This is a genomic window from Pseudomonas morbosilactucae, from assembly GCF_023241715.1.
Taxonomy (GTDB): Bacteria; Pseudomonadota; Gammaproteobacteria; order Pseudomonadales; family Pseudomonadaceae; genus Aquipseudomonas; species Aquipseudomonas morbosilactucae.
In genome coordinates this window covers 1-57,671 of record NZ_JALQCW010000088.1, presented here as the reverse complement: position 1 = coordinate 57,671, position 57,671 = coordinate 1, and the positions used below count along the sequence as shown (strand labels likewise).

Here is a 57,671-nt window from a genome sequence, read left to right as displayed (position 1 = left end):
GGGCTGTGCCCCGCCGAGCTGGCGGTCAGCCGCATCGAGGAGCATGTGGCCCGGCATAGCCAGGCGCCGATCTACAGCTACGACCTGCTGGCACGCCTGGCCGACGACCTGGCCATCGACGGCAAGCGCATTGCCCTGGTGGTGGGCCAGGATGTGGCCGCGCGCCTGCCCGACTTCCATCGCGGCGCCGAACTGCTGGCGCGTTTTTCCATACTTTGCGTCGAGGAACAACTGGATGTGCGCAGCACCGCCCTGCGTCAATGCCTGGTCTCGGGCACTGCCCTGCCCCGGCACTGGATAGCCCCGGGCATGGATCCGCTAAACTACCGCCTCTACGCCGCCCACGGACACTGATATGCCAGACCGCAGCACCCACCACAGCGCCTACCTGCACACCATCGACCTCTGCGTGTTGCGTTACTGCCGGCAGACCCAGGCCCTGCACATCCTCCTCAACCAGCGCGACAGCGAGCCCTTTGCCGGGCACTGGGCGCTGCCGGGGATCGTGGTCAACGGCGATGTCGAGGACCGCAGCCTGGACGATGCCGTGGAACGCCTGCGCGCCTCCAGCAAGGTCGACCTTCCCTTGGCCTGGATCGAGCAAGTGGGCACCGTCGGCGATGCGTTTCGCGACCCGCGCTGCTGGTCGTCCTCGACTTTTTACCTGGCGATTGCCAGTGACGCCGCTGAGCCGGCCGCCCACCAGCGCTTTCAGCCCCTTGGGGAAGTGGCGTCGGCAGCCTTCAAACTGCCCTTCGATCACAACCAACTGGTGGCGCAGGTGCAGGAACGACTGCTCTCCAAATCGCTGTACAGCAGCCTGCCACTGATGTTCCTCGGCACTGAGTTCAGCGCCCCGGAAGCGGTGGATATTTTCTCCCTGGTGCTGCAGCGCCCGGTGCTCAAGACCAGCATTCGCCAACGCCTGCTGAAAATGACCGACGCCGGCCACCTGCGGGAAACCGGGCGCAAGAAAAGCGGCGACGGCGGCCGCCCGCAAGCCACCCTGGAACACCTCAAGCCCGCCAACCTGTACCTTTTCGATCGCTGTTTTCTGGAGTAGTACCGAGCATGAAGCCTGTCACCGAGACCCAATGCCTGCTGGAAACCCCCTACTTCAAGGTGGTTCGCGAGAACGGTTATTTCATCATCAGGGAGGCCCAGGCCATCAACGGCGTCGTTGCCGTGCCGACCCTGGCCGATGGCCGACTGATGCTGGTGGAACTCAAGCGCCGGGCCATCGGCGGCCAGTCCATCGAGTTTCCCCGAGGCGCCATCGATGCCGGTGAAAGCGCCAGCGACGCCGCCGCCCGCGAACTGCTGGAAGAAACCGGCTGGCGCGCTTGCGAAGTCAAGCAACTGGGCCTGCTGCACAGCAACACCTCGCTGATCGCCAGCGCGGTGGCGGTGTGCCAAGTGCTGATCGACGAACAGAGCGCCGCCGAGACCGACGGCGAAGTGGACCATGTGCTGTGGGTCAGCCGTCAGGAGCTGATGGGCCTGATCGCCGGCGGCAAGATCAGCGACGGCCATACCCTTTCGGCGGCCATGTTGCTGCTGGCCAGCGAAGCCACCAAGGCCTAACGACCCCACTTCTCCAGGGCGAAATCAACGAAGCTGCGCAGTTTGGGCAGGCGATAACGGTCCTGGGCATACAGCAGGTTCATCGGGCGCCGAGGCAGTTGGTAGCCTTGCAACAAGGCCACCAGCCGCCCTTGCTCCAGGTCCTCCTGGACCAGGGCGTCGGGCAACATCACCACCCCCATGCCGCTGCGCGCCGCCTGATACAAACCGGCGGAACTGTTGATCATCAACGAACCGGAGACCGGCACCCGGATCTCTCCCTCAGGGCCGCTCAGGCGCCATTGTTTTTCCACTGAACTCCAGTCGTCTCCCGCCGGATAGGCGAAGGCCAGGCAGTCGTGCTGCTGCAGGTCTTCGGGCCGTCGCGGCGTACCACGGCGCTGCAGATAGGCCGGCGCGGCGCAAATCGTCAGGGTGTAGTCCTCCAGCGGCCGCGCGATCAGTGCCGAGGGTTCGGGGTTACCGAGGCGAATGGCGACATCGAAGCCGCTGTCGATCAAGTCATGACGCTGATTGGTCAGCACCACATCGAGCTTGACCTGGGGGCAACGCAAGGCGAATTCGCTCAGGGCCGGAGCCAGGCGCTCGGAGCCAAACGTCAGCGGCGCCGTGATGCGCAGGGTGCCGGCCGGCTGGTCCTGCACCTGCTCGGCCAGGCGCTCGGAATCAGCCACCAGCCCCAGCACCGCCAGACAGCGCTGGTAATACTCGGCACCGAACTCGGTCAACCGCTGGCGCCGGGTGGTGCGACTCAACAAGCTGACCCCGAGGCGCTGCTCCAAGGCCCGCAGATGGTTGCCGACCATGGTGGTGGACAAGCCGCACTCCAGGGCGGCAGCGGTCATGCTGCCCGCCTCCACCACCTTCACATACACCGACATCGCCTGGAACAGATCCATTATCAAGCCTGACTTCAAGATGATTAAACAATGGCTGCGTTTATCCAGCCCAGGTGGCTAACGATACTGGAAAACATCCACCACCCCTGGAGTTTTCCGCGATGTCCGCCGCCTGCCTGATGAACACTTACCAACCCCTGGCCCTGAACTTCAGCAAAGGCCTGGGCACGCGCCTCTGGGACACCGCCGGCCGCGAATACCTGGACGCCGTCGCCGGTGTGGCCGTGACCGGTGTCGGCCATTCCCACCCACGACTGGTGGAGGCCATCAGCGAACAGGCCGGGCTGTTGCTGCACACCTCCAACCTCTACAGCATCGACTGGCAACAGCGCCTGGCCGCCAAGCTGACCCAACTGGCCGGCATGGAGCGGGCGTTCTTCAACAACTCCGGGGCTGAAGCCAACGAAACCGCGCTGAAGCTGGCACGCCTGCATGCCTGGAGCAAAGGCATCGAACAGCCCCTGGTGGTGGTGATGAGCAACGGCTTTCACGGGCGCACCCTGGGCACGCTCTCGGCCAGCGACGGGCCGGCGGTGCGCCTGGGGTTCGGCAGCCATCAGGAAGCGTTTATCAAGGTGCCGTTCGGTGACATCGTCGCCCTGGAACAGCTGGCCAGCGCCCACGGCCAACGCATTTGCGCGGTGCTGATGGAACCGATCCAGGGCGAGAGCGGGATCCAGATCCCGCCCCCGGGCTACCTGAAAGCCGTGCGTGCCCTGTGCCATCGGCGCGACTGGCTGCTGATGCTGGATGAAATCCAGAGTGGCATGGGCCGCACCGGGCGCTGGTTCGCCTGCCAGCACGAAGGGGTCATCCCCGACGTCATGACCCTGGCCAAAGGCTTGGGCAATGGCATCCCCATCGGCGCCTGCCTGGCCCGGGGCAAAGCCGCACAATTGTTTACCCCGGGTAGCCATGGCAGCACCTTCGGCGGCAACCCCCTGGCCTGCCGAGTGGCCTGCACGGTGCTGCAGATCATCGAGGAACAGGGCTTGCTGGCCAACGCCAAGCACCAAGGCGAGCAACTGTTGCAACGCCTGCGCAACGAATTGCGGGGGCATCGGCACATTCGCGAGATTCGTGGCCTGGGGCTGATGATCGGCATCGAACTCAAGACACCCCTGCCCGACCTGGCTGGGCTGGCAGCCCGGGAGCAGGGTTTGCTGATCAATGTCACCCGGGGCCAGACCATCCGCCTGCTGCCCCCCCTGGTGATCGATGCCGAAGAGGTGGAGATGATCGTCCAGGCCTTGTGCCGGACCCTGAATACCCATTGAACGGCACTGCCTAGCCGGCGCCCGCACTGAGCGAGTGCGCGCGCCGGCCGTGGCTCAGCGTTTTTGCAGCACCGCCTCTCCGGCCTCGTGGCGCAGCCGCAGGTTGTCCAGCAAGGCCACGGCGGCAATCACCGCGACCCAGAGAAAGGTCAGCTGGAAATCCGCCGTCATCGCCTGCCCTTCATGCCCATGGACGTTCATCGCCAGGCGCAGCAGCAAGGCGCCAATCGCCACCCCCAGGCCCATGCTCAACTGGAAGAACATGCTGAACAGCGTCGAGGCATCGCTCATTTGCTCCTTGGGTACATCGGCAAAACCCAGGGTGTTGAACGCGGTGAACTGCATCGACCGCGACAAACCGCCGACAAACAGAATGAACAGGATCAGCGCCCAACTCATGCGCGGCTCCAGCAGCGCACAGGCAGCAATCGCCAGTACCCCGAGCACGCCGTTGACCATCAACACCTGGCGAAACCCCCAGCGCTGCATCACCGCGCTGGTGAAGGGTTTCATCGCCAGGTTGCCGGCAAACACCCCCAACACCAGCAGCCCGGCATCAAAGGCCGACAGGCCGAAGCCCAGTTGAAACATCAGCGGCAGCAGAAACGGCAAGGTGCTGATGGATATCCGAAACAGCGAACCGCCCACCAGGCTGACGCTGAAGGTGCGCACCTTGATCACCGCCAGGCCCATCAGCGGTTCGGCGCGACGCCCCATGTGCCAACTGGCCAGCAATGCCAAGGCCAGGCCGGCGACGGTCAGCAGCGAACCCGGCCAGAGATGGGCCTGGGCCTGGCCGAGCATTTCCATGCCATACAGGATCGCCGAGCAGGCACCGCCCACCAGCACGAAGCCGAAGAAATCAAAGCGGCGCGGGCTCGACTCCTCCTGCTTGGGCAGCAGCACCAAAGCGGCGATCAAGGCGAGCAGGCCCAGGGGCAGGTTGAGGTAGAAAATCCACGGCCAGGTAGCGTGGGTGACGATAAAACCGCCCAGGGGCGGGCCGAGGATCGGCGCCACCAGGCCCGGCCAGGTGATAAAGGAAATGGCCCGCACCAGGTCCTTCTTCTCGGTGGCACGCAACACCGCCAGGCGCCCCACCGGCACCATCATTGCCCCGCTGATGCCCTGCAGCACCCGGGCGGCGACGAAGGTTTCCAGGCTGGTACTCAAGCCGCAGAGCAAGGACGACAGGGTAAACAGGACGATGGCCGAGCCGAACACCCGGCGGGTGCCAAAACGATCCGCCAGCCAACCACTGATGGGAATGAACAACGCCACCGCCAGCATGTAGGCGCTCATGCCGATGTTCAGGTCCACCGCCGCCACGCCGAAGGTTTTCGCCATGTCCGGGAGGGCCGTGGCGATCACCGTGGCGTCGAGGTTTTCCATAAAGAAGGTCACGGCCACCAACAGGGCGATCAGGGTCGAGCGGGAGGGCTGCATGGACGGGCTTCCTGGCCAGGGACGAAAAGACGCCTAAGTTACCTGAGGGGCCGGGCGTTGCGCATCCCTAATGGCGCGGCGTTGGCACAAGGGCTGCCGGAGGCAGGAAGACGGGACGCGGAGCATTCTGGAAGGCATTCCCACGCCGAGCGTGGGAACGAGAGTGAGCGGCGAGCCCAGGCTCGGCGTGAAGTCGCCGCCCGGGAAAGCGAGGTTAGTCGTCCAGGGCTTTGGGGGCCGCCGTGGGTTTCGCGGGTTTGCCCGCCTTGCCGGCGGCGGCAGGCTTGGCTTCGGGCTCTGGGGCCGGCGCCGGGGCGGCGGCTTCTTTTTCGGCCATGGGCATCTGGTCGATGGTGCTGAAGATTTCCTTGAGCTCGATGGCCCCGGAATGCTCCAGTTTCTTCTCGCCATCCTTGCCCACCAGGATCACTTTGGTCTGGCCCCGGCGCCCAGTTTGAGGCTGCGAATCAGGGCCATGGTGGATTGCGGGTCCAGGTCCTTGCCATCACGCTGGCCCATGGTGTTGACCACGGTGTAGAGCACCATGTTGCGTTCGGTAAAGGCTTGGCGGTTGGCCGGCTCGTCCAGGGACTTTTTCAGGGCGACCAGGGTTGGGTCAACGGTGCTGGGGGCAATGACGATCAGCGGGCGAGCCTTGCCTTGATCCTGGGACAGTGGGCCGTCGTTGTCGGCAGCCAGCACGGGGCCGGCGACAGCGAGCAGCGTAGCGAAGGTCAATGACCGAATGAACATGCGTCTCTCCTTTGGTTTTCCACGCTCTAATGATTGCGCATTGCAGAAAAAGGTCCAGGCCGCGACTCAAAATCTGACATTTTTTCCCCTGATACTTCGAGCGCCCCAGCCCTCCCCCACGCAAGCGCGCCGAACTTATAGACAGCCCACTACAACGGCACTCATTGCTTTAATGGATACAGATATTCGATCGAGCAATTAATCGCGAACAGCGCACAAAAATGATGCAGATCAATAAACAACAATAGCCTGTGCGATAGCCGCACATAGTTGTTTCTGCCTAACAGTCGATATTTGCCGCGCCAAACATATGGCGTCAGATAACCGCCTCACCAATCCACACCGCCAACCCCCAAAAACTGCGCCATACGCCAGCAAACAGGGGCCTTCGACCCATACATCGAAATAGACTTACTTATTAACCGGCGCACACCAAAACACTTTCACAAGTTGTTCAATTAATGAATGCCATACACCACGGATAATCTCGGGCATTACTTGTTCTATTCGTGCCGACGGCTCTATAGTGCGCACGCCCGATATTCCTGAAAGTCGCCAAACTGTTGTTGGCACTGAGTTATTTCGTACTTCCGAACACTGCCTACCCGCCTGGATTTTTTGCAATGAGCGTTTCCGCCCCATGATTCCCCTTCTGGTCTGCGACGATTCGAGCATGGCGAGAAAACAGGTGCTGCGTACCCTGCCCGAGGAATGGCGGGTCTCGGTCACTCAGGCGAGCAATGGCCAAGAGGGCCTGCAAGCGATCCGCCAAGGGCTGGGGCATGTGGTGCTGCTGGACCTGACCATGCCGATGATGGACGGTTACCAGGTGTTGAGTGCCGTGCGCGAGGAAGGCCTGGACGCGCAAATCATCGTGATTTCCGGGGACGTCCAGGAAGAAGCCGTGCGCCGCACCCGCGAGCTGGGGGCGCGGGCCTTCCTGCGCAAGCCCTTCGACCCCCAGGAACTGCGCAACCTGCTGCACGAATTGCGCCTGCTGGAACCGCCGACACCGGGCCTGCTGCCCACCGCCTCGCCCGCGCCGGTGGTGAGCCTGCGCGACGCCTTTCGCGAAACCATCAACGTCTCCATGGGCTACGCCGCGGCATTGATCGCCAAGGTGCTGGACGTATTCGTCAACCTGCCCATCCCCCACGTCAACATCCTTGAGGCCGGCGAGCTGCAAATGCTCCTCAGCGACGCCAACCGCACCCAGCAACTGACCGCCATCTGCCAGGGCTACATAGGCAGCGGCATTGCCGGCGAAGCGCTGTTGATGTTCCACGACTCGGAAGTCGCCGACATCGCCCGGCTGATGGAACAAGACAGCGCCAAGTACCAGGAAATGGAAGTGCTGATCGACCTGGCCAGCGTGCTGATCGGCGCCTGCCTGAGCAGCATCGCCGAGCAATTGGACGTGGTGTTTTCCGTGGGCCACCCCCAGGTACTGGGGGAACACACCAGCATCGACGAACTGATCCGGCTGAACCAGCAGCGCTGGGAAACCACCCAGGCCGTGGAGATCAGCTACAGCCTGGAAGAACAGAACATCCACTTCGACCTGTTGCTGCTGTTCACCGAAAGCTCCATGGAACTGCTGGCGCAAAAACTCTCCTACCTGATGAACTGAGCCATGACCAAGCGAATGGATTTTGCGGAGTTGCACTGGTTACTGGCGATCGTCCAGAGCATTGATGTGGGCATCGTGGTGCTGGACCTGGAATGCCAGGTGCTGGTGTGGAACAGCTTTATGGAGAACCGTTCCGGGGTGCAGTCCAAACAGGCCATCGACACCTCGTTCTTCGAACTGTTTCCCGAAGTCGAGCGCGAGTGGTTCCGGCGCAAGGTGGGCCGGGTGGTGGCCCTGGGCACACCAGCCTTCACCATCTGGAAACTGCGCCCGCACCTGGTGCGTTTCAAGAATTACCAGCCGATCACCGGCCAAGCCGAGTACATGTACCAGAACACCACCCTGCTGCCGCTGCGCTCGAGCAACAGCGAGATTCATCATGTGTGCCTGGTGATCTACGACGTGACCGACGTGGCCATCAACAACCTGGCGCTGCAGAACGCCAACGGCCGTCTGCAGCAACTGTCACGCACCGACCATCTGACCCAGTTGAACAACCGGGGCTACTGGGAACAGAGCGTGCAACTGGAATTCAGCCGCCAGCGGCGCTACGGCGGCGCCACGGCCCTGCTGATGATCGACATCGATCACTTCAAGCACATCAACGACAGCCACGGCCACCAGGCTGGCGACCAGGTGATCAAGTGCCTGGCGCAATTGATCCGCGGCCACGTGCGCGACTCCGATGTGGCCGGACGCTACGGCGGCGAGGAGTTCGGCATTCTGTTGCCGGGCACCGATGAGGTCGGAGCCTTGACCCTGGCCGAACGCCTGCGCCAGGCCGCACAAGACCAGGTGGTGGTCTACAACGAGCAGGCCATTCGCTTTACCGTGAGCATCGGCATCGCCTGCCTGGATCACCCGGCGCCGGACTACCACAGCCTGATCGAGCGGGCCGACCAGGCCCTCTACGCCTCGAAGAAAGCCGGCCGCAATTGCGTGTCGGTGCACGGTCGCCCGGCCTAGCCGACCCGCCGACTCATCCCCACCCGGAGAAAAATCCGCCCCTTGGGGGATTTATCGCCTGCTCACGCGGTCAAGATCGTCGGCGTTTCACGCCCCATCCCCCTTCTGCCGGAACAAGGAGTCCAGCCCATGCCCACCTCACCCGCCACCGCACCCCAGGCGCAATGGCAAGCCGCCGTACTGAAATACGCCAGCGCCATCAACCAATACGTGCAAGACGGACAGCAACACGGCTGGGACGGGCTCAAAGAGCCCGAAACACCGGAGATCGAGCACCTGCTGCCGGCCTGGCGCGCCGCCCTCGAAGCGCGCAATCGCCAGCCCGCCGATGCCGCCCAGCACCAGGCGTTTCGCCAGGAATGGCCGCCGGCGCACCAGCCCCTGGCCTCGTTGCTCGATAAAGAAGGCCAGATGATTCCGGCCCTGGCACTGCTGGACGACGGCAGCCTGCTGGCCCGCATCGGCAGCGCCTACGAAGGCGGCCAGGTGGTGCGCATCGACGGCGAACGGGTCGAGCCGGTGACCCAGGGCGACTTTTTTGGCCGCTGCCCGCAGCGCCGCTTCTTTGCCTGGTCCTCGGCCAGCGGCATCCGCGTGACCGATGGCTGGAACGGACCGCAAGTCAGCGAATTCCCCTGGCCCACTGGCCGCGAAGGCCTGCCCGAGGGCGTGCCGGTAGACGAGGAAGACGGTGATCCGCTGCCCAGCGCGCTGATCCCCTTTCCCGATGGGCAGCGGGTGCTGCTGGTCAGTGGCGACGGGATTTTCGTGCTGCACGCCGAGGGCGCCACCCGCCTGCTGCGCCGCCCGCAAGACATCGCTCAGGACCTGGCCGACGGCGTTGACCCGGATGACCTGGCCATCGGCTTGTGCATGGCCCACGGTGCCATCTCCCCGGATGGCCAATGGATCGCCGTCGGCGACCAGTGCAGCCATCACCTAGTGTTCAACGCCGAGCTGGCCTTGGCGGCGCAGATCGGCCCTGTCGGTGAATACCCGCACTTCGCCCTGTTCAACCAGCAAGGCGACCAACTGATACTCAATGCGTGCCACTTCTATAACGGCTCGACCCTGGGCGTGGCGGTGGCGGACCTGCCGGGGCTGAGCACCGACTTCTACAGCGACGACCCACGCACCCCGGTGCTGCAGGACGGCGCCCGGGTGTATGCCGGCACTTCCCGCGGGGACGAGTTCATCGTGGGCGATGCCTATGGCTACCTGCGCGCCTTCAGCAGCACCGGCGAGGAGCGCTGGCAGCACTACGTGGGCTCGTCCTTCAGCGCCATGGACATCAGCGCCGATGGCCGCACCCTGGCGGCCAGCACCTATGCCGGCATCATCAGCCTGATTCGCCTGGAGGACGGGCGCCCCGACTGGCAGATCGGCACCGGCGAGCACCGCGAAGAACGCCGCTGGCTGTTCTGGAAAAGCTTCGCCAAACCCCTGGCCTGGTAACCCTGGCCCCTGGCGCGCGCAGTCACCTGGTCGGGCTGCGCGCCCAGGGCAATCCCCCCTGACGCCCTGAAGGCGTCCGCTGGCCCAGCCGAGGGGCCACTACCACGCACCAAAAAGGGCATCACCTTATGCAAGCAATGCATGAGCGACCAATATCCACGGTTTTCGCCCTCGCCAGCCACTAACGCCCCTCCCCGGGTAACGCCTTGTCTACGGCAGAATGGCCCGGAAACAGGCAGGCAAAGCCTCAAAAAACTTTGCAACCTACAGACCGATCAAAAAAGCCAATGCCAGTCCGGCATAATCCTATGCAAATTCGTCATCATCCCCGGGATAAGAGCGTGATAGCCTTTGCACCCTCTGAGGCTTCGCATTACAAACCTGCCCGTTCATCTCGAACACCCGAGCAGAATAATGAAGCCCTGTGCACGCTTGCTTCGATCTTCTCTGCCTCTGTTTAGCGTTTCGCAACGGGCCTTTCCCCTCGGGCCCCCAAGGAAACCGACTGCAAATATTGACTCGTCCTTCCAGGTCGACCCTCTTTCGATCCAAATTCGGAGCTGTTATGTCCAGGCTGTCCCATCAAGATTTGCGCCGTGCCTTCCGTGAACTGATTGCTTCCAACAGCTGCTATCACACCGCTTCGGTATTCGACCCGATGTCCGCGCGCATTGCCGCCGACCTGGGTTTTGAAGTCGGCATCCTCGGCGGCTCCGTGGCCTCGCTGCAGGTCCTGGCGGCCCCCGACTTCGCCCTCATCACCCTCAGCGAGTTCGCCGAGCAAGCCACGCGCATCGGCCGTGTCGCCCAACTGCCGGTACTGGCTGACGCCGACCACGGCTACGGCAACGCCCTCAACGTGATGCGCACCGTGGTCGAACTGGAGCGCGCCGGTGTGGCCGCCCTGACCATCGAAGACACCCTGCTGCCGGCCCAGTTCGGACGCAAATCCACGGACCTGATCACCGTCGCCGAAGGCGTTGGCAAGATCCGCGCCGCGATTGAAGCCCGGGTCGATCCGGAGCTGGCGATCATCGCCCGCACCAACGCAGGGATCCTGCCGGTCCAGGAAATCATCAGCCGCACCCAGAGCTACCAGAAGGCCGGGGCGGACGCGATCTGCATCGTTGGCGTGCGCGACTTCGAGCACCTGGAACAGATCTCCGAACACCTGAGCGTACCGCTGATGCTGGTCACTTACGGCAACCCGCTGCTGCGTGACGACGCTCGCCTGGCCGAGCTGGGAGTGCGGATTGTGGTGGACGGCCATGCGGCCTACTTCGCGGCGATCAAGGCCACCTACGACTGCCTGCGTGAACAGCGGCAGATCTTCACCCAGGCCTCTGACCTGAGTGCCACCGAGCTGGCCCACACCTACACCCACCCCGATGACTACATCGTCTGGGCCAAAGAGTTCATGAGCGTCAAAGAGTGAAACCGGGGCCTCGCCAAGGCGAGGCATAACCCCCCTTACACACGGGGGGCGAAGGCGCCTTCGACGCAATCCAGAATCTGCCCGATGGTCCAGGGCTTGCGAATGAACGCCACCGGATGACGCACACCTGAGCTTTCAGGGGTCTCGAAACCGGACATGATCACGATGGGTATGTTCGGCCAGCGATCACCCACCCGATTAGCCAGACTCGCACCATTCAATACCCCCGGCATGGTGATGTCGGTGAGCAACAACCCCACCTCCCCCGCATGCTCTTGTAAAAATACCGCTGCCGCATCGGCACCGCTTTCTGCGCGAGTGGCAAAGCCTTCGTCCTGCAGAATCTCACAGAGAAATTCCAGGACCGTGGGTTCATCCTCGACCACGAGAATCAAGCGCGCGGCGCCCTCAGGGTTCAGTGACGATACTGCAGACATGAGGGTGACACTCCCTGTTGTGTTGACCTTTGCACGGACGGTAGCCCGCTACCTACGAGGTATGAGCAGCCCCTTGACGATAAATTCATTCTTCCTGCGGGCGGAAGTTATTTTTGCTTAAATTGTGCCCGCCCGAGCCGCTGCCACAGGTCGCAGCCCATGCGCCGGAACTTATCGGCCCGGCGCCTGCCAGAACCCGGCAGATCGGTTCGCTAGGAGCCGTTAATCGTCAGTAGTCGCCAAAAAGGATGCTCAACGACATGCCACATCACCCAGACCATTCATGGTTCGAAGCTGCCTGGGCACAACGGGAAGAACAGCTGTACCCGACGCTGTTCGGCGCCCTCGGCCCCGGCATCTACCCCCTGGACGGGGCGCTGTTCAGCGAGCGCCTCGGGCAGACCGACATCGACCCGCGCTGGCTGACCATCGGCGTCTTCGAGTCGCCGCCCAACGCCCAGCGCGACAGCTGGCTGTACGTCACTTCCGGCCTGTCCAACGCCTGGCACGATGCCCAACCCGAGCCGACAGGCGCGTCCGGCATGGGCCAGGAACTGCTTCTGGAAAGCCGTGAGCAAGCGCCCTGGGCCCTGTCCCTGCTGCGCAAGCTGGCGGGCTACCAGATCCTCCTCGATGCCGGGCGCTTCCCGGAACAGGTGCCGCTGAATGCCTGGGATCGCATGCCCATGGGCGTGGCCATCGACGGCGCCGACAGCCTCCTGCAGACCTTGCTGTTTGTCCCGGCCCCGACCTTCAGCGACAGCTACGCACTGCTGTCCGGGCACTTCGAGTTCTTGCAGGTTATCGGCCTGAGCCAGGGCGAACACGCCTGGGCCAAGGAGCATGAATACGAGCCGCTGCTGCAACGCCTGCTAGACGCCCGGGCAGCGCCGGTGATCGATCCCGCGCGCGACAGTGCTGTGAAACTGGGTGCCGCCTGTGCGACGCCCATGGACTATTATTTTTTTGCCCAGGTCCGGGCAATGATGGGTTAGATTCAGCCTGCAAAGGCTTTTATGCGGGCGTTTGCTTTATTCACTGACCGCCATAGAAAATACCCAGCCCCAGCGGTCAGATTCATTGCCGACCTTTTTTTGCCACTGGCCCACGGGCGCGGTGGTTCTGCTTTCAGGGAACTCAGAATGCCCCCACGACACGTCATCAACGCCTCGGTCAGCCCGAAAGGCAGCCTGGAAACACTCTCGCAACGAGAAGTCCAACAACTCAGCGAAGCCGGTTCCGGCAGCATCTACACCCTCTTCCGCCAGTGCGCCCTGGCCATCCTCAACACCGGCGCCCACGTTGACAACGCCAAGACCATCCTCGACGCCTACCACGACTTCGAAGTGAAGATTCACCAGCAGGACCGCGGCGTGCGCCTGGAACTGTTGAACGCTCCCGCCGATGCCTTCGTCGACGGCGAGATGATCGCCAGCACCCGCGAAATGCTCTTCAGTGCCCTGCGCGACATCGTCTACACCGAGAACGAACTGGACAGCCAGCGCATCGACCTGGACAGCTCCCAAGGCATCACCGACTACGTTTTCCACTTGCTGCGCAACGCCCGCACCCTGCGCCCCGGTGTGGAGCCGAAGATGGTGGTGTGCTGGGGCGGCCACTCGATCAACACCGAAGAATACAAGTACACCAAGAAGGTCGGTCACGAACTGGGCCTGCGCAAACTGGACATCTGCACCGGCTGCGGCCCAGGCGTGATGAAGGGCCCCATGAAGGGCGCAACCATCGCCCACGCCAAGCAACGCATGAGCGGCGGCCGCTACCTGGGCCTGACCGAGCCGGGCATCATTGCCGCCGAAGCGCCGAACCCGATCGTCAATGAACTGGTGATCCTGCCGGACATCGAGAAGCGCCTGGAAGCCTTCGTCCGCGTCGGCCACGGCATCATCATCTTCCCCGGCGGCGCCGGCACCGCCGAAGAGTTCCTGTACCTGCTGGGCATCCTGATGCACCCGGACAACCGCGACCTCCCATTCCCGGTGATCCTCACCGGCCCCAAGAGCGCGGCGCCGTACCTGGAGCAGCTCAACGCCTTCGTCGCCTCGACCCTGGGCGAAGCGGCGCAGAAGCACTACCAGATCATCATCGACAACCCGGCGGAAGTGGCCCGGCAGATGACCGAGGGCCTGAAGACCGTCAAACAGTTTCGCCGCGAGCGCAACGACGCCTTCCACTTCAACTGGCTGCTGAAAATCGACGAAGGCTTCCAGCGCCCGTTCGACCCGACCCACGACAACATGGCCGGCCTGCAACTCAACCATCAGTTGCCGCCCCATGAACTGGCCGCCAACCTGCGCCGCGCGTTCTCCGGCATCGTCGCCGGCAACGTCAAGGACCAGGGCATCCGCCTGATCGAACAGAAAGGCCCGTACAGCATCCACGGTGACCCGGCGATCATGCAGCCCCTGGACCAACTGCTCAAAGCCTTCGTCGAGCAGCACCGCATGAAGCTGCCGGGCGCGCCGCCTACGTGCCGTGCTACCGCGTGGTCAGCTGACGCTTCCTGACGCCCTCGGCAGTCCAATGACGCCGCGTTCCCTTGCCGGGAGCGCGGCGTTTTTCATTCCCGGGTTACCCGCTCCGGAACCCGTCACCCAGCAGCACTTCACCTTTGGCTATAGGCATAAGAATTTCCTAGAGGGCAGGACACGCAAAGCTCCCTACCATGCGCCAGACCCCGCTGAGCGGGGGCCCTCAAGGAAAACACGCGGCGCCCTGCATGACCGTGCGGGGCTGCTGGCGCGTATAGGCGGAGAGCAGCATGCAACGTATAAAAAATCCGGGGACCATGTATCCCTCCCCTCTGAAGCCCCACCCATTGACCCTCGCGCTGGCAATGGCCTGCGCCCTCCCGGCCCAGGCCGAAGATTTCAGATGGGGAGAGATCAGTGGCCGCTTCGACTCGTCGCTGTCCATTGGCGCCAGTTGGGGAATGCGCGATGCCGACAACCGCTTCATCGGCGTGGCCAACGGCGGCAGCGCCTCGACCCGCACCGGCGACGATGGCCGGCTGAACTTTCGCAAGGGCGAAACCTTCTCCAAGACCTTCAAGGGCCTCCACGATCTGGAGCTGAGCTACGGTGATACCGGGCTCTTCGTCCGCGGCAAATACTGGTACGACTTCGAACTCAAGGACGGCCGCCAGCACCTCTACGACATTGACGATCACGGCCGTGACCGCGCCGCCCGGGCCTCGGGTGCGGAACTGCTGGACGCCTTCCTCTACCACCACTACAGCATCGCCGATCTGCCGGGCAGCGTCCGGGTCGGCAAGCAAGTGGTGAGCTGGGGCGAAAGCACCTTCATCGGCAACTCCATCAACGCTATCAACCCCGCCGACGTGGCCGCCCTGCGCCGCCCCGGCTCGGAGCTCAAGGAAGGCCTGATCCCGGTCAACATGCTCTACCTGAACCAGGGCCTGAGCGACAACCTGTCCATCGAAGCCTTCTACCAACTGACTTGGCAAAAGACCGTGCTGGACAACTGCGGCACCTACTTCGGCGGTGATGTGGCCGCCAAGGGCTGCGACTTCGGCATGACCGTCAACGGCAGCGACTTCGACCGCGACGCCCCAAGCTATGGCTACGTGCCCCGACTCAACGACCAGGATGCGCGCAACAGTGGTCAGTTTGGTGTGGCCCTGCGCTGGACGGTGCCGGAGCTCAACGAAACCGAATTCGGCTTCTATGCCCTCAACTACCACAGCCGCACCCCGGAAAGCGCCTGGCAGGTGGGCCGGGGCGCGTTCCTCGACCCGGTGGGCGGCCTGGCTGGCCAGGGCGGCATCAGCACCGCACGCTACTACCTGGAATACCCGGAAGATATCCGCCTCTACGGCCTGAGCTTTGCCACCAACATCGGCAGTACCGCAGTGTCCGGCGAGATCAGCTACCGACCGAACATGCCCCTGTCCCTCAACAGCACCGACGTCTCCACCGCGGCCACACTGGGCTCGGCCGCCACTAACCCGGCCATCAACGCCGGCCTGCCGATCTTCGACAGCGGCTGGGCCAGCTCGGCCTACGGTTCGCGGATCCAGGGCTACAAACGCATGCCCTACACCCAGGCCCAGCTCACCGCGATCCAGGCCTTCGACCAGGTCCTGGGCGGCGACCGCCTGACCCTGGTGGGGGAAGCCGGTTTCGCCCATATCGGCGGCCTGGACAGCAGCGACGGCTCGGGCCTGCGCTTTGGCCGCAACAGCGTCTACGGCAACGGCGAGCTGGCCCAGGCCGGCAACGCCGCGCTGCTGGGGGTGTCCGGCAACGACATCTGCCGCGCCCTGAACTCGGCCAACCCCGGCCAGTGCACCGACAAGGGCTTCTACACCCAGAACGCCTGGGGCTACCGGCTGCGGGCAGTGCTGGAGTTCAACGACGCCATCGCCGGTGCCAACCTCAAGCCCAACCTGTCGTTCTCCCACGATGTCGAGGGCTACGGCCCGACCTTCAACGAAGGCAACAAGGCCCTGAGCATCGGCCTGGATGCCGACTTCATGTCCAAGTACACCGCCAGCCTCAGCTACACCGACTTTTTTGGCGGCGATTACAACACCAACACCGACCGCGACTTCCTTGCCCTGAGCCTGGGCGTGAGTTTCTAGAGTCCGCTGCCCTATCGAGGTTAACCATGAGACATCCCCACCTGCTGCAGATTGGCTGCTTCACCCTGAGCCTGCTGGCCGGCCCCGTGCTGGCGGCAGTCTCCAGCGAACAGGCGGCACGCCTGGGCAAGGACCTGACCCCGGTGGGTGCCGAGCGCGCCGGCAACGCCGATGGCAGCATTCCGGCCTGGACCGGCGGCCTGCCCACCAGCACCGGCAAGATGGACGCCGACGGTTTTCTGCAAGACCCCTATGCCGGGGAAAAACCGCTGTTCACCATCACCGCCGAGAACCTTGAGCGGTATCGCGCCAAGCTCAGCCCCGGCCAGTTGGCGATGTTCAAGCGCTACCCCACGACCTACCGAATGCCGGTCTACCCGAGCCATCGCAGCGTCAACCTGCCGCAAAAAAGCCTCGACGCCACGCTGAGCAATGCCAGCCGCACCACCCTGGTGGAAGGCGGCAACGGCCTGGAGAACTACAGCCCCGGCGCGGTGCCGTTCCCCATTCCCAAGGACGGCCTGGAGGTGATCTGGAACCACATCGGCCGCTACCGAGGCGAGAGCCTCAAGCGCATCGTCATGCAGGCCTCGCCTCAGGCCAACGGCAGCTTCACCCCCAGCGTGGTCAAGCAGGAGCTGGCCTACCCCACGGGCCTGAGCGACTACCAACCGGCGGAAATGGCCAACATCCTCAACTACTACCGTGAGGAATTCCTTTCCCCGGCGCGCCTGGCGGGTGGCGTGCTGCTGGTCCACGAGACCATCAACCAGGTCAAGGAACCGCGCATGGCCTGGCAATACAACGCCGGCCAGCGCCGGGTGCGGCGCGCCCCGCAGATTGCCTACGACAGCCCGGCCGCCGAGGGCATGCGCACCCTCGACGACTTCGACCTGTTCAACGGCGCCCCGGACCGTTTCGACTGGAAGCTGGTGGGCAAGCAGGAAATGTACATTCCCTACAACAGCTACCGCCTGGAATCACCCACGCTCAAGTACACAGAGATCGTCCAGGCCGGGCACCTGAACCCGGAGCACACACGCTATGAACTGCACCGGGTCTGGCACGTGCAGGCGACGCTGAAACCCAGCCAGCGCCACGTCTATTCCAAGCGCGACCTCTACATCGACGAGGACAGCTGGCAAGCAGCGATCACCGACGCCTACGACGGTCGTGGCACCCTGTGGCGCGTCGCGGAAGGCCACGCCAGTTTCTTCTACGACGTCCAGGTTCCGTCCTTCGCTGCCGAAGCCCACTACGATGTGCTGTCCGGGCGCTACGCGGTGAACTCCCTGCGCAACGAAGAGAAGAACAGCTACCAGTTCAACCTGCCCTTCAGCCGCAAGGAGTTCACCCCTTCAGCCTTGCGGGCCACCGGGATTCGTTGAGCCGGTTTAACAAATTGGTACGTCTCCGATCCCCCGGGGTGGGGGTTTTGGCTTAGATTCAAACCCCCATTCCCACTCGGTACCCCGCCATGAAGCTGCATCAGCTGCGCGCCCTCGTCTCCATCTGCGAAAGCGGCAGCATCCAGGAGGCTTCGCGCCTGCTGCACATCTCGCAACCGGCCCTGTCCAAGGGCATCAAGGAACTGGAAGCGGAATTGGGCGTGCCGCTGCTGATCCGCTCCAATCGCGGCATAACCGCCACTGAATACGGCGAGCGCCTGGTGCGCCGCGCACGGCTGATCCTGGAGGAGGTACGCCGCGCCGCGGAAGAAATCGACACCCTCAAGGGGCGCATGGACGGTAAGCTGTCCATCGGCGTGTCGCCGGTCACCCCCGGCCCGCAGTTTGTCAGCAGCCTCAATCGCTATCGCCAGCGCTTCCCCAAGGTCCAGGTACAGATCCACGAACTGCGCCCCTCGAAACTCATGGAAGGCTTGCGCGAAGGCCAGCTCGACATGGCCCTCAGCTCACTGCCGCCGTCGCGCAATACCGATGGCTTCCATTGGGAAGAACTCTACGCCCAGCCCACGGTGCTGGTGGTGCGCAAGGACCATCCACTGCGCCATGCCCGGCATTTGCATGAACTGCGGGAACAGGAATGGCTGCTGCAGGATTCCCTGGAGCAATCCAGGGTCGGGGTGATGTTCGAGGAAAACGGCGTGGCGCCGCCACAGAACGTTATCGAATGCGCGTCGGTGGTGCTCTTCGCCGAACTGGCGATCACCAGCGATGCGGTCAGCTATTGGTCGCTGCGGGTACTGGAAAGCGCACCGATGCTGATGGCGAAGCTGGAAATCCTGCACATCGTCGAGCCGGTGCCACCAATGAACATCTCCCTGGTGTGCCGCGATCAGGAACTGATGACCCGCGAGGCCAAGGCCCTGGCCGATGATCTGATCTACGTCTACAAGGGGCCGTCGAAGCCGCTGCCGAACCTGGTGCCGGCGATTGCCTGAACCCCCGCTGCCGTTCCTTGATAACCACAACCGATAAGCATGCCCAGAGGTGATTATTCAGCACTGGGCCGCTCGGGCATGCTGCGGGCCACCGTCAGCCGCTCGGAAATGGACCCCATGACAGCGCCCCACTCGCCCCTGATCCCGCAAATCCTCGCCTGGCAGGACAGCTTCGCCCAGCTGCGACGAGACCTTCACCAGCACCCGGAACTGGGGTTTGCCGAACAGCGCACCAGCGAACGTGTCGCCCAGAGCCTTGAGCAATGGGGCATCGAGGTCCACCGCGGCATCGGCGGCACCGGCGTGGTGGGCGTGCTGCGCAACGGCAGCAGCACACGCAGCCTGGGAATTCGTGCCGACATGGACGCCCTGCCAATCCATGAACAGAGCGGCGTTGCATGGCAAAGCCGACAACCGGGCACCATGCATGCCTGCGGCCATGACGGGCACACCGCGATCCTGCTGTGTACCGCCCGCTACCTGGCCGAAAGCCGGCAGTTCGACGGCACCGTCCACCTGATTTTCCAGCCGGCCGAAGAAACCCTCGGCGGTGCCCGACGGATGATCGAGGACGGGCTGTTCGAGCGTTTCCCCTGTGATGCGGTGTACGCCCTGCACAACATGCCGACCTTGCCGGTGGGGGTATTCCTGACCCAGCCCGGGGCCATGAGCGCCTCTTCGGACAACGTGCACATCCGCCTGATCGGCGTCGGTGGCCACGGCGCCATGCCCCACAAGACCAGGGACCCGGTAGTGGCCGCCGCCGAACTGGTGCTGGCCCTTCAATCCATCGTTGCGCGCAACGTGCCGGCCGGCGAAGTGGCGGTGATTACCGTGGGCGCATTGCACGCCGGTGAAGCCGCCAACGTGATCCCCGATCACGCCACCCTGGCGCTGAGCGTACGCACCACGAACCCGCAGATCCGCGCCCTGCTCAAGCAACGCATCGGCGAAGTGGCCCGGGGCGTCGCCGCCACCCATGCCCTGGAACTCGACTATCAGTACGAAGAACGCATCGGCGTGCTGCTCAACACCCCGGCCGAAACCGCCCTGTTGCAGCAAGTGGCCCGGGACCTGCTAGGCCCCGAGGGGCTAATGACCAGCATTCCCAGCGGCTTTCTCGGCAGCGAGGATTTTGCCTCGATGCTCGAACAACGGCCCGGCTGCTACATCGTCATGGGCAACGGCACCGAAGGCGCCCACGGCTGCATGGTGCACAACCCCGGCTACGACTTTAACGACGCCGCCCTGCCCTATGGCGCCAGCCTTTGGGCCCGGCTGGTGGAAACCGCGCTGCCCCGGACTGAAGAGCGCCCCACTGAAGAGTCGCACACTGAATAGCCTCGAACTGAATAGCACTGCCGAACAGCCCAGCCCTGAATAACAACACGCCAAGGACAGAGACCCGCCATGTCGACACCCGCCACAAAACCCCGCGCCCTGATCATGGCCCTGCTGATGGCGGTGATGGTCATCAGCGTGCTGGACAAGACCATCTTCGCCTTCGCCGGGGTGCAGATCATCGAAGAGCTGCAACTGACCCCGGAGCAGTTCGGCTTCGTCGGCAGCGCGTTTTTCTTCCTCTACTCGATCTCCGGGATCGCCGTGGGCTTTCTCGCCAATCGCTTCCCCACCCGCTGGATTCTCAGCGTCATGGCCCTGGTCTGGACCAGCGCCCAACTGCTGGTGACCGTGGCCGGCAGCCTCGGCGCCCTGACCGCCAGCCGCCTGTTGCTGGGGGCCGGCTGCGGCCCGGGCACAGCGGTGACCCAGCACGCCGCCTTCAAGTGGTATGGGATTCGCGAGCAGGTGCTGCCGGCCTCGCTGATCCAGGTCTCGATCATGCTTGGTGGCCTGCTCGGCGCCCTGGCCCTGCCCTACGCCATCAGCCACTTCGGCTGGCGCAGCGCCTACCTGGCCCTGGCGATCCTGAGCCTGGGCTGGGCACTGCTGTGGCTGCTGTTCGGTGCCGAAGGCCAGCACCAGGAAGAGCAAGGCCCGGCGCCGCAGGAGGCGCGCATTCCCTATCGTCACCTGCTGCTCAACCGCACCTTTGTCTGGATCTCGCTGATGTGCTTCCTGGCCTACCTGCCCAACGCCCTGTCCTTCAGCTGGTCGGCGGTGTACATGCAAAAAGGCCTGGGGCTGAGCCCGATGCAGACCGGCTACGTGATGTTCACCGCCACCCTGGGCATCATCGTCCTCAACGTGCTGGTCTCGGCACTCTCCCAACGCATGCTCCGACGCGGCCTGGGCGAGCAGCGCAGCCTGGTGCTGCCGCCGATGCTCTGCTGCATCTTCGGCGGCCTGGCGTTCTGCGCCCTGGGCGCCCTGCACGACGAGCTGTGGCTGAAGTTGACGCTGTTTGTCAGCGGCGCGGTGCTGCTCAACGGGGTGTTCGCCTTTGGCATGACCATCACGTCCCATATTTCGCCGTCGATCCAGCGCGGCGCCATGCTGGCCATCCACGTCGGCAGCATGACCTTCTCCGGCATGCTCGCGCCCTGGCTGGTGGGGCGCCTGGTGACCCTGTTCGACCATGACATCGCCCGGGGTTTTGAAACCGCCCTCAACGGCATCGGCTTGGCCACCCTGGTCTGTGCCCTGCTGGGGCTGTGGGTAATCACCCCCCAAGCCACTCGCCAGCGCCTGCTGGACCTCGCGCCCGCGCCCCTGGCCGACACCGCCCGGCCCGTGTAGCGCCAGCCCGGCGCGCCAGGCCAGGGCGCGCCATTCCCTTGATGATGATCCGCAGCGGCCCCACTCCAGGGCGCCGGGCCTCGCCGTGGATTGCTCACCCTCGATACACCCAGGAAGCTTCCATGACCCTCGCCTGTTTTTCCGCCACCTACGCTGAAGCCCGCCACAAATTCCTCGACGCCTGCGCCCGACGCGGGTCCTTGGTGCAGTCCTATGTGCACCCGCTCAAGGGCCGCGATCAGGAAACCCTGGCCATCGATCTGTACCGTACGGGCCCGGCCAACGCCCGCAACCTGCTGCTGATCAGCAGCGGCTGCCACGGCGTCGAAGGCTTTTGCGGCTCGGCGGTGCAGATCGACCTGCTGCACAACGAGCGCTGGATCGAACTCACCCGCCAGCCCGACCTGGCGGTGATCTACCTGCATGCGCTGAACCCCTATGGCTTTTCCTGGCTGCGCCGGGTGACCCACGAAAACGTCGACCTGAACCGCAACTTCCTCGACTTCAGCCAGCCCCTGGCGGACAACCCCGGCTACCGCGCCATCGCCGATTGCCTGCTGCCTCGACACTGGCCGGCCAGTGTGGCCAGCGGCGCACGCCTGCTCCTGCACACCGCACGCCTCGGGCCCAAGGCCTTGCAGGCGGCCATCTCCCGGGGCCAGCACAGCCACCCCGACGGCCTGTTTTTCAGTGGCCTGGCACCCACCTGGAGCAACCAGCAGATCCGCGCCCTGCTGCGCCAGCACGCCCAGCAATGCCGACGCATCGCCTGGATCGACATCCACACCGGCCTGGGCCCCACGGGCGTGGGCGAGCGCATCTACAAAGGCCGTGCCCACCCCGAGGACCTGGCCCGGGCACAGGCGTGGTGGGGGCCAAAGGTGACCAACAGTTTCGATGGCAGCTCCGCCTCGGCCCAGTTGGAGGGCACCCTGGACCTGGCGGTGATGGAAGAATGCCCCCAAGCCCAATACAACGGCCTAACCCTGGAGTACGGCACCCGCTCGGGGTGGCAAGTGCTTGACGCCCTGCGCGCCGAACAGTGGCTGCAGAACAATCCCCAGGCGCCTCAACGGCTGTATGAGCAGATCAAGCGGCAGCTGCGCAATGCCTTCTACGTGGACACCCCGCAATGGAAACAGCAGGTGCTGGAGCAGGCGCGGGCGCTGTGCTGGGAGACGGTGGCGGGGTTGCAGAACGATCCGCAATAAAACGCGGCGCCCCGGGGCTGGCAGGCCCCGGGACACCGCAGAAGGTCACTTCAGTTTGAGCTTCAGTTGCGCGCCGAGCAGCGCACAGATGCTGAGGATCGCGGCAAACATCAGGTAATAGGCGGGGGCTGCCTTGCTGCCGGTGACGGCAATCAGCGAGGCGGCGATAAAGGGCGCGAAGCCGCCGAAGAAGGTCACGCCCAGGTTGTAGCTCAGGGACATGCCGGTGGCACGGGTCTGCACCGGGAAGATCTCCGACATCAGGGCCGGCAGCGGCGCGAAGTACACCGCTTTGATCAGGGCCATCAGGCTCACCACCAGCATCAGCGAGAGCAAGGTCGGCTCGGCGTTGAGCCAGAGAAATGCCGGGTACGCCACGCACAGGTAGAACAGCGCCGAGAACAGCATGATGCGGATGCGCCCGATGCGGTCTGAAAGCATGCCGACAAAGGGCGTGACAAAGGTCAGGATCAACCCGCCGATCAGGGTCGCCATAAACCCGGAAGACTGGGGCAGGCCCAAGTCCTTGGCGGCGTAGGACGGCATGTACTGGATCAGGTAGTTGGACGCGGTGGACACCACCAGCGCCCCCATGGCGATCAGCAACAGCAGCTTCTGCCCGGCGAACAGCGTGCGCACCGGCGCCTTGCTCGACTCGGCGGCATCGAACACAGGCGACTCGTCGCAATGCTTGCGGATGTACATGCCCACCGGCCCGATCAACAGACCGAGGAAGAACGGCACTCGCCAGCCCCAGTCCATCATCTCTTCAGGGCTCAGGTTGACGGTGGTGAAATAACCGGCCAGGGACGCCAGCACCGTACCCAGGCCTTGGCTGGCGAACTGCAGGCTGGCGATAAAACCACGACTGCGGGGCGATGCGTGTTCGATCAGGTAGGCCGTAGAACTGCCGAATTCGCCACCGGCGGAAAAGCCCTGGAGCAACCGCGCCAGGAAGATCCCGATGGGCGCCAGGATGCCGATGCTGGCATAGGTCGGGATCACCGCGATGATCAGGGTGCCGATCAGCATCAAGGTGATGGACAGACTCATGGACTTCTTGCGCCCGGCGCGATCGGCGTAGGCGCCCAGCACCATGGCCCCCAGTGGCCGGATCAGAAACGACACGCCAAAGGTGCCGAAGGTGATCATCAGCGACAGGCTTTCACTGTCCGTGGGGAAAAACAGCTTGGAAATGACGAACGCAAAATAGGCGTACAACGCCATGTCGTACCATTCCAGGGTATTGCCGACCAAGGCCGCGCAAGCCGTGCCCCAAATGGATTTTGGCTTGGCTCGGGCATGCCCCTCGAGGGCCACGGAATCGGTTGTGCTGTGCATGAGAGGTCCGCCTTTATAAGGTTTGTTATGGCAGGAAACGAGTGCAGCAATCAGTGTTTTTCGACGCGTTGGATTTCTTGTTGTGAACAACTGACAGCGAGGTTCGAGCCGGACCTGATCAGGGAAAGCCGATGTCGGGGCGATTGTAGGCACAGCCCCAGCGTGCTTAAAATAATTTTATTGGCAATCAACCGTTCGCATTTTGTGAACGCTCTAACCCCTCTTCTCAAGGCTGCAGCAGCGCCACCAGGTGATCGCGAAACACCGCCACCGCCTGGGGCAACTCGCGTCCGGCCATGCTCTGCAGCTCGATGCGCCGGGCCTGCAAGGTCTCGTCGGAGAAGGGAATGGAGACAATCCGCCGGCTGCGCTGGTAGGTGGTGCTGCTGATCGGGTTGGCCAGGCTGACCCCGCCGCCCTGGGCGACGAAGCGGTACAACGCGGCAAAGGAATTGCTCTCCAGCACCAGGTTGAACTCCAGGCCCTGGACCCCGCAGCAAATGTCGAACAGCCGCCGGGCGGTGGTGTCCGGAGTCTGCATGGCCATGGGGTAGGGCTGCAGCTCGGCCAGGGCGATGCTGTCGCGCAAGGCCAGCGGGTGCTCCACCGGCAGCATGGCCATGATGCCGCCCGGGGCCACGCACTCGACGTTGATCTCGCGCTCCGGCGACAGGCTGTAGGTCAGGCCCAGGTCGGCCTGGCCTTCACGTACCCGACGGGTCACTTCCTCTGGCCCGACCACCTCCAGGGAAAACAGAATGCCGTCGTAGGTCTTGCGGAACTCGGCAATGGCGTCCGGCAGAAAATCAATGGCAAACCCCTGGGAACAGGCCAGACGGATATTGCCCCGGCGCAGCCCGTGCAACTCCCGCAATTCCTCGACCAGTTGCCCGGTTTCCATCTGCGCCTTGCGCACGTGGCTGGCCAGGCGCTCCCCCGCCGCCGTCGGCAACATGCCCCGGGAACGGCGCTCGAACAACGGGGTGTCGAGTTCGTATTCGAGCTTGGCGATCTGCCGGCTGACCGCCGAGGCCGCGACGTTGAGCTTGACCGAGGCTTCATTGACCGAGCCGCAGCGCACCACCTCGAAAAAGTAACGCAGGGCAATGGATTGCATGCTGTTGAATTGCATGGGTAGCGCCTCCGGCGTTGCTTTAATAGCAACACTTCATTCTAAACATTGTGATTGTTGCAGCTAACGGCCGAGTCTAGAGTCCTGCTCAATCCTTGGCTAGGGCGCACTGGGCGCCGGCCTCTTGCATTGAAGGAACCGGCCCTATGAGTCGATCAGCTGCCATTGCCGCGGTGACCCGGATGTTTGCCAGCGGCGAGTTTCTCGCGACCCTCGAACGCAGCGTTGCCCACCGCACCGAAAGCCAGGAGCCGACGCGCCTGCCCGAACTGCGCGCCTACCTGGAAGACTTTATCGTGCCGCTGATCGAGCCCCTGGGGTTTGCCAGCACCCTGTACCCCAACCCGGAACCCGAGCACGGCCCGCTGCTGGTGGCCGAGCGCATCGAGGCTGTCGACCTGCCCACCCTGTTGATGTACGGCCACGGCGATGTGGTGCGCGGCTACGACGCGCAATGGCGCGAAGGCCTGTCACCCTGGCAAGTGGTGGTGGAAGGCGAACGCTGGTATGGCCGTGGCAGCGCCGATAACAAGGGCCAGCACCTGATCAACCTCAGCGCCCTGGCCCAGGTGATCGAGGCCCGCGAGGGACGCCTGGGGTTCAACGTCAAGCTGCTGCTGGAAATGGGCGAGGAAGCCGGTTCGCCAGGCCTGCGTGAGTTCTGTGCAACCCACCCGCAACAACTGGCCGCCGACCTGTTCATCGCCTCCGACGGCCCTCGCCTGAGCGCCTTGCAGCCGACGATTTTCCTCGGTTCCCGGGGCGCGGTGAACATCGACCTCAAGGTCAATCTGCGTGACGGCGCGCACCACTCCGGCAACTGGGGCGGCCTGCTGCGCAACCCGGGGATCGTCCTGGCCAACGCCATTGCCAGCCTGGTCAACCAGGACGGCCAAGTGCAGGTCCCGGGGCTCAAGCCGGCGAGCCTGCCGGACTCGGTTAAACGCGCCATCGCCCCCCTGCAACTGACCCCCAGCAGCCCCAACGACCCGACCATCGACCCGAGCTGGGGCGAACCCGGGCTGAGCCCGGCCGAGCGGGTGTTCGGCTGGAACACCTTCGAAGTCCTGGCGTTCAAGACCGGCAACCCCGACGCACCGGTCAACGCCATCCCCGGCCATGCCAGTGCCCATTGCCAGGTGCGCTTTGTCGCTGGCAGCGATTTCCGCGAGTTTGTCCCAGCCATCCGCCGTCACCTCGACGCCCAGGGCTTCAGCCAGGTCGAGGTCAGCCAGAGCCCGGGCGGCGTGCTCAATGCCTCGCGCCTGGACCCGGACAACCCCTGGGTCCACTGGGCCTTGCATTCTCTGCAGAGCACCACCGGCAAGACTCCGGCCTTGCTGCCCAACCTCGGCGGCTCCCTGCCCAACGACATTTTTGTCGACGTGCTGGGCCTGCCGACCCTGTGGGTGCCCCACTCCTACGCCGCCTGCTCCCAGCACGCGCCCAATGAACACCTGCTGGCGCCGGTGGTGAAAGAAGGCCTGCAAATCATGGCCGGGTTGTTCTGGGACCTGGGGGAATCGGCCGTGGGCCTGCTACGCGAATCACGCGCCGCCGGCTGAAAGCCCCCCGTGAATCCAGGGATTTGACACGCCAAGGGACGCTGTGGAATAGTTTTCCAACAAAACTGGAATTCAATTCCACTTATGCCGCACTGACTGCAGTGCGGCCTTGGAGTGATCGATGGCAAGCGCTGCAAGCACCACCGAAGCCGGCTTTTCCGGGGTCCTGGACCGGGGCCTGGCGATTCTCGAACTGCTGGCCGGCAGCGCCGAGGGCCTGACCCTCAGCGCCGTGTCCGACCAACTGCGCATCCCGCGCAGCGCCACTCACCGCCTGCTGACGGCACTCGGCGAACACGCCTACGTGCGCCAGGAGCAGGAACGGGGCACCTACGTGCTCACCTCCAAACTGCAAGTCCTGGCCTTCCGGCAACTGTGCGCCAGCGGCCTGGTGGACGCCGTGCAACCGGTGCTCAATCGTCTCGCGGCGCAGGCCGGTGAACTGGTGCGCCTGGCGGTGGCCGACCCTCGGCAACTGACCTGGGTGGCCCGCGCCCAAGGTGCGCGCAACGGTTTGCGCTACGACCCGGACATGGGCATGGAGGCCCGGCTGTCCTGCTCGGCCACCGGTTTTGCCTGGCTGGCGTGCCTCGATGATGAGCAGGCACTGGCGCGGGTTGAGCACCAGGGTTACGGCAGCGTGGCCGAGTTCGGCCCCCACGCGCCACAAACCCCGGAGCAATTGCTGGCCCAACTGGCGGCCACGCGCCAACGCGGTTATGCCGTCGCGGTGCAAACCTTCAGCGACTGGATGGCGGCCATTGCCGTGGCCCTGCGGCACCCGGTGAGCCACCAGCCGATCGGCGTGATCAGCATCGCCGGCCCGGTGTTCCGTTTCAGCGAAGCCAAGCTGCACGAGGTCGCGCCCCTGCTGCTGGCCGCTGCGGCGGAAGTCCAGACATTGATCCCCGGTTCCCCGGCGCTGATGAGCCCGGAGCTGACTGCCCAATCCGTTCGTGAAGGCCTTGTATCGTGACCTCAACCCCTGAAATACCCCTCGCCCCCCTGGAATGCGACCTGCTGGTCATCGGCTCCGGCGCCTCGGGCCTGGCCGCCGCCGTCACCGCCGCCTGGCACGGCCTGAAGGTCGTGGTGGTGGAAAAAGACCCGGTGTTCGGCGGCGCCAGCGCCTGGTCCGGCGGCTGGATGTGGGTGCCCGGCAACCCCTTGGCGAAGCGCGCCGGGATTGACGAAGACCCGCAGCAGCCGCGCACCTACCTCAAGCATGAATTGGGCGAGCGTTATGACCCCGAGCGGATCGACGCCTTCCTCGACAACGGCCCGCCCATGGTGCGTTTTTTCGAGCAACACACGGCCCTGCAATTCGTCGACGGCAACGCCATTCCGGACATCCACGGCCAGGTGCCCGGAGCCGCCACCCAGGGCCATCAATTGATTGCCGCGCCCTACGATGCCCGGGCCCTGGGCCCGTTGCTCAAGCGCCTGCGCAAGACCCTGCGGGAAACCTCGTTCCTGGGCATGCCGATCATGGCCGGCGCCGACCTGGCAGCCTTCCTGACCCTGACCCGCTCGCTGAAATCCCTGCTCCACGTGAGCAAGCGCTTCGTGCTCCACCTGCGCGACCTGGCGTTGCACGGCCGGGCCATGCATCTGGTGAACGGCGTGGCCCTGGTGGCGCGCCTGGCCAAGTCGGCCGAAGACCTGGGGGTGACGCTGATGACCTCGGCACCGGCCAAACGCCTGCTGCAAGACGCCGAGGGCGTGCACGGCGCGGTGGTCGACACCGCCCAGGGCCCCCTGGAGATTCGTGCGCGGCGCGGGGTGGTGCTCGCTGCCGGCGGCTTCCCCCATGACATCCCACGGCGCCAGGCGCTGTTTCCGCGTACGCCCACCGGCCGGGAACACCTGGCCTTGCCGCCCCAGAGTTGCTCGGGCGACGGCATTCGCCTGGGCGAATCGGCCGGCGGCGTGCTCGCCACCGACCTGGCCTCCCCCGCCGCCTGGGCCCCGGTGTCGCGGGTGCCCCACGCCGACGGCAGCGTCGGCCACTTCCCGCACATCATCGACCGCGCCAAGCCCGGGCTGATCGGCGTGCTGGCCGACGGCAAGCGTTTCGTCAATGAAGCCGACGGCTACTACGACTACACCGCAGCCATGGTTGCCGCCGTACCCGAAGGCCAGGAAGTGGCGTCCTGGATGATCTGCGACCACCGCTTCCAGCGGCGCTATGGCCTGGGTTATTCGCGGCCGTTCCCGCTGCCGGTGGGGGCGTTGCTGCGCAGCGGCTACCTGCAGCGGGGCCGCAGCATCGAGGAACTGGCACAGCGCTGCGGCATCGACCCGCAAGGCCTGGCCGCCACTGTAAACCGTTACAACGAACACGCCCGCCAGGGCACAGACCCGGAGTTCGGCCGCGGCTCGACACCCTACAACCGCAAGCAGGGCGACCCGATGAGCACAGGCAGCAACCCCTGCGTGGCGCCCATCGAGCACGGCCCGTTCTACGCGGTGAAGGTGCTGCCCGGCAGCTTCGGCACCTTCGCCGGGCTCAAGACCAACGGCCAGGCCCAGGTGCTGGACGTGGCGCAACAACCGATTGCCGGGCTGTATGCGGTGGGCACCGACATGGCCAGCGTGATGGGCGGCTTCTACCCCTCCGGAGGCATCAACCTGGGCCCGGCCATGACCTTCGGCTACATCGCCGGGCGCCACGCCGCCGGGGTGACGGACGCCGCCCAGCGTGCGCAGAGCCCGCAGCCAATCATGGAAAAATAAACCTCGGGGCAGCCCCTGTCGGAAGCGACGCGGGGCTGTATAGTCGCGGCGAAAATGCCCCGTGAAAGGACTCTCCATGCTTTACCGATTCGCCGCCGACGCCCTGGTGCTGTTTCACCTGTCGTTCATTCTCTTTGTGCTGTTCGGCGGCTTGCTGCTGTTGCGCTGGCCGTGGCTGATCAGCCTGCACCTGCCGGCCGCCACCTGGGGCGTGGCGGTGGAAGTGTTCCACCTGGAATGCCCTCTGACCCGCTGGGAAAACCTGCTGCGCCACGCCGCCGGACAAGAGGGTTATGGCGCCGGTTTTATCGAGCATTACCTAATCCCGGTGATCTACCCCGCCGGCCTGACGCCCGGCATCCAGCTGTGGCTGGGGGCCCTGGTGCTGGGCCTCAACCTGCTGGTCTACCTGCGCCTGGTACGGGGCTGGAAACAGCGCCGCAACGCCAAGGGCTAGACCTTGAAGCGCGCCACGGTCTGATGCAGTTCGCCGGCCATCTGCGCCAGCTCGTGGCCGGCGCTGTCGGTGTGTTGCGCCCCTTGCAGCACCTGCTCGGACAAGGTGCGAATGCCCACCAGATTGCGATCCACCTCCCGCGCCACCAGGGCCTGTTGCTCGGTGGCACTGGCGATCATCAGGTTGCGTTCGTTGATCTGGGAAATGGAGCGGGTGATGTCCTCCAGGGCATCGCCCGCGCGCCGCGCCACCTCCAGGGTGCTCAGTACTCGCTCGCTGCTGCCTTGCATGGCGTTCACCGCCTGGCCGCTGTCCTGGCGGATATTGCCGATCATCTGCTCGATCTCCTGGGTCGATACTTGGGTGCGATGGGCCAGGGCCCGCACCTCGTCGGCGACCACAGCAAAGCCGCGCCCGGCGTCCCCGGCCCGGGCCGCTTCGATGGCCGCGTTAAGGGCCAGCAGGTTGGTCTGCTCGGCGATGCTGCGGATCACGTCCAGCACCGAACTGATGTCCTGCACCCGCCCGGCCAATTGCTGGATATGCCCGGCGGTGTCGTTCACCCCTTCGGCCAGGGCATTGATGGAGGCCACGGTTTCCTGCACCTGGGAACGGCCGCGCTGGGCACTTTGCTCCGAGGCCCGGGAGGCTTCGCTGGTGCTCACAGCGTTGCGCGCCACTTCATCCACGGCAGCGGTCATCTGATTCACTGCTGCCGCCGCCTGCTCGATCTCCAGGCCCTGCTGTTGCAATTGCAAGCTGGTCTGGCTGCTGACCGCGCTGAGTTCCTCGGATGAACTGGCCACCCGGTCCACGGACGCGGCAATGTGCTTGACCATGCCATTGAGGCTGCCCTGCATCTGCTGCATGGAGCGCATCAGGCTGGCGGTGTCGCGGGCGGCGACAGGCACGTCGATGGTCAGGTCGCCCTGGGCAATCTGGCTCAAGACCTGGGCAGCGGCATCGGGCTCACCGCCCAGGGGTCGCGTCACGCTACGGGTGACCGCCACCCCGGCAGCCACCACCGCGCCCACGCACAGCACAAACAGCAGCACCATATTGAGGCGCGCGTCCCGATACAGGGCGTCGGCGGCTTGTTCGCGTTCGCTGAAAATCCGTCCCTGCAACGCCATCATCGCGTCCAGGCTCTGGTAGACCCGCTGTTCGGCGGGCATCACTTGCTGCTTGAGCTGGGCCATGGCCGCTTCGGTGGCGCCCTGGCGGATCAGCCCCTGGACCTGCATAAAGGCCGCGACATAGGCCTCGCGATGCTGCTTCAACTGGGCGTAGGCGGCCTTGCCCTCGGTGGAATCGAACAGCGGTTCCAGGGTGGCAAAGGCTTGGGTGATGCGTTGTTTGGTGGCCTCGATGGCCGGCGGGACCTGGGGGTTGTCCTTGTCGATCAGCAGGTCGCGGGTGTTGCGCCCGTTGTCCCGGACCCCGGTGGCAATCACCATGATCGGGTCGATTTTCGGCCAGTCCTGCTGGACGATCTGGGCGGCCTGGTCCTTGAGGGTGGCCAGGTCATGCACGGCATACAGGCCCATGCCCAGCAACGCCACCGGGGCGATGGCAAAACCCAGGGCGATACGTTGTGCGGTCGTCAATGTGGCCATTTCAAATGCTCCCTGATCAATACCGGCCTACAGGCCACGCATTTGAAATTCTCTACAGCAAGATCTCTACCAATTCCCTCGGGCGCTGCACCACCGCACAGCGCCCGGGGAAGTTAAAAACGCCGGCCTTAGGCGGCGGCGATTTCCACGTCCTGGCCATTCAGGCGCACCGGCCAGACCCGCAGGCGTTGCTCCGGGTCTTCCAGGCAACGCCCGTCGGCCAGGCAGAAGTGCTGCTTGTACAGGGGCGAGGCGATCACCAACTCACCCTTGATCGACCCCAGCAGCCCGCGGCCAATCACGTTGGCCCCCGACTGCGGGTCGTGGTTGTCCAGGCCAAAGAGCTGCTGGCCCTCGGCGTCCGGCAGGTAGAACAGCGCCACCTGGGCGCCCTCGAACCAGGCCACCACCCCGGAGTTGCTGACCAGGTCCTGCTGGCCGCACAGGCGCTGCCAGTGCTGCGGCTGGATGGAATTGACGCGTTGGCTATTGGACTGGCTCATCAGAGCACCTCCTCGACGACGGGAATCAGGTTGAGTTCAGCGGCCATCACCGGACGCCGTTGGCCGCGCTCCTGGACAAAATGAATGTCCGGGTCGGGGCGTTGATCGTTGACGAAGGTCCGGAAGCGCTTGAGTTTTTCCGGGTCCTTGAGGGCGTTGGCCCACTCGCATTCGTAGCGGTTGACCACCAGTTGCATCTGCGCTTCCAGCTCGGCCCCCAGGCCCAGGCTGTCGTCAATGATCACCGCCTTGAGGTAATCCAGGCCGCCCTCCAGGCTTTCACGCCACACCGAGGTGCGCTGCAGCTTGTCGGCGGTGCGGATGTAGAACATCAGGAAGCGGTCGATGTAGCGGATCAGGGTGGCATCATCCAGGTCCGTGGCGAACAGCTCGGCGTGGCGCGGGCGCATGCCACCGTTGCCGCTGATGTAGAGGTTCCAGCCCTTTTCGGTGGCGATCACCCCGACGTCCTTGCTTTGCGCCTCGGCGCACTCACGGGTGCAGCCGGAAACCGCGAACTTGAGTTTGTGCGGCGAGCGCAGGCCCTTGTAACGGTCCTCGATCAACAGCGCCATGGCCACGCTGTCCTGCACGCCATAGCGGCACCAGGTGCTACCCACGCAGGACTTCACCGTACGGGTGGATTTGCCGTAGGCGTGGCCGGTCTCGAAACCGGCGGCAATCAGCTCGGCCCAGATCTCCGGCAACTGATGCAGTTGGGCACCAAACAAGTCGATGCGCTGGCCGCCGGTGATCTTGGTGTAGAGGTCGTATTTCTTCGCCACCTGGCCGATCACGATCAGCTTGTCGGCGGTGATTTCACCCCCGGCGATGCGCGGCACCACCGAGTAGGTGCCATTCTTCTGCATGTTGGCCATAAAGGTGTCGTTGGTGTCCTGCAACGGCACCAGGGACGCGTCCATGATCGGCTGGTTCCAGCACGAGGCCAGGATCGAGCCCACCGCCGGCTTGCAGATGTCGCAGCCGGTGTGGCCACGGCCGTGCTTGGCCAGCATTTCGTCGAAACTGGTCACGCCCTCGACCCGCACCAGGGCATAAAGCTCCTGGCGGGTGTAGGCGAAGTGCTCGCACAGGCTCTTGTCGACGCTGACACCACGGGCGATCAGTTCATGCTCGAACACCTGCTTGAGCAAGGCTGCGCAACCGCCGCAACCGGTGCAGGCCTTGGTGCTCGACTTGAGTTGACCGAGGTCGCTGCAGCCGCCGTCGATGGCCGAGCAGATGGCGCCCTTGGTGACGTTGTGGCACGAGCAGACCGTGGCCGAATCCGGCAAGGCGCCCGGGCCCAGGGTCGGTGCGCCGCTGGAGCTGGGCAGGATCAGGCCCGCCGCGTCGGCCGGCAGGGTGATGCCGTTCTGCATGTATTGCAGCAGGGTGTCGTAGTAGCTGTTGTCGCCCACCAGCACCGCACCGAGCACGCGCTTGCCTTCGGCGTCCACCACCAGGCGCCGGTAACTGGCGCTGGTCTGGTCGATGAACTGGTAGCTGCGCGAGCCCGGAGTGTTGCCGTGGGCGTCGCCGATGGAGCCTACATCCACCCCCAAAAGCTTGAGTTTGGTGGACATGTCCGCGCCCTGGAAGGGTTCGGCGTCCTGGCGGCACAGGCTCGCGGCGACGCCGCGGGCCATCTGGTAACCCGGGGCCACCAGGCCGAAGATGCTGCCGTTCCAGGCCGCGCATTCGCCGATGGCGTAGATGTCCGGGTCGCTGGTCAGACAGGCGTCGTCCACCGCCACGCCACCACGCGGGCCCAGTTCCAGGGCGCACTGGCGAGCCAGGGCGTCTTGCGGACGGATGCCGGCGGAGAACAGCACCAGGTCGGTTTCCAGGTACTCGTCGTTGCCGAAATTCATCCGGTAGCGGTACTCCTCACCCGGGCAGATCGACTGGGTGCCACGGGACAGGTGCACGCCGACGCCCAGGCGTTCGATCTGCGCCTTGAGGGCCAGGCCGCCCTGCTCGTCCAGCTGCACCGGCATCAGGCGCGGGGCGAATTCCACCACGTGGGCTTCCAGGCCCAGGGACTTCAGGGCGTTGGCCGCCTCCAGGCCCAGCAGGCCGCCGCCCACCACCACGCCACGTCGGGCATTGGCGGCGGCTTTGCGAATGCCGTCGAGGTCTTCCAGGGTGCGATACACCAGGCGCGAATCGCCCTCGGCGCCTTCGATCGGCGGCACGAATGGATAGGACCCGGTGGCCAGCACCAGCTTGTGGTAGTTGAAGCAGCCGGCGGCGGTGATCACTTCATGCCGCACGCGGTCGATCTCCAGCACCGGCACCCCCAGGTGCAGGGTCACACCCGGGCGCTGGTACAACGAAGCTTCGCCCAGGGCCAGGGACTCGGCGTCACGGCCAGTGAAATATTCGGACAGGTGCACGCGGTCGTAGGCACGCATCGGCTCTTCGCTGAACACGTGGATCCGGTAGTGGTCCAGGGCGCCACGCTCGATCAGTTGTTCGACGCAGTGGTGGCCGACCATGCCGTTACCGATCACGATCAGGGTTTGCAACTTGTTCAAAGGGGCAACAGTGGCGTTCATAAATAGCACCCGGTCAAAGCCAATCACGGTTTAAAAAAGCAAAAAAAAAGCGCCTGAAACCTTGCGGTTCCAGGCGCCTTTGCCTGTTCTTTTGCGGTGTGCAACCGGGCCTCTGTGCCTGATCCACCGTTACTGCCCCAAGACCTTCGGGTCGATCGATCTTCGTTGACCGACGGGGCTGTCCACTCGAATGCGTTCTGGGTGGACCTGTTCCCGGTCTTGCAGCCTTTGTGCCAGGCCGGCCTCAACCACCCCTCGGCGCGCACCCAAAACCTCCCTTCAAAGGCACGAATCACGTGGCCTGCAGCGAATCACCGGGGGCAAATCCCAGCCGTCACCTGGCCCTGCCGCGCCCCTCCCTGACCCGCTGTCGATTGCCTTGGCTTGGTGCAGGCCAGCCCCCCGGGCGCTTTATAAAAGTGCAGGACGCCCCTGCCCCGAACGCCTTCGCCCATGCCGGCGTTGGCCCACGCAAAGCCCGGCCGGCGCGGCGCCAGGGCCAGTCAGAGCCGCCGCCAACGGTTCTGGCGCGGGCTTTGCTAGGAACCCCTCGATAGGCAATCAACGCAGACTGCCGACCAACGACAAAGGCGCCGTGTACCCCCCTGGATCTTCAAGGGAGGGCTACAGGGCGCCTTTTTTGTTTTCGGCGGTTGAGCCGCGAGCAGGATTTTTCGAGGGACGAGGATGGCAACTAACAGCGTGCGTAGCGTCTGCCCTTATTGCGGCGTGGGCTGCGGCATCGTCATGACGGTGGAGCAGAACCGGGTGATCAAGGTCGCCGGCGATCCCCAGCACCCGAGCAACTTCGGACGCCTGTGCACCAAGGGCAACACCAGCGGCCAGGCCATCGCCGAATCCGGCCGGATGGACAGTGCCTACCTGCGCCAGGAACGCCAGCGCGACCCGGCGCGTCTGGGCATGGACCAGGCCATCAGCGAAACCGCCCAGCGCCTGCGGGCCCTCCTTGACGCCCACGGCCCCAGCGCCCTGGCCTTCTATGTGTCCGGGCAGATGTCCCTGGAGGCCCAATACCTGGTCAACAAACTGGCCAAGGGGTTTGTCCGCACGCCCCACATCGAGTCCAACTCGCGGCTGTGCATGGCCAGCGCCGGCAGCGGCTACAAACTGTCCCTGGGCGCCGACGGCCCGCCGGGTTCCTACGAGGACTTCGAGCGCGCCGAGCTGTTCTTCGTGATCGGCGCGAACATGGCCGACTGTCACCCGATCCTGTTCCTGCGGATGATGGATCGGGTCAAGGCCGGGGCCAGGCTGATTGTCGTCGACCCCCGGCGCAGCGCCACCGCCGACAAGGCCAGCCTGTTCCTGCAAATCAAGCCCGGCACCGACCTGGCCCTGCTCAATGGCCTGCTGCACCTGTTGCTGAAAAACGGCCACACCGACCCGACCTTTATCGCCGCCTTCACCCAGGGTTGGGAGGCCATGCCGGCGTTTCTCGACGACTACGATCCGGCCAGCGTCGCCGCCATCACCGGGCTGGCCGAAGCCGATATCCGCCTGGCCGCACAGCAGATCGGCGAAGCCGCCGAGTGGATGAGCTGCTGGACCATGGGCCTGAACCAGAGCACCCACGGCACCTGGAATACCAACGCCCTGTGCAACCTGCACCTGGCCACCGGCGCCATCTGCCGCCCCGGCAGCGGGCCGTTTTCCCTGACCGGGCAACCCAACGCCATGGGCGGCCGCGAGATGGGCTACATGGGCCCCGGCCTGCCCGGGCAACGCTCGGCGCTGGTGGACAGCGACCGCGCCTTTATCGAAGACCTGTGGCAAATCCCCGCCGACAGCCTGCCCCGGGACGGCGGCAGCGGCACCGTGGCGATGTTCGAAGACATGGCCGCCGGGCAAATCAAGGCGTGCTGGATCATCTGCACCAACCCGGTGGCCAGCGTGCCCAATCGCCAGACCGTGATCGAGGGCCTGCAACGAGCGGAGTTGGTGATTACCCAGGACGCCTTCCTCGACACCGAGACCAACCGCTACGCCGACATCCTCCTGCCCGGCGCACTGTGGGCCGAAGCCGAGGGGGTGATGATCAACTCCGAACGTAACCTGACCCTGATGCAGAAGGCTGTGGAGCCCCCGGGAGAAAGCCTGCCGGACTGGCAGATCATCGCCCGGGTGGCCTGCGAGATGGGCTTTGCCGAGGCCTTCAGCTACGCCTCCAGTGCCGAGGTGTTCGAAGAGATCAAGCGCGCCTGGAACCCCAAGACCGGCTACGACCTGCGCGGTGCCAGCTACGAGCGCCTGCGCCAGAGCCCGCTGCAATGGCCCTGCGCCAAGGCCGACGGGCCGAACCGCAACCCCATGCGCTACCTCAACGATGGCCTCAGCCAGACCCTCAAGGTGGCGGCCGACGGCAGCCGCCCGGCGATCGTGTTCCCCACCGAACATGGCAAGGGGCTGTTCTTCCCCCGCCCGCACATGGACCCGGCGGAGATGCCCGATGACGACTTTCCGATGGTGCTCAACACCGGGCGCCTGCAACACCAGTGGCACACCCTGACCAAGACCGGCAAGGTCGCCACCCTGAACAAACTCAACCCCGGGCCCTTCGTTGAACTGCACCCCCAGGACGCCACGCGCCTGGGCCTGAGTGACGGCGACTCGGTGGAAATTCGCTCCCGACGCGGCCGCGCCGTGTTGCCGGCGCGGGTCAGCGACCGTGTGCTGGCCGGCAACTGCTTTGCGCCGTTCCACTGGAACGATGTGTTTGGCGAACAGTTGGCCATCAACGCCGTGACCCACGACGCCGTGGACCCCGTGTCCCTGCAGCCGGAATTCAAATTCTGCGCGGTGGCCCTGCAGAAAGTGGCGCTGATCGAGCACCACTTTCTCGACCAGGCCGGTGGCGCGCCCAGCCCTTCTTCTTTGTTACCCGAGGACCGCAGCATGTCGCGCATCGAGGCCTTCGCCGAACTCGCCGGTATTCGCGCCGTGGCGGCGCCCAGCTTGAATGACAACGAGCGCATCTACCTCGCCGGCTTCCTCAGCGGCCTGCACACCAGCACCGCCCAGCCCGGCGCCGGTGTGCCCACCCTGCCTGCCAGCGCGCCCCTGGCCGGCACCACGCGACTGTGGCTGGACGGCCTGCTGGGCGGGCTGTTCAGCCACAGCCAAGGGGCCCCTGCCACCTCGGCCGCAGCAACCCTGCCCGAGCCGGCCAATGACGCCCCGCACCTGACCCTGCTCTGGGCCTCCCAGACCGGCAACGCCGAAGCCCTGGCCGAACGTTTTGCCAAGCGCCTGCGGGACAACGGCCTGGCCGTGGACGTCAGCGCCATGGCCGATTTCCCGCCGAGCCGATTGGCCAGCACTCAGAACCTGGCCCTGATCAGCAGCACCTTTGGCGACGGCGACCCACCGGACAATGGCCAGGGCTTCTGGGACAGCCTCAACACCGCCGAGACCCGCCTGGAGTCCATGCGCTTTGCCGTGCTGGCCCTGGGCGACCCCAACTACGACCAGTTCTGCCGCCACGGGCGTCAGCTTGACCAGCGTTTGCAGGCCCTGGGCGCTACGCGGCTGCTGGACCGGGTGGACTGCGACACCGAATTCGAAGCCCCCGCCGAAGGCTGGCTGCTGGCCTTGCAACAGGCCTTGAGTACGCCCATGCCTGGCGCTGGCCTCGACGTTAAAACCGCGGTCAAGGTTGAAGCCGCCAGCACCCAGGCCAGCCCCCTTGAAGCCCCGAGCAAAACCCGGCCCTTCGCCGCGCGCCTGCTGCACAACCAGCCCCTCAACGGCCCGGGCTCGAACAAGGAAACCCGCCTCTTCGCCCTTGACCTGGCGGGCTCCGGCCTGCACTACGAAGCCGGCGATGCCCTCGGCGTATGGCCGCGCAACTGCCCGCAACTGGTGGAGGAAGTGCTGCACCTGACCGGCCTGGATGCCCAGGCTCCGGTGACCCTGGAGCGCCACGGCGAGATGCCCCTGGCCCAGGCCCTGGGCGAACACTACGAGATCGCCCGGCCCAGCCCGGACACCCTGCGCTTTATCGCCCAACACAGCCGTAACCCGGAACTGGGGGCGCTGCTGAACAACCCGGACAAACAGCCGCTCAAGCAATGGCTGTGGGGCAAGCAACTGGCCGATGTGCTGCAACAGCACCCCATCGACTGCAGCGCCAGCGAGTGGCTGGAAGCCCTCAAGCGCCTGCAACCGCGCCTGTATTCCATCGCCTCCAGCGCCAAGCTGCACCCCGAGCAGGTGCATCTGACCGTGGCGGCCGTGCGTTATGGCCAACGCAAGGGCGTGTCCTCGACCTTCCTCGCCGACCGCGCCGCCGATGGCGACGTGCCGGTCTTCCTGCAAGCGTCCAAGCACTTCCGGGTGCCCGCCGATGGCGACCGCCCGATGATCATGATCGGGCCCGGCACCGGCATTGCGCCGTTCCGCGCCTTTCTGCAAGAACGCCGGGCTCGGGGCGACCGGGGGCGCAACTGGTTGTTCTTCGGTGAACAGCACGCTGCCAGCGACTTTTACTACCGCGACGAACTGCAAGGCATGCAGCGCGATGGCTTGCTCAGTGAACTGAGCCTGGCGTTCTCCCGCGATCAGGCAGAGAAGATTTATGTCCAGGACCGCATCCGCGAACAGGGCGCCGAGCTCTGGCGCTGGCTGCAGGACGGCGCCCAGTTGTACATCTGTGGCGACGCCAGTTGCATGGCCCGGGACGTGGACCAGGCCCTGCGCCAAGTGGCCCAGCAGCACGGTGGCTTGAGCAGTGAAGACGCCACCGACTACTGGCGCACCCTGAGTGAACACAAGCGCTACCTGCGGGACGTTTACTGAGGGCGCAACGACGCGGGCTCAAGCGTCCGCGGGCGCCTCGGCCAGCAGCCGTTCATGGGCGGTGGTCATGGCCTGCCAGGTGGTGGGGTCGGCGGGAATCAGGTGCTCGATGCGCAAGGACGCCACGGTGATGTCCTGGGGCATGCCGAAGGTGGTGAAGGTGGAAAGAAACCCCAGCTCGCCAACCGGGCTGCGCACCCGGGTCAGGAGCAAGGGGCTGGCCATCTGCTCGGTGGTGTCGCTGGAGATCCCCGCCGGCACCGGCAAGCCGCCAAGGACCTGGGCCAGGGCCGGGCACGCTGGGGCTTCCCGGGTCGCCCGCTGCCAGGCGACCTGGCGGATCTGCTCGGCATTGATCAGGTGTTCACCAAAGCCGCCGGGGGCCAGCAAGGTGTGCAACAGATTGAAGCCCTCGGCCGCCGCGGCCGGCAGCCCCACCAGCTGGAACAAGGCCGCCGCACCGCTGTTGGCCGCCAGCACCTGCCACGCGCTGTCGAGGACAATCGCCGGGGCCGGGTTGTGCGCCTGCAACACGTGCAACAACGCACCGCGCACCGCCGCCATGCCCGGGTCGGTAAGGGGCAGCGCCGGGTAACGGGGCGCATAACCGGCCGCCAGAAAGGCCGCGTTGCGTTCTTCCAGGGGCGTGTCGAGGGCGCTGAACAGCGCATGCAACAGCGCCGGGCTGGGCTTGGCGCGGCCGGTTTCCACACAGCTCAGGTGACGTTGGGACAGCCCGGATTGCAGGGCCAAGTCCAGTTGGCTGAGGCGTGCGCGCTGGCGCAAACGCCGCAGTTGCGCGCCCACCGATGGGGTTGGGGGATGAGGTACAGCAGAAATTTCAGGCATGGGCGACTCTGGCATTGGCCACGGGTGGCTGTCTATGACCTCTGAGGTCATTGAGTGCAGGCAAGGCCGGCGCTTAGCCTGGGCACTCCTCCAGCTCAGGGTTTGAACGGTGAAAAAAATACTCTGGCGACTGTGCCTGGGCGCCTTGGCCGGTCATGAACTGGACGCCGTGGCCCAGGCCGAATGGCGCCTGCTGTACGGCTTGCGCGAGCTTGAAGCGGGGTTGGCCCAGGGCCTGTTCATCGCCCTGCATGTGCCGCTGTGCATGGGCCTGCTGTGGCTGGGCGGGCATGCCAATGGCCGCGTCCGCCAAGGCTTTCACCGGCTGCTGGCAGGGTTCGCGGTGGTCCACGGCGGGCTGCATTTCAACCTGCGCGAACACCCGCTGTACAGCTTTGATTCGCCCCTGTCCCAGGCGCTGATCTTCGGCGCCGCAGCCGCCGGCCTGTTGTACCTGCTAACGGAGCTGTGGCCCCTGCGCCGTCCACTGCACGCCCTCACTGCAAGGATCGAACAATGAACACTGCCCGCCTGGCCCTGGCCCCGTTGCTGGCCTTCAGCGCCTACACCCTGTTTACCCTGCTCACGGCGCAGCAGTCGCTGCTGGAGTTCGGTTTGCAACTGCTGTCACGCCCCGATACGGCACAAGTGGTGATCGACCTGTACCTGATGGCGTTCCTCGCCGGTTGCTGGATGCTGCACGATGCCCGGGCCAAGGGCCGCTCCCTGGGTTCGGTGCTGCCCTACCTGGTGCTGACGGCGGTCTTCGTGTCCATCGGCCCCCTGCTGTACCTGGTGGTCAATGGCCGCCAGCCCCTCAAATCAGACGCTGGATCTGCTTGTGCCGCCAAACGCCCCGGTAATAGCTGACCTGCAACAGCAACATGGCCAGGTAGGCCACCGGAAAGGCCATCCAGACCCCTTGCAGGCCGAAGTGCGCATCCAGCAGATAGGCCGCCGGCACTTGCACGCCGATGATGCAGAAGATGGAAATCGCCACCGGCATCAGCACCGTGCCGCTGGCGCGCATGATGCCGCCCACCACCGCCTGGAAACCGAACACCAGCAGGCTCCAGAGCATGATGTGCAACAGGTGCTGGGCTTGGATCAGGGCCGTGGGGTCGGTGATAAACAGCCCCAGCAAGTGACCGGACACCAGGTAACCCAGCAGCACCAGGGAGCCGGTCAGGCAGGCATTGATCACCAGCCCGGTGCGCAGGATCGGGGTGATGCGCTCCAGGCGTCCGGCGCCGATGGCCTGGGCGCCAAGGATCGAGGCGGTGATGGCGATCGACAACGCCGGAAACTGTACATAGTTGACGATCTGGGTCACCGCGCCATAGGCCGCGGTGGCCTGGGAACCATGGCGGTTGACCAGGGCCAGGATCACCAGTTCGGACAGGGAAATCACCACCATCTGCACCCCGGTGGGCAAGCCGATGCGCAGCACCTTGCCGAGGATGTCCCGGTCCAGTTTCATCGCCGCGAACAGCTCGCGGTCCGGCGCCAGCGGGTGATCCTTGCGCCAGTTGAGGCGCCACACCAGAAAGCCCATGGCCAGTATATTGCCGGCCAACCCGGCCAGGGCCGCGCTCTGGATGCCCATCATCGGCAAGCCCCACCAACCGCGGATCAGCGCCGGGGTCAGGATCAGCCCCACCGTCGTCGACACCAGCAACGCCAGCAGCGGTGACACCGTGTCGCTGACGCCGCGCAGCAACTGGGTAAAGAGCACGAACACCAGCAGCAGCGGCATGATCAGCATCATTACCCGGGCGTAGCCCACGGCGTCTTCCAGCACATCGGCGGGCGTGCCCAGGCCTTGCAGGGCCTGGCGCGCAAACAGGCTGCCGAGCACCGCCGCGAGCAAGCCGATCAACGCGCCGAGCAACAGGGTACTGGCAGCAATCGCCTTGACCGTCCGGGTTTCACGGGCGCCCCAGGCCTGGCCGATCAACACCGAGGCGCCGGCACCGAGCCCGATCACCAGGGCGATAAAGAAAAACACAATGGGAAACATCCCCGACACCGCCGCCAGCGCCTGGGTGCCGAGCATCTGCCCGATGTAGATGCCGTTGAGGCTGCCGGAAAACGACTGCAGGAAATTGGACAGCACCATAGGCAGCAGGAACACCAGGTAAACCTGCCAGAGCGGACGCTGTGAGGAGCTGGACATGGAGGCAATGATCTCGGGTGGCGGGAGCAACGTGGCGGCGATTCTAGCCTATGCGGCCTGGCCTTGACTGCACGGGCGCGAACATCCTCGGAGCCTTGGGCCCGTCTGCCGGCGTGGTCATCCCTGGCGCCGGGCGTGTACCATCGGCCGCCACAAACGCTGATACAGCGCCCCTGCCTCTTTCACCTGAACGAGCGAACCGACCTTGTCCCACCTGCTGGCCAAAGCCGCCGAGAACGGAAATCTCCCCGACCTGCTGCGTCTGCTGGACGCCGGGGCGGATATCGAATGGACCCACAAAGGCACGGGCCGCAGCGCCTTGCTGTTCGCCACCCTCGCCGGGCACCCGGCGCTGGTGACGGCGTTGCTGGATCGCGGTGCGCAGATCGACCGGCAGTGCAAGGCCCTGGGCTACAGCGCCCTGGCCTGGGCCGCGCACGAGGGTGACGTGGCCCTGGTGCAGTTGCTGATCGAGCGCGGTGCCGACCTTGACCTGGCCTCCCCCGAACTCAGGCGCACGCCGCTGATGTGCGCCGCCCAGGCCGGTCAGGCCGAGGCGCTGGAGCAGCTGCTGCAGGCCGGGGCCGATGGCCGCTTGCTGGACTTCAAGCAACAGAACGCCTGGGCCCTGGCTCGGGACAAGGGCCACGAGACGATCATGCAGCGCCTGGAACAGGCTGGCGCCGGCGCCCCGCCCGCAGCTGAACGCCCGCCGACCCTGGCCTGGCCCGACACCGCCGCCGAGGCCACCAGCGACCCGGTGCAGGTAGTGCGCGCCTACACCCTGGCGATGCACGCCTGGGAACACCAAGGCAATGCCCTGAGCGCCGCCGACCCGGAGCATCACACGCCCCCGGACTTCTGGGCGCAACAGCAACAGATCGTCGCCCGCTACTGCACACCGCGCCCGCGCGCCTATCAGCATCAGAGTTATGGCGTTCCCACCACTTATGCCCCCAGCGACCTGTTGCTGGGCTGCGAGCCCCTGTCCGGCACCCGCAGCGAGGTGCTGATCCGCGATTCGCGGGAACGGGGCGGCGTGCAGTATGAGCATCGGTTCGTGGTCAAGTGCAGCGCCGGAGCGTGGCGCATCGACAGTGTCAAACGGCGCATGGCCGGCACTGAAACATGGCGATCGGGCATCCTCTAGCCCGTGGCCGCCGCCCTGCAACACTCCACAGAGTCAGGGCAGCAGGCCCCCCACGAGCGCCTGGCGCCGTTGATCGACGCCCGTGTTGCCGGCTGGAGCGCTGCGGCCCAGCCGCCTGACATCGACTGAAATCGTCTACAGCCCATGTGAGCGAGGGCCGACCTTCAGCCTCGCCCACCTTCGCCATCGTCGCTGGCTTACCAACGATAGGTGGCGCTGGCCTGCACGGTGCGCTGCGAACCGTACCAGCACCAGTAGTAGTCATAGCAGGACGCCACGTACTCCTTGTTCGCCAGGTTGCTGGCGTTCAAGGCCAGGCGCAGGTTGTCCTTGAGGCTGACAATCCCCGGGATGTCGTAATGCACGGCCGCATCGAACAGGGTGTAGCCCGCCACCTTCATGGTGTTCGCCGAGTCGCCCCAGGACGAACCGACATAACGGGCGCCGCCGCCCACGCCAAAGCCCTTGAGCGCACCGTCGTGCAAGGTGTAGTCGGCCCACAGCGAGGCCGTGTGCCGAGGCACGCCATAGGTGGTGGTGCCCTTGGCCGGCAGGTCCGGACCGTTGGCCACGCCATCCACGCCAGGGGTGTAATTCACCACGCTGGTGGACTTGGTCACCCGGTTGTCGAGGTAGGCGTAAGCGCCGGTGATGTCCAGGTTATCGTTGAGGCTGGCCTTGCCTTCGAGCTCAAAACCGCGAGAACGCACTTCGCCTCGCTGCACCTGGCAACGGCCGCCGTCACACACGTGGGTCACGTCCGGGTCCAGGGTCGGCACGTTGCTCTGGCGCAAGTCGAAGACCGCCGCACTGATAAAGCTGTTGCTGCCCGGTGGCTGGTACTTGATGCCCACTTCGTACTGGGTGCCCTCGGTGGGCTTGAACAGCGAACTGCCGTAGCCGGTGCCCGTCTGCGGCTCAAACGACTCCGAGTAGCTGATGTAGGGCGCCAAGCCGTTGTCGAACAGGTAGACCAACCCGACGCGGCCGGTGAAGGCTTCGCTGTCCTGGGCGCTTTTGCTTTTGGTCGAAGAGGCCAGGTCCAGGGTGCTGATGTCGCTGCTGGCCCAGTCGTACCGCCCGCCCAGCAACAACACCCACTGGTCCCACTTCACCTGCTCTTGCAGGTACAGGCCCTTTTGCTCGTCGCGCTGGGTGCTCTTGCTGCTGTAGGCCGGGGCGGTGACCGGTGCGTTGTACACCGGGTCGAAAATATCCAGGGACGGGCCCGAGCCATAGCCGACCTTGGTGTCGGTGGTGGTGTTCTGGTAATCGGCACCGATCAGCAAGGTGTGCTGCAGCGGACCGGTGTCGAACTTGGCCTGGGCCTGGTTATCCAGGGTGTAGGCGTCGAGGTTCACATCGCTGGCGATGGTGTAGCGGTTGGAGGTGCGGTAGTCGGCTTGCAGGCTGCCGTTGTAGATACTCCGGTACAGCCCTTCGCTGCGCAGGTAACGCGCGTTCTGGCGCAGGGTCCAGACATCGTTGAGGCGGTGTTCGAACAGGTAGCCGAGGGAATAGTACTGGCGGTCGCTTTTCTCGAAGTCTTGCTCGCCGTCGTAGAAGTCCACATCGATCTTGCGCCCGTTGGGGTTGCGCACCGCCGAGCCCCAGGCCGGGGTGGAACCGTAGGAACCGCCCTTGGGGTCCTTCTGGAAACTCCCCAGCAAGGTCAGCGAGGTGTCGTCGTCCGGGCGCCAGGTGAAGGCCGAGGACAGGGACTGGCGCCGGGTCTCGGTGTGTTCCAGTTGCCCGTCGGCATCGTCGAACAGGCCGGCCAGGCGATAACCGTAGATCCCCTCATCGTCCAGCGGGCCGCTGAAGTCGAAGGTGGTGCGCTGCTTGTCGAAGGTGCCGTATTCCACACCCACTTCATGGAGCGGTGTGTCCAGGGGGCGCTTGCTGGTCATGTTGACCACGCCGCTGGGGCTGCCCTGGCCATAGAGCACCGAGGCCGGGCCGCGCAGGACCTCTACCCGCTCCAGGTCGAAGGCATCCTTTTGCGGCGCGGCGTCGCGGTTGTCGGGCATGCGCATACCGTCCAGGTACACCGCCGGGGAGAAACCGCGAATGGTCAGCATGTCCAGGCGCGAGGCGGTGGAACCACGGGTCTCGGGGATCACCGCTGCGCTGTAGCGCAGGATCTGGTTGAGGTTCTCGGCCCCCTGGGCACGCATCTGGTCGCGGGTGACCACCGAGATCGACTGCGGGGTTTCGTTGAGGGCGGTGTCGGTCTTGGTCGCCGACAGGCTGCGGGTGGCCACGTAACCGGCCACCGGGCCGGTGGGGCTTTCACTGGCATAGGCGGCATTGATGCTGGTGGCTTGCAACTCCACCGTGCCATCCACCGGCACCGGCGCGGGCTCGATGCGGTAACGCGTGGCCGACAGCGCCAGGGCCTGCAGGCCGCTGCCCTGAAGCAACTGGGCCAGGGCCTGGGCGGTGCTGAAGTGGCCATGGAGGCCGTTGCTGGTCTTGCCCCGGGTCAGCGCCGGATCAAAAGCCAGCACCAACTCGCCCTGCTCGGCCAGGCCATTGAGGGCCTGGCTCAAATCCCCGGCCGAGATCGAAAACAGCCGCGTGGCATTGGCTTCGACAGCCGCTGCCAAAGGTTCGGCGGCATGCAGGGGCACGGCGACAAACGCCATCACCACGGCCATGGCCAGTGGGTGCAAGGGACGAGCAAGGCGAGACATGGGTAATCCTGTGCAATGGGGGTTTATTAACCATGACGGCCATGTCGGAAAATCGGGTAACGAATGAGATCGAGACTCATTAAAAAATCGTGGGCGTGCATCAACCCGCTGCAACGACGCCGGGGCGAAGCGCTTCATCCGATCTGCGCAAGGGTTGGAAAATGCACGGCCAGCCCTTTTCGGGCCGGCCGCAGGAGGGGTTACAGCGGCTTGACCACCACCAGCAAACCGGTGAAGTAGTCGACCTTGATCGGCAGGTTGTCGGCCAGGGCAGCCAGCGCGGCATCGGTATCGTCGAGGCGGAACACCCCCGACACCCGCAGCCCCTGCAAGGCCTGTTCGTCAAAGCGCAGCAGGCCATGGCGATACCCGGCCAGGGCGCGCAGCACCTCGCTCAGCGGCCGGTCGTCGACCTTGAGCAGGCCCCGGGTCCAGGCCGCCGGATCTTCATTGCCAAGGGCCTGCACCGGCTGTACCCGGCCATCCTTGAAGCGGGTGCTGTGCCCGGCGCTGACCTTGACCGCGTCCTCTGACGCGGCGCTGGCAGGCTTGGCCGCCACCACCGACTCCAGCACGCTGACCACCGTGGCGCCGTCCTCGGCACGCCGCACCAGGAAGCGCGTGCCCAGGGCGGTGGCGGTGCCCTGGTCGGTCTGCACCACGAACGGCCGCTGGGCGTCCTTGGCCACCTCCACCCACAACTCGCCGCGCAACAGCTCGACGACCCGCTGGCGGCCGTCGAACTTCACATCCACTGCCGAATCGCTGTTGAGCTGCACCTGGCTGCCGTCGGCCAGCACCACTTCGCGGCGTTCGCCCACGGCGGTGCGCTGGTCGGCGAGCCACAGCGGCCACTGCTCCAGGCCCATCCAGCCGCACAGCAACACCCCAAGCAAGGCTGCAGCCTGGCCGCCACGCCCGCCCATCCGCGAGCGCGGCCGGGCAAAGGCCTGGTTCAGGGCCCGACGCGCCGGGGCCGCCGGCAGCTCATCGAGGCTGCCCCACAAGGCCCCCATGCGTTCCATGGCCAAGGCATGGCGCGGATCGGCCTGGCACCAGGCCGCACACGCGGCGCGATCGGCCTCTGTGACCTGCTCATCGTGGAGACGGGTCAGCCACTGCGCGGCTTCGTTGATCATGGTCGGTGAAGGTGAGGTCATGCTGCGGGGTCCGCCCCGTGCAAGGCGTGGTAGCAATGCACCAGGGCGCTGCTGATGTAGTTCTTCACGGTGCCCGCGGAGACCTGCAATTGGCTGGCGATTTCGCTGTAGGTCAGGCCGTCGAGGCGGCTGAGCAAAAAGGCTTCGCGGGTCTTGGCAGGCAACCCGGCGAGCATCACGGCAATCTTTTCCAGGGCTTCGAGGGCCACGTGGATGGCTTCCGGGTCGGGCATGCCGGCGTCACTGACATGGATGGCCAGGGCCTGCAGGTAGGCCTCTTCGATCCGCCGTCGCGCGCGCCGTCGATCAGCAAGCGCCCCGCCGTGGTCGCCAGGAACGCCCGGGGCTCCTTGATGTTCTGCGGCTCGGCCAGGGTCAGCACACGCATGAAGGCGTCATGGGCCAAGTCCGCCGCCCGTTGCGAGCAACCGAGTTTTTTCCGCAGCCAGTTGTGCAGCCACGAATGGTGGTCGCTGTAGAGCTCGGTCAGGGTTTGCTGGCGACGAACAAGCTGCTCGGAGGCCGGAAAGTCATGCATGCGCAAGCGCTTCTCAAATGGGAAAGATTACCAATCGCGCGAAAGATGCCAGTAAAACCGCCCCCGAGCAAGCACCGCTCCTCGGATGCGGCGGCTCGTCACAGCCCTGCCAGCCGGTCGTGGGCATTCGCTGCATAGCCGCCAGACCTGCAACGCATTGGCCGCCCCGCCAGGCCGCTGGTTAGAGTCGCGACCCTCACCGTCTTTTATCGATTCGAGGTAAGCCATGCCCGCCCACGCCGCCCAGCCCCTGACCCCGCCCTGGACCATCGAGCGCCTGACCCCGCACCTGGGGGGCAGGATCGACGGCTTGCAACTGCACAGCATCGACGACCGGCAACTGGCCCAACTGGAAGCCAGCCTGGTGCAGCACAAGGTGCTGTTCTTTCCCCAGCAACACTGGAGCGCCGCGCAACAGCGCGACTTCGCCGCACGCCTCGGCGAGTTGCATGTGCACCCGACCTTTGAAGCCCACCAGGAGGTCAACGAGCTGGTGGTGTTCAACTACGACCCGTCGCGCAAAGGCGCCAACGACACCTGGCACGCCGACGTGACCTTCGCCGAGCGCCCGCTCAAATACGGCGTGCTGCATGCCGAGACGATTCCCGAAGTGGGCGGCGACACCCTGTGGGTCGACAACGAGGCGGCATTCGAGGCCTTGTCGGCGCCCCTGCGCCAGTTGCTGGAAGGCCTGGAAGCCATGCACAGCGTGCTGCCGGCCATGGGTTACCCCGGGGCCATCGAACAGCCGGACCTGCTGCAACGCCTGGCCAGGTTGCCCGTCCCCACTCGGCACCCCGTGGTACGGGTGCACCCGATATCCGGGCGACGCTCGCTGTTCGTCAACCAGGCGTTCACCTCCCATATCGTCGGCTTGAGCCCGCTGGAATCCCAGGCGCTGTTGCAGTTGCTGTTTCGCCACCTGGAGAACCCGGCATTCCAGGTGCGCTGGCGCTGGCAGGCCCAGTGCGCGGCAATCTGGGACAACCGCAGCACCCAGCATCTGGCGGTGTCGGACTACTTCCCCCAGGTGCGCCGAGTGCGTCGCGCCGCCGTGCTGGAAGAACAACGCCCTTGGGGCCCGAACCCTTCACTGACGCAGGCCCAGCCATGATCGGCCGAGCAAGGGGGATCGTCGCCCTGGCCCTGGGCCTGCTGCTGGGGGCCCAGGTGGCCCTGGCGCAATCTGTCCCGGAAGTGATCCGCATCGGCGTGCCGGACCTCAGCACCCGGGCCAAGCCTTACGCCCCCGGGCTGCTGGGGGTCGCCCACCAGCGCCAGCAACTGGAGCAGGCGTTCGCCCAGCAAGGCACCCGGGTGGAATGGCATTTCTTTCGCGGCGCCGGGCCGGCCATCAATGAAGCCTTTGCCAACGGCCAGTTGGACTTCGCCGCCCTCGGCGACCTGGCCGCAATCATCGGTCGCGCCAGCGGCCTGGACACGCGCCTGCTGCTGGGCTCACGGGGCACTCACCTGTTCCTTGCCAGCACCCCGCAAGCCGGTATCCGCCAGATCCAGGACCTCAAGGGTAAGCGCGTGGCCCTGTACCGTGGCACCGCCGACCAGCTGTCGTTCGGCCGCGTACTGGCCAATGCCGGGCTCAGCGAAAAAGACCTGAAGATCATCAACCTCGACTGGACCGCCGCCATGGCCGCGCTGGTGGCCGGGCAGATCGACGCCACCTGGTCCAACTACAACCTGCTGACCCTGCGCAGCCAAGGCATCGAAGTGCCCTTGAGCACCCAGTCCATGCCGTTACTGGCCACCACCCAGAGCGGCCTGGTGGCCAGCCAGGGGTTTATCCAGCGCTACCCCGAAGCGACCCAGACCCTGGTGGACGTGCTGGTGAGCAACGCCGCCTGGCTCAAGGTGCCCGAGCATTACGAGCAGTACCTGGTGCAGCAGGAACAGGCCAGCGGCATCCCGGCTGCACTGGCCCGGGAAGAGGCCGCGGGGGCCGACCTGGACTTTCGCTTTTCACCCCGGCTCGACGCCTTCCTCAGCACCAGCTTCAGCCAGAGCATCGAGCAGGCCAAGGCACTGCGCCTGATTCGCCGCAGCTTCGAGGTCAAGGACTGGTTCGCCCCACAGTTCGTCGAACAGGCCCTGCGCCGCCAGCAGCTGCAAGGCACCTGGCCGGACTACGACAGCCAGGGCCGGGCTACAGCGCCAGCTGGTTGATCAGGCTGTACGCCGGCGCGTCCACCAACTCGTCGGAGAGGCTGTCATCAGCGTCCAGCAGGGCGTCGATCATGCAGCGGGCCGCCTCGCTCAGGGGCTGCTCGGAACGCTGGACAATCCCCAGGCACGCGCCGCCGTCGAGGAACAACGGCGGCGCGTCGCTGCAACGCAGCAGGCGAAAGTGCCCGCTCTCCAGCAAGGGTTCGATCATTTCCAGGGGGGCCACGCCGAGGCTGTCGGAGCTGGCGACGATCTTCGGCAACAGGTCGTTGTAGGAGGTCTCCATGTTCAGCGCCGCGCCGTCACGCCCCCACAACCCGCAGAGCACTGCACGCAACTCGCACGGCAGCATCGAGGCGACCTTGGGGTAATGACCCAGGCGCGCGAACGCCAATTGCGCCTCCTCCACCAGCGGGTGCCCGGCGCGGCAAAACACGCCAAAACGGCGAAAGCGCAAGGGCCGCACCAGGTGCCGGGTGCCGATTTCCATATGGCGCAGGTCGGCCACCAGGAAACTGATCTCGCCCTCGTCCAGCAAGGCCAGCAGGTTCGAGGGTTTCTCTACCCGCAGGTCCACTTCGGCCTTGGGGAAGCGCGTGAGAAAACGCCCAAGCGCCTCGGGCACCAGGCGCGCGGTGACCAGGGGCCCGGAGCCGAAACGCAACTGCTGGGCCGCGTCCTCGGGCTCCCCCGCACCCATCTCATCGCGCAGATTGCTGGCATCCTCCAGCAGCCGAGCAGCGCGCACCCGCAGCGCCTCGCCCTTGGCCGTGAGCACCACGCCGCGACTGCTGCGCTCCACCAGGGCACAGCCCAGCTCGCTTTCCAGGCCCTGGATGCTGCGGCTGAACGCCGACTGGGTGATGCAGGCAATGTCCGCAGCGCGGGTGAAATTCAAGTGAGTGGCCAAGGCCATGAAATGCCGCAGCTGCCGTAAATCCATGCTCAGACCTTTTAGTCATGAGCGCGATGCGCCTAAGGAATTTCTCAGGGGCAGCACGCATTGATACAAAGGCTCGCGATCGACCGCCGCAAACCTGGCGGCGGCATTATCCAGTGGTCATGCACGCCAGTGGAAAGACCAAAAACACATAACCTAATTCACCCCACAGCGTCTGCTTGCCTTGCTCCGCCACCACTACCAGGACGGCCAGAATGACCTGCAAGAATGAGCTTGAACATGAACCCGAAGCCTTGCCGACCGTGGCAGTCCCTGACCGCCCTGAATGCCCTTGCCCTGTTGCTGGCCGCACCTGCGGCCCATGCGGCCGATAGCTCCACCAGCAGCGCCCAGCCCAGTAACGACACCGCGCTGAAAACCGTGACCGTCACCGCCACCCGCCGCGAAGCCTCACTGCAACAAGTGCCGGTCGCGGTGTCGGTGGTGGACGGCGAACAGCTGGAGCGGGAGAACCGCAACAACGTCGCTAGCATCGTCCAGCGAGTGCCGACCCTGAACTACCGCCCTGCCGCGTCGAGCAAGGACTCTTCCCTGTTCGTGCGCGGTGTCGGGACCATTTCCACCTCGCCAGGGGTCGAGCCCAGCGTTGCCACGGTGATCGACGGCGTGGTCTACGGGCGCCCGGGCCAGGCCACCCTGGACCTGATGGAAGTGGAACGCATCGAAGTGCTGCGCGGCCCCCAGGGCACGCTGTTCGGGCGCAATGCCTCGGCCGGGGTGCTGAATGTCATCAGCCGCGACATCAGCGACGAGACCCACGGCTACGTCGATTACTCACACTTCGGCAAGGGCAATGAAAACCGCACTCGCTTCGGCATCGGCGGCACCCTCAGCGACACCCTCAAAGGCTCCCTGAGCACCCTGTGGGGTGACTATGACGGCAACGTCACCAACGAATACAACGGCCACCGGGTCAACGGCTACAGCACCCAGGGCGTGCGCGGCAAATTGCAGTTCAAGCCCAACGAAGACTTTCGGCTGACCCTGATCGGCGATTACAGCGACGGCGACAACACCACCCCCAGCGGTGTGGCGATCAAAGCCAGCACCGAGCGTTTCGCCAACAACTTCCCGGCACCGATCGACCGGGAAAACCGCAGCGTGGAGAACGATTTCAAGACCTGGTCCAACGACATCCACAAAGGCCTCTCGGCCCAGGCGGACTGGACCCTGGGCAGCCACACCCTGACCTCGATCACCGCCTGGCGCGGCTGGGACAACCGCCAGTACCAGGATCAGGACGGCCTCGCCGGTCTGCCCCAGGACGCCCTGCACGATGCCGGCAAGGTCGACTACGACCAGTACAGCCAGGAGCTGCGCATCGCCTCCCCCAGTGGCCAGTTCCTCGAATACGTGGCCGGGGCCTACCTGTTCCACGGCCAGTCCAACGAGGGCTACCGCCGGCAACTGGTGAACAACGGTGTGCTCAACAGCGCCTGGGGCAAGTTCAGCGCCACCAACAACAGCTACGCGCTGTTCGGCGAGAGCACCCTGAACTTCACCGAGGACTGGCGCGCGATCATCGGCCTGCGGGCCACCCACGACCAGGTCGAGTACGACCATGAACGGGTCTCCACCTCGGCAGTCACCCTGCGTTCGATGCGCCCCTCGTTCGCCTCCTCCGGCGAGCACAGCGACAACGGCCTGTCCGGGCGCCTGGGCCTGCAACATGATTTCAGCGATGACCTGACCGGCTACGTCACCTATTCCCGGGGCTACAAGGGGCCGGCCTATAACGTCTACTTCCAGATGTATGCCGCGGACACCGAGGCCCTGGATCCGGAAACCTCCAACGCCTACGAAATCGGCCTGAAAAGCAGCGCCTTCAATAAACGCCTGACCGCCAACCTGGCGCTGTTTCGCACCGACTACGACAACTACCAGGCCAACTTCTACGACTTGGTGGGTGGCTCACCGGTAACGCGTCTGATCAACGCCGGCTCCGTGCGTACCCAGGGCGTGGAGCTGGACTACGCGTTCCAGGCCACTCGCCAGCTCAAGCTGTCCGGCGCCCTGGCCTACACCCATGCACGCATCGAGGAGTTCAATTGCCCGGCCGCCGCAGCCGCCAGTTGCTCGATCAATGGCAAGCCCCTGCCCTTTGCCCCGGACTGGAAAAGCTACGTGCGGGCCGACTACAGCATCCCCCTGGACAATGGCCTGGATGTGGAACTGTCCACTGACTACAACTGGCAGAGCGAAGTGCAGTACAGCCTCGACCAGAACCTCAACACCCGCCAGGGCGCCTATGGCATCTGGAACGCCAGCGTGGCCCTGGCCGACTACAGCCAGGGTTGGCGCGTGGCGCTGCTGGGCCGCAATCTCGGCGACCGCTCTTACGCGCCGATGCTCAACAGCGGCAGCAACGCGATCAACCGCGTGGTGCCACGGGACGATCAACGCTACTTCGGGATCCAGGTCCGCAAGGATTTCTGATCGCCCGTCTCAGCCAGGAGCCCGTCATGCCCCAGCGTCCCAATCTCATCGTCATCATCGCCGACCAGTTGCGCGTCGACTGCCTGCCCGGCTTCAACCCCGAAAGCCCGGTGCAGACGCCGCACCTGGACCGCCTGGCGGCCGAAGGCGTGCGTTTCGCCGAAGCGTTCACCCAGCACAGCGTCTGCTCGCCGTCCCGGGTGTCGTTCCTGTCCGGGCGCTACCCCCACGTCAGCGGCCACCGCAGCCTGCAATACCTGCTGGCGCCGGAGGAACCGAACTTCCTGCGCACCTTCAAGGACCAGGGCTATCACGTGGTCCATGCCGGGGCGCGGGGTGACACCTTCGCCCGCGGCGCCGCCGAAACCTCGGTCCATGAACACGGCTTTGCCGACCCCGGGCTCAACGACCTGCGGGACTTTTTCAGGCACCGCGAGCCCAGCGCGCCGGGCAGCCTGGCGCGGGCCCACTACGAAGGCGAACGGCCGGCAGAGCAGGTGGATTTCGACGAGGCGGTGATCCGCACCGCCGAAGCCTGGCTGGCCAGTGCGCCGCCAGAACCCTGGGTGCTCTATGTGCCGTTGCTGGCGCCGCACCCGCCGTTTGCCGTGGCCCAGCCCTGGTACTCGATGTACCCGCGGGCGCAGATGCCCGCACCCCGCCAGGGCAGCGGCCGCCCGCCTGACTTTCGCGCCGAGCTGGCCCAACTGCACGGCTGGCAACAGCTGCAAACCGAGGACTGGCAGGAAATCCGCGCGGTGTACTACGGCATGATCAGCCGCCTCGACCAGCACTTGGGCCGCTTGCAGGCGCAACTGGACCAACACCACGCCGAGCGACCGCTGTACCGCTGCTTCTTCTCCGACCACGGCGAATACCTGGGGGATTACGGCCTGGTGGAAAAGTGGCCTGCCGGGGTGGAAGAGTGCCTGGTGCGCACGCCCCTGCTGATCGCCGGGCCGGGCCTGGCCCAGGGCGAACGCAGCGAAGCGCTGGTGGAACTGCTCGATGTCTTCCCGACCCTGCTGGAACTGGCAGGCATCGAAGCCGGGCACGCGCACTTCGGCCGCAGCTTTGCCGCCTGCCTGCGAGAACCGCACACACCCCACCGTGAAGAAGTCTTCAGCGAAGGCGGTTTTTGCCGTGAAGAGTCGGACCTGCTGGAGCGCGGCGCCTACCCCTACGACCTGAAAAGCCGCTTGCAGCATCAGCGACCAGAGTCGGTGGGCAAAGTGGTGGCCCTGCGCGACCGCACCTGGACCTATGTCTGGCGCCTGTACGAACCGGCCGAGCTGTACCACCGCGCCAGCGACCCCCATGAACTGCACAACCTGGCCGGGCAAGCGGCGTATCAGCCGGTCGAGCAGGCCTTGCAAGAGCGCCTGCTGCGCTGGCAAGTGGCGACCGCCGACCTGATCGACACCCGGGAATCAGAGCGTTTCACCGCAGTGGACCTGCCCCGCCCCGGCAGCCTGGGCCGTGGATCGACCGGTTCAGGGTGAAAACCCGCAACGCTGCGTGCATCATGTGCGCAGTTCGCTTTCGGGAGATATCCATGCAGGTCTTGTCATTCATCATGCGTCCCGCCGCCTTGCTACTGGGGCTGCTGTGCGCGGTCCAGGCCCAGGCCAGCGAGGAATCGCAACTGATCGAGTCGATCAACAGTTACCGCAGCCAGGTGCAACGCTGCGCCAACCAGGCCTCGCCGGAGCTGCCGCCCCTGGCCGCCGACCCGCGCCTGGTGCTGCCGGTCAACGGCAGTGGCGACCTGCAGCAGGCCCTGGCCCGGGCCGCGTACCCGATGGTCAATGTGCAGGCCATCAGCCTCTCCGGCCCGCGGGATGCGCAAGCGGCGATGCAGGCCGTGCGCGAGAGCTTTTGCCAAGTGGTGCTGGACCCGCAATTCATCGACATCGGCGTCAGCCACAACGACCGTGACTGGCGCGTGGTGCTGGCGCGGCCGCTGTTGTCGGCACGCCTGGGCGACTGGCAGGCCGAAGGCCAGAAGCTCTTGGAGCAGATCAACCGTGCCCGCGCCCAACCGCGCCAGTGCGGCCCGCAGAGCTTCGGTGCCACCACGCCGCTGGCCTGGAACCCCAGCCTGGCGACGGCCGCCGAGGCCCATACCCGGGACATGGCCAATAACAACTATTTCGATCACAAAGATCGCCAGGGCGGAACGCCAGGCGACCGTGCAGAACTGGCCGGCTATGTCGGCCAGGCCATCGGCGAGAACATCGCCGCCGGGCAAGACACCGCGGTCAAGGTGGTGGACGGCTGGCTGGCCAGCCCCGGGCATTGCGCCAACCTGATGAACCCGAGCTTCCGCGAACTGGGCGCGGCCTACGCCGTGGACCCGAAAAGCGACGCCGGCATCTACTGGACCACCCTGTTCGGCGCCCAGTGAACCCAGCCCCATGGGCGGCGTCGGGGCTACGGATGCCCGACGCCGCTGCCAGGGTTCACTCGAACTGCAAGCGGTTCTCCGGGGTGATGAGTTTGAACGGCACCCAGTGCAGGGGCGAATCCAGGGTTTCGCCACGGGCCAGGCGCAAGGCCACTTCCACCGCACCGTTGGCTTGGCCGACGGCATCCTGGAACACGCTCACCGCCATCTTGCCGTCGGCCATCAGCTTCAGCCCGTCCGGCGTGCCGTCGATGCCGCCGACCCAGTAATCGCGGGCCTGCTTGCCGGCCTTTTCCAGGCCCATGATGGCGCCGATCGCCATTTCATCGTTGTTGGCGGCGATGATTGAAAAGTCCAGCCCCTGCTTGACCCAGTCCATGACAATGGTCGCGGCCTGGCTGCGTTCCCAGTTGGCGACGGTCTTCTGCACCACCTTCATGCCCGGGTATTTGGCGACGACCTTTTCCACGTCTTCGGTGCGCATCAATGACGACTTGTTGCTCGGGTCGCCCACCAGGATCACCACGTTGCCCTTGTAGTTGGCGCGGCGCGCCAGCTCCTCCATCTGCAGGGTGCCGGACTCCAGCTCATCGGACCCGACAAAGGCCGTGCGCGCCGGCCAGGTCTGCGGCTCGGGGTTGCGGTTGACGAACACCAAAGGGATTTTCGCCTCGCCCGCCAGGCGCAGCATCTCCGGGGCGCTCTTGCCGTTGACCATGGCGACCACGATGGCATCGACCTTGGAATCCACCAGGTTGCGGAACTGGCGCATCTGCAACTCGGCGTTGTCCTGGCCGTTTTCCATGAAAATATCCGCCTCCAGCACCGCGGCGTGCTGCTGCACACCGTTGCGCAGCAGGGTCTGGAAGTTGTCGTCGTACTTGGCCATGCCCACCCCCAGCAGCGGGGTGCTGGCCTGGGCCAGGCCGGCGAACAGCAGGCTAGCGCCCAGGGACCGCGTTATCCAATGCTTCATCTTCGAACTCCCGGGCGTCATACGCTGAAATGATGGAGCAGCTCGCGCTGCACCTTGGCCATCTGCGACAGGTCCTGGCTGCTGCTGGCGGACTGCTCGGCGCCATCGGCCGCTTGCTGCGCGGAGTCGTTGATGTGGGTGACCATGCGGCTGGTTTCCTGCACCGTGGCGCTTTGCTGCTCGGTGGCGGCGGCGATCTGGATGTTCATGTCGCGAATGCTGCCCACCGCCTCGCCCATCGCCACCAACAGCTCGTCGGCACCGGAGGCCAGGGCCACACAGTGATTGGATTGCACCTGGCTTTCGTTCATCACTTGCACCGCCGAATGAATCTTGCCCTGCATCTGGCCGATCATTTCCTGGATCTCGCTGGTGGACGCCTGGGTGCGGCTGGCCAGGGAGCGCACCTCGTCGGCGACCACGGCAAACCCCCGGCCCTGTTCACCGGCACGGGCCGCTTCGATGGCGGCGTTGAGGAACCGAGCGCCATGACCGGCGGATCGAAATACGGCGTCAGGAACAGGGCAAAGATGATCATGCTGACGTTGAGCAAGGTCGGCACAAAAGCCGGCACCGAGAACCGGTTCCAGGTGTTGA

43 protein-coding genes and 4 pseudogenes (1 of these 47 running past the window's edge) are annotated in these 57,671 nt (G+C 65.2%); 30 read left to right on the top strand and 17 right to left on the bottom strand.

Features of this window, described 5'->3' with window-relative positions:
- The 3 genes in view from M1B34_RS28930 to M1B34_RS28920 are tightly spaced (at most 8 nt apart) and all read left to right on the top strand, a layout consistent with a single transcriptional unit that may run on beyond the window.
- Nucleotides 1–354: the 3' portion of an adenylyltransferase/cytidyltransferase family protein gene (locus M1B34_RS28930; protein ID WP_123331776.1), read on the top strand. It extends 192 nt beyond the left edge of the window; the window shows 354 of its 546 coding nt (coding positions 193–546); the start codon falls outside the window, past its left edge; the stop codon is at nucleotides 352–354.
- 1 nt (nucleotide 355) lies between these two features.
- Complete coding sequence (locus M1B34_RS28925; protein WP_268263834.1) at nucleotides 356–1,063, top strand: NUDIX hydrolase; 708 nt, start codon at nucleotides 356–358, stop codon at nucleotides 1,061–1,063.
- 8 nt (nucleotides 1,064–1,071) lie between these two features.
- Nucleotides 1,072–1,584: an NUDIX hydrolase gene (locus M1B34_RS28920; protein WP_268263822.1), complete on the top strand. Its 513-nt coding sequence runs from the start codon at nucleotides 1,072–1,074 to the stop codon at nucleotides 1,582–1,584.
- On the opposite strand, the gene M1B34_RS28915 is transcribed toward M1B34_RS28920, so the two are convergent.
- Nucleotides 1,581–2,483, bottom strand: a complete 903-nt coding sequence (locus M1B34_RS28915) for a LysR family transcriptional regulator (protein WP_268263823.1) — start codon at nucleotides 2,481–2,483, stop codon at nucleotides 1,581–1,583. The two genes, M1B34_RS28920 and M1B34_RS28915, sit on opposite strands and share 4 nt — an antisense overlap.
- A gap of 101 nt (nucleotides 2,484–2,584) precedes the next feature.
- Here M1B34_RS28915 and M1B34_RS28910 point away from each other — a divergent pair, with 101 nt between their 5' ends.
- Nucleotides 2,585–3,760 carry an aspartate aminotransferase family protein gene (locus M1B34_RS28910; RefSeq protein WP_268266921.1) on the top strand — a complete coding sequence of 392 codons (1,176 nt, stop codon included), beginning with the start codon at nucleotides 2,585–2,587 and terminating at the stop codon, nucleotides 3,758–3,760.
- Nucleotides 3,761–3,814: 54 nt separating this feature from the next.
- Here the strand turns inward: M1B34_RS28910 and M1B34_RS28905 are convergent, their stop codons facing one another.
- Both M1B34_RS28905 and M1B34_RS28900 read right to left on the bottom strand, forming a co-directional pair.
- A complete protein-coding gene (locus M1B34_RS28905; RefSeq protein ID WP_268266920.1) occupies nucleotides 3,815–5,206 on the bottom strand; it encodes a DHA2 family efflux MFS transporter permease subunit in 1,392 nt (463 codons plus the stop codon).
- A gap of 214 nt (nucleotides 5,207–5,420) precedes the next feature.
- Nucleotides 5,421–5,959: pseudogene (locus M1B34_RS28900) on the bottom strand (DUF4174 domain-containing protein).
- A gap of 640 nt (nucleotides 5,960–6,599) precedes the next feature.
- On the opposite strand from M1B34_RS28900, the gene M1B34_RS28895 reads away from it, so the two are divergent.
- From M1B34_RS28895 to M1B34_RS28880, 4 genes are all read left to right on the top strand, one after another.
- Nucleotides 6,600–7,589 (top strand): response regulator, encoded by a 990-nt coding sequence (locus M1B34_RS28895; RefSeq protein ID WP_123331761.1) that lies wholly within the window; start codon nucleotides 6,600–6,602, stop codon nucleotides 7,587–7,589.
- 3 nt (nucleotides 7,590–7,592) lie between these two features.
- Complete coding sequence (locus M1B34_RS28890) at nucleotides 7,593–8,555, top strand: sensor domain-containing diguanylate cyclase (RefSeq protein WP_123331759.1); 963 nt, start codon at nucleotides 7,593–7,595, stop codon at nucleotides 8,553–8,555.
- 129 nt (nucleotides 8,556–8,684) lie between these two features.
- Nucleotides 8,685–10,010: a YncE family protein gene (locus tag M1B34_RS28885; protein ID WP_268263826.1), complete on the top strand. Its 1,326-nt coding sequence runs from the start codon at nucleotides 8,685–8,687 to the stop codon at nucleotides 10,008–10,010.
- Between the two features lie 565 nt (nucleotides 10,011–10,575).
- Nucleotides 10,576–11,445, top strand: a complete 870-nt coding sequence (locus M1B34_RS28880) for an isocitrate lyase/PEP mutase family protein (RefSeq protein WP_123331755.1) — start codon at nucleotides 10,576–10,578, stop codon at nucleotides 11,443–11,445.
- Nucleotides 11,446–11,480: 35 nt separating this feature from the next.
- On the opposite strand, the gene M1B34_RS28875 is transcribed toward M1B34_RS28880, so the two are convergent.
- Nucleotides 11,481–11,882: a response regulator gene (locus M1B34_RS28875; protein ID WP_268266919.1), complete on the bottom strand. Its 402-nt coding sequence runs from the start codon at nucleotides 11,880–11,882 to the stop codon at nucleotides 11,481–11,483.
- A gap of 260 nt (nucleotides 11,883–12,142) precedes the next feature.
- Between M1B34_RS28875 and M1B34_RS28870 the strand changes: the two genes are divergently transcribed.
- The 8 genes and pseudogenes from M1B34_RS28870 (at nucleotide 12,143) to M1B34_RS28835 (ending at nucleotide 22,818) form a co-directional block, all read left to right on the top strand.
- Nucleotides 12,143–12,877, top strand: a complete 735-nt coding sequence (locus M1B34_RS28870) for a suppressor of fused domain protein (RefSeq protein WP_268266918.1) — start codon at nucleotides 12,143–12,145, stop codon at nucleotides 12,875–12,877.
- A gap of 147 nt (nucleotides 12,878–13,024) precedes the next feature.
- Nucleotides 13,025–14,397 (top strand): annotated as a pseudogene (gene ppnN, locus M1B34_RS28865) (nucleotide 5'-monophosphate nucleosidase PpnN).
- 291 nt (nucleotides 14,398–14,688) lie between these two features.
- Entirely contained in the window at nucleotides 14,689–16,503 is a 1,815-nt protein-coding gene (locus M1B34_RS28860) for a DUF1302 domain-containing protein (protein ID WP_425273554.1), read from the top strand.
- Between the two features lie 26 nt (nucleotides 16,504–16,529).
- On the top strand, nucleotides 16,530–17,891 hold the full coding sequence (locus tag M1B34_RS28855) for a DUF1329 domain-containing protein (RefSeq protein ID WP_123331744.1): 1,362 nt from the start codon (nucleotides 16,530–16,532) through the stop codon (nucleotides 17,889–17,891).
- Nucleotides 17,892–17,980: 89 nt separating this feature from the next.
- Nucleotides 17,981–18,907: a LysR family transcriptional regulator gene (locus M1B34_RS28850; RefSeq protein ID WP_123331742.1), complete on the top strand. Its 927-nt coding sequence runs from the start codon at nucleotides 17,981–17,983 to the stop codon at nucleotides 18,905–18,907.
- 117 nt (nucleotides 18,908–19,024) lie between these two features.
- A complete protein-coding gene (locus M1B34_RS28845) occupies nucleotides 19,025–20,248 on the top strand; it encodes a M20 aminoacylase family protein (RefSeq protein WP_268266941.1) in 1,224 nt (407 codons plus the stop codon).
- 69 nt (nucleotides 20,249–20,317) lie between these two features.
- The gene (locus M1B34_RS28840; protein WP_268266916.1) at nucleotides 20,318–21,607 is read left to right on the top strand and encodes an MFS transporter; all 1,290 of its coding nucleotides are present in this window, start codon (nucleotides 20,318–20,320) and stop codon (nucleotides 21,605–21,607) included.
- Nucleotides 21,608–21,729: 122 nt separating this feature from the next.
- Nucleotides 21,730–22,818, top strand: coding sequence for a M14 family metallopeptidase (locus tag M1B34_RS28835; protein WP_268266915.1), 1,089 nt, complete (start codon nucleotides 21,730–21,732; stop codon nucleotides 22,816–22,818).
- 45 nt (nucleotides 22,819–22,863) lie between these two features.
- Here M1B34_RS28835 and M1B34_RS28830 read toward each other — a convergent pair whose 3' ends face one another.
- Nucleotides 22,864–24,159, bottom strand: coding sequence for an MFS transporter (locus M1B34_RS28830; RefSeq protein ID WP_123331736.1), 1,296 nt, complete (start codon nucleotides 24,157–24,159; stop codon nucleotides 22,864–22,866).
- A 226-nt stretch (nucleotides 24,160–24,385) separates the two neighbouring features.
- A complete protein-coding gene (locus M1B34_RS28825; protein WP_123331734.1) occupies nucleotides 24,386–25,291 on the bottom strand; it encodes a LysR family transcriptional regulator in 906 nt (301 codons plus the stop codon).
- Between the two features lie 146 nt (nucleotides 25,292–25,437).
- Between M1B34_RS28825 and M1B34_RS28820 the strand changes: the two genes are divergently transcribed.
- The 4 genes from M1B34_RS28820 (at nucleotide 25,438) to M1B34_RS28805 (ending at nucleotide 30,049) form a co-directional block, all read left to right on the top strand.
- Nucleotides 25,438–26,856 (top strand): M20 family metallopeptidase, encoded by a 1,419-nt coding sequence (locus tag M1B34_RS28820; RefSeq protein ID WP_268266914.1) that lies wholly within the window; start codon nucleotides 25,438–25,440, stop codon nucleotides 26,854–26,856.
- A 121-nt stretch (nucleotides 26,857–26,977) separates the two neighbouring features.
- The gene (locus M1B34_RS28815) at nucleotides 26,978–27,832 is read left to right on the top strand and encodes an IclR family transcriptional regulator (protein ID WP_268266913.1); all 855 of its coding nucleotides are present in this window, start codon (nucleotides 26,978–26,980) and stop codon (nucleotides 27,830–27,832) included.
- Between the two features lie 14 nt (nucleotides 27,833–27,846).
- On the top strand, nucleotides 27,847–29,592 hold the full coding sequence (locus M1B34_RS28810) for an FAD-dependent oxidoreductase (RefSeq protein WP_268266940.1): 1,746 nt from the start codon (nucleotides 27,847–27,849) through the stop codon (nucleotides 29,590–29,592).
- A gap of 76 nt (nucleotides 29,593–29,668) precedes the next feature.
- Nucleotides 29,669–30,049 carry a DUF2784 domain-containing protein gene (locus M1B34_RS28805; protein WP_268266912.1) on the top strand — a complete coding sequence of 127 codons (381 nt, stop codon included), beginning with the start codon at nucleotides 29,669–29,671 and terminating at the stop codon, nucleotides 30,047–30,049.
- Here M1B34_RS28805 and M1B34_RS28800 read toward each other — a convergent pair.
- From M1B34_RS28800 to nirB, 3 genes are all read right to left on the bottom strand, one after another.
- Nucleotides 30,046–31,665, bottom strand: a complete 1,620-nt coding sequence (locus M1B34_RS28800) for a methyl-accepting chemotaxis protein (RefSeq protein WP_268266911.1) — start codon at nucleotides 31,663–31,665, stop codon at nucleotides 30,046–30,048. The genes M1B34_RS28805 and M1B34_RS28800 overlap by 4 nt on opposite strands.
- 128 nt (nucleotides 31,666–31,793) lie before the next feature.
- Nucleotides 31,794–32,168, bottom strand: coding sequence for a nitrite reductase small subunit NirD (gene nirD / locus M1B34_RS28795; protein WP_268263533.1), 375 nt, complete (start codon nucleotides 32,166–32,168; stop codon nucleotides 31,794–31,796).
- On the bottom strand, nucleotides 32,168–34,729 hold the full coding sequence (gene nirB / locus M1B34_RS28790; RefSeq protein WP_123331721.1) for a nitrite reductase large subunit NirB: 2,562 nt from the start codon (nucleotides 34,727–34,729) through the stop codon (nucleotides 32,168–32,170). Before nirB ends, nirD begins: the two co-directional genes overlap by 1 nt.
- A gap of 687 nt (nucleotides 34,730–35,416) precedes the next feature.
- On the opposite strand from nirB, the gene M1B34_RS28785 reads away from it, so the two are divergent.
- Nucleotides 35,417–39,544, top strand: coding sequence for a bifunctional nitrate reductase/sulfite reductase flavoprotein subunit alpha (locus tag M1B34_RS28785; protein WP_268266910.1), 4,128 nt, complete (start codon nucleotides 35,417–35,419; stop codon nucleotides 39,542–39,544).
- 18 nt (nucleotides 39,545–39,562) lie between these two features.
- Here the strand turns inward: M1B34_RS28785 and M1B34_RS28780 are convergent, their stop codons facing one another.
- Nucleotides 39,563–40,393, bottom strand: a complete 831-nt coding sequence (locus tag M1B34_RS28780) for a helix-turn-helix domain-containing protein (RefSeq protein WP_268266909.1) — start codon at nucleotides 40,391–40,393, stop codon at nucleotides 39,563–39,565.
- A gap of 109 nt (nucleotides 40,394–40,502) precedes the next feature.
- Between M1B34_RS28780 and M1B34_RS28775 the strand changes: the two genes are divergently transcribed.
- A complete protein-coding gene (locus M1B34_RS28775) occupies nucleotides 40,503–40,913 on the top strand; it encodes a DUF6713 family protein (RefSeq protein ID WP_268266908.1) in 411 nt (136 codons plus the stop codon).
- On the top strand, nucleotides 40,910–41,263 hold the full coding sequence (locus M1B34_RS28770) for a DUF2834 domain-containing protein (protein ID WP_268263528.1): 354 nt from the start codon (nucleotides 40,910–40,912) through the stop codon (nucleotides 41,261–41,263). Before M1B34_RS28775 ends, M1B34_RS28770 begins: the two co-directional genes overlap by 4 nt.
- Here M1B34_RS28770 and M1B34_RS28765 read toward each other — a convergent pair.
- Nucleotides 41,211–42,569 (bottom strand): MATE family efflux transporter, encoded by a 1,359-nt coding sequence (locus tag M1B34_RS28765; RefSeq protein ID WP_123334377.1) that lies wholly within the window; start codon nucleotides 42,567–42,569, stop codon nucleotides 41,211–41,213. The two genes, M1B34_RS28770 and M1B34_RS28765, sit on opposite strands and share 53 nt — an antisense overlap.
- A 205-nt stretch (nucleotides 42,570–42,774) precedes the next feature.
- Here M1B34_RS28765 and M1B34_RS28760 point away from each other — a divergent pair, with 205 nt between their 5' ends.
- Both M1B34_RS28760 and M1B34_RS28755 read left to right on the top strand, forming a co-directional pair.
- Nucleotides 42,775–43,719: an ankyrin repeat domain-containing protein gene (locus M1B34_RS28760; protein WP_268266907.1), complete on the top strand. Its 945-nt coding sequence runs from the start codon at nucleotides 42,775–42,777 to the stop codon at nucleotides 43,717–43,719.
- A gap of 3 nt (nucleotides 43,720–43,722) precedes the next feature.
- The gene (locus M1B34_RS28755) at nucleotides 43,723–43,848 is read left to right on the top strand and encodes a hypothetical protein (protein ID WP_268266906.1); all 126 of its coding nucleotides are present in this window, start codon (nucleotides 43,723–43,725) and stop codon (nucleotides 43,846–43,848) included.
- Between the two features lie 68 nt (nucleotides 43,849–43,916).
- On the opposite strand, the gene M1B34_RS28750 is transcribed toward M1B34_RS28755, so the two are convergent.
- The 3 genes and pseudogenes from M1B34_RS28750 to M1B34_RS28740 form a co-directional block, all read right to left on the bottom strand.
- Nucleotides 43,917–46,415 (bottom strand): TonB-dependent siderophore receptor, encoded by a 2,499-nt coding sequence (locus M1B34_RS28750; protein WP_123331709.1) that lies wholly within the window; start codon nucleotides 46,413–46,415, stop codon nucleotides 43,917–43,919.
- Nucleotides 46,416–46,615: 200 nt separating this feature from the next.
- Nucleotides 46,616–47,575: a FecR family protein gene (locus M1B34_RS28745; protein ID WP_268266905.1), complete on the bottom strand. Its 960-nt coding sequence runs from the start codon at nucleotides 47,573–47,575 to the stop codon at nucleotides 46,616–46,618.
- Nucleotides 47,572–48,113 (bottom strand): annotated as a pseudogene (locus M1B34_RS28740) (sigma-70 family RNA polymerase sigma factor). Before M1B34_RS28740 ends, M1B34_RS28745 begins: the two are co-directional and overlap by 4 nt.
- A gap of 226 nt (nucleotides 48,114–48,339) precedes the next feature.
- Here M1B34_RS28740 and M1B34_RS28735 point away from each other — a divergent pair.
- Nucleotides 48,340–49,227: a TauD/TfdA dioxygenase family protein gene (locus M1B34_RS28735; RefSeq protein WP_268266904.1), complete on the top strand. Its 888-nt coding sequence runs from the start codon at nucleotides 48,340–48,342 to the stop codon at nucleotides 49,225–49,227.
- Nucleotides 49,224–50,294: an ABC transporter substrate-binding protein gene (locus M1B34_RS28730; RefSeq protein ID WP_268263523.1), complete on the top strand. Its 1,071-nt coding sequence runs from the start codon at nucleotides 49,224–49,226 to the stop codon at nucleotides 50,292–50,294. Before M1B34_RS28735 ends, M1B34_RS28730 begins: the two co-directional genes overlap by 4 nt.
- On the opposite strand, the gene M1B34_RS28725 is transcribed toward M1B34_RS28730, so the two are convergent.
- A complete protein-coding gene (locus tag M1B34_RS28725; RefSeq protein WP_123331701.1) occupies nucleotides 50,275–51,237 on the bottom strand; it encodes a LysR family transcriptional regulator in 963 nt (320 codons plus the stop codon). The two genes, M1B34_RS28730 and M1B34_RS28725, sit on opposite strands and share 20 nt — an antisense overlap.
- A 237-nt stretch (nucleotides 51,238–51,474) precedes the next feature.
- Here M1B34_RS28725 and M1B34_RS28720 point away from each other — a divergent pair, with 237 nt between their 5' ends.
- From M1B34_RS28720 to M1B34_RS28710, 3 genes are read left to right on the top strand one after another with little or no spacing between them, the layout of a single operon-like run.
- Nucleotides 51,475–53,691, top strand: coding sequence for a TonB-dependent receptor (locus M1B34_RS28720; protein ID WP_268263521.1), 2,217 nt, complete (start codon nucleotides 51,475–51,477; stop codon nucleotides 53,689–53,691).
- A 26-nt stretch (nucleotides 53,692–53,717) separates the two neighbouring features.
- Nucleotides 53,718–55,193 (top strand): sulfatase family protein, encoded by a 1,476-nt coding sequence (locus M1B34_RS28715; RefSeq protein WP_268266903.1) that lies wholly within the window; start codon nucleotides 53,718–53,720, stop codon nucleotides 55,191–55,193.
- Between the two features lie 53 nt (nucleotides 55,194–55,246).
- Complete coding sequence (locus M1B34_RS28710) at nucleotides 55,247–56,098, top strand: CAP domain-containing protein (protein WP_268266902.1); 852 nt, start codon at nucleotides 55,247–55,249, stop codon at nucleotides 56,096–56,098.
- Between the two features lie 55 nt (nucleotides 56,099–56,153).
- On the opposite strand, the gene M1B34_RS28705 is transcribed toward M1B34_RS28710, so the two are convergent.
- On the bottom strand, nucleotides 56,154–57,074 hold the full coding sequence (locus M1B34_RS28705) for a substrate-binding domain-containing protein (protein WP_268263518.1): 921 nt from the start codon (nucleotides 57,072–57,074) through the stop codon (nucleotides 56,154–56,156).
- A gap of 17 nt (nucleotides 57,075–57,091) precedes the next feature.
- A pseudogene (locus tag M1B34_RS28700) lies at nucleotides 57,092–57,550 on the bottom strand (methyl-accepting chemotaxis protein); the annotation flags it as partial.
- Nucleotides 57,551–57,671 lie beyond the last annotated feature (121 nt).

Bases quoted from the DNA above. Each gene is read 5' to 3' on its own strand.
- M1B34_RS28875 (WP_268266919.1), bottom strand. From the start codon at position 11,882: ATGTCTGCAGTATCGTCACTGAACCCTGAGGGCGCCGCGCGCTTGATT.
- M1B34_RS28705 (WP_268263518.1), bottom strand. From the start codon at position 57,074: ATGAAGCATTGGATAACGCGGTCCCTGGGCGCTAGCCTGCTGTTCGCC.
- M1B34_RS28710 (WP_268266902.1), top strand. From the start codon at position 55,247: ATGCAGGTCTTGTCATTCATCATGCGTCCCGCCGCCTTGCTACTGGGG.
- M1B34_RS28750 (WP_123331709.1), bottom strand. From the start codon at position 46,415: ATGTCTCGCCTTGCTCGTCCCTTGCACCCACTGGCCATGGCCGTGGTG.
- M1B34_RS28915 (WP_268263823.1), bottom strand. From the start codon at position 2,483: ATGGATCTGTTCCAGGCGATGTCGGTGTATGTGAAGGTGGTGGAGGCG.
- M1B34_RS28825 (WP_123331734.1), bottom strand. From the start codon at position 25,291: ATGCAATTCAACAGCATGCAATCCATTGCCCTGCGTTACTTTTTCGAG.
- M1B34_RS28845 (WP_268266941.1), top strand. From the start codon at position 19,025: ATGACAGCGCCCCACTCGCCCCTGATCCCGCAAATCCTCGCCTGGCAG.
- M1B34_RS28815 (WP_268266913.1), top strand. From the start codon at position 26,978: ATGGCAAGCGCTGCAAGCACCACCGAAGCCGGCTTTTCCGGGGTCCTG.
- M1B34_RS28850 (WP_123331742.1), top strand. From the start codon at position 17,981: ATGAAGCTGCATCAGCTGCGCGCCCTCGTCTCCATCTGCGAAAGCGGC.
- M1B34_RS28735 (WP_268266904.1), top strand. From the start codon at position 48,340: ATGCCCGCCCACGCCGCCCAGCCCCTGACCCCGCCCTGGACCATCGAG.
- M1B34_RS28770 (WP_268263528.1), top strand. From the start codon at position 40,910: ATGAACACTGCCCGCCTGGCCCTGGCCCCGTTGCTGGCCTTCAGCGCC.
- M1B34_RS28730 (WP_268263523.1), top strand. From the start codon at position 49,224: ATGATCGGCCGAGCAAGGGGGATCGTCGCCCTGGCCCTGGGCCTGCTG.
- M1B34_RS28835 (WP_268266915.1), top strand. From the start codon at position 21,730: ATGACCCTCGCCTGTTTTTCCGCCACCTACGCTGAAGCCCGCCACAAA.
- M1B34_RS28855 (WP_123331744.1), top strand. From the start codon at position 16,530: ATGAGACATCCCCACCTGCTGCAGATTGGCTGCTTCACCCTGAGCCTG.
- M1B34_RS28830 (WP_123331736.1), bottom strand. From the start codon at position 24,159: ATGCACAGCACAACCGATTCCGTGGCCCTCGAGGGGCATGCCCGAGCC.
- M1B34_RS28780 (WP_268266909.1), bottom strand. From the start codon at position 40,393: ATGCCTGAAATTTCTGCTGTACCTCATCCCCCAACCCCATCGGTGGGC.
- M1B34_RS28860 (WP_425273554.1), top strand. From the start codon at position 14,689: ATGTATCCCTCCCCTCTGAAGCCCCACCCATTGACCCTCGCGCTGGCA.
- M1B34_RS28920 (WP_268263822.1), top strand. From the start codon at position 1,072: ATGAAGCCTGTCACCGAGACCCAATGCCTGCTGGAAACCCCCTACTTC.
- M1B34_RS28805 (WP_268266912.1), top strand. From the start codon at position 29,669: ATGCTTTACCGATTCGCCGCCGACGCCCTGGTGCTGTTTCACCTGTCG.
- M1B34_RS28870 (WP_268266918.1), top strand. From the start codon at position 12,143: ATGCCACATCACCCAGACCATTCATGGTTCGAAGCTGCCTGGGCACAA.
- nirB (WP_123331721.1), bottom strand. From the start codon at position 34,729: ATGAACGCCACTGTTGCCCCTTTGAACAAGTTGCAAACCCTGATCGTG.
- nirD (WP_268263533.1), bottom strand. From the start codon at position 32,168: ATGAGCCAGTCCAATAGCCAACGCGTCAATTCCATCCAGCCGCAGCAC.
- M1B34_RS28910 (WP_268266921.1), top strand. From the start codon at position 2,585: ATGTCCGCCGCCTGCCTGATGAACACTTACCAACCCCTGGCCCTGAAC.
- M1B34_RS28725 (WP_123331701.1), bottom strand. From the start codon at position 51,237: ATGGATTTACGGCAGCTGCGGCATTTCATGGCCTTGGCCACTCACTTG.
- M1B34_RS28800 (WP_268266911.1), bottom strand. From the start codon at position 31,665: ATGGCCACATTGACGACCGCACAACGTATCGCCCTGGGTTTTGCCATC.
- M1B34_RS28785 (WP_268266910.1), top strand. From the start codon at position 35,417: ATGGCAACTAACAGCGTGCGTAGCGTCTGCCCTTATTGCGGCGTGGGC.
- M1B34_RS28840 (WP_268266916.1), top strand. From the start codon at position 20,318: ATGTCGACACCCGCCACAAAACCCCGCGCCCTGATCATGGCCCTGCTG.
- M1B34_RS28925 (WP_268263834.1), top strand. From the start codon at position 356: ATGCCAGACCGCAGCACCCACCACAGCGCCTACCTGCACACCATCGAC.
- M1B34_RS28890 (WP_123331759.1), top strand. From the start codon at position 7,593: ATGACCAAGCGAATGGATTTTGCGGAGTTGCACTGGTTACTGGCGATC.
- M1B34_RS28820 (WP_268266914.1), top strand. From the start codon at position 25,438: ATGAGTCGATCAGCTGCCATTGCCGCGGTGACCCGGATGTTTGCCAGC.
- M1B34_RS28720 (WP_268263521.1), top strand. From the start codon at position 51,475: ATGAACCCGAAGCCTTGCCGACCGTGGCAGTCCCTGACCGCCCTGAAT.
- M1B34_RS28905 (WP_268266920.1), bottom strand. From the start codon at position 5,206: ATGCAGCCCTCCCGCTCGACCCTGATCGCCCTGTTGGTGGCCGTGACC.
- M1B34_RS28880 (WP_123331755.1), top strand. From the start codon at position 10,576: ATGTCCAGGCTGTCCCATCAAGATTTGCGCCGTGCCTTCCGTGAACTG.
- M1B34_RS28885 (WP_268263826.1), top strand. From the start codon at position 8,685: ATGCCCACCTCACCCGCCACCGCACCCCAGGCGCAATGGCAAGCCGCC.
- M1B34_RS28745 (WP_268266905.1), bottom strand. From the start codon at position 47,575: ATGACCTCACCTTCACCGACCATGATCAACGAAGCCGCGCAGTGGCTG.
- M1B34_RS28715 (WP_268266903.1), top strand. From the start codon at position 53,718: ATGCCCCAGCGTCCCAATCTCATCGTCATCATCGCCGACCAGTTGCGC.
- M1B34_RS28895 (WP_123331761.1), top strand. From the start codon at position 6,600: ATGATTCCCCTTCTGGTCTGCGACGATTCGAGCATGGCGAGAAAACAG.
- M1B34_RS28765 (WP_123334377.1), bottom strand. From the start codon at position 42,569: ATGTCCAGCTCCTCACAGCGTCCGCTCTGGCAGGTTTACCTGGTGTTC.